The 57,671-nt window shown below is 71.7% G+C and carries 47 protein-coding genes and 1 pseudogene (1 of these 48 running past the window's edge); 24 read left to right on the forward strand and 24 right to left on the reverse strand.

All coding sequences use genetic code 11. The features are described from left to right. Positions 1-277: 277 nt before the first annotated feature. Positions 278-661, reverse strand: a complete 384-nt coding sequence (locus Raf01_RS21495; RefSeq protein ID WP_203919758.1) for a hypothetical protein — start codon at positions 659-661, stop codon at positions 278-280. Between the two features lie 276 nt (positions 662-937). Between Raf01_RS21495 and Raf01_RS21500 the strand changes: the two genes are divergently transcribed. Continuing rightward, positions 938-1,897, forward strand: a complete 960-nt coding sequence (locus Raf01_RS21500; RefSeq protein ID WP_203919759.1) for an NAD(P)-dependent oxidoreductase — start codon at positions 938-940, stop codon at positions 1,895-1,897. Between the two features lie 21 nt (positions 1,898-1,918). Here the strand turns inward: Raf01_RS21500 and Raf01_RS21505 are convergent, their stop codons facing one another. The 8 genes from Raf01_RS21505 to Raf01_RS21540 form a co-directional block, all read right to left on the reverse strand. Beyond that, positions 1,919-2,530, reverse strand: a complete 612-nt coding sequence (locus tag Raf01_RS21505; protein ID WP_203919760.1) for a TetR/AcrR family transcriptional regulator — start codon at positions 2,528-2,530, stop codon at positions 1,919-1,921. Between the two features lie 35 nt (positions 2,531-2,565). After that, positions 2,566-3,840: a PfkB family carbohydrate kinase gene (locus Raf01_RS21510; RefSeq protein ID WP_203919761.1), complete on the reverse strand. Its 1,275-nt coding sequence runs from the start codon at positions 3,838-3,840 to the stop codon at positions 2,566-2,568. A gap of 5 nt (positions 3,841-3,845) precedes the next feature. Beyond that, positions 3,846-4,745 carry a sugar phosphate isomerase family gene (locus Raf01_RS21515; RefSeq protein ID WP_203919762.1) on the reverse strand — a complete coding sequence of 300 codons (900 nt, stop codon included), beginning with the start codon at positions 4,743-4,745 and terminating at the stop codon, positions 3,846-3,848. Beyond that, positions 4,745-6,064, reverse strand: a complete 1,320-nt coding sequence (gene melA / locus Raf01_RS21520; RefSeq protein WP_203919763.1) for an alpha-galactosidase — start codon at positions 6,062-6,064, stop codon at positions 4,745-4,747. Before melA ends, Raf01_RS21515 begins: the two co-directional genes overlap by 1 nt. Continuing rightward, a complete protein-coding gene (locus tag Raf01_RS21525; protein WP_203919764.1) occupies positions 6,061-7,152 on the reverse strand; it encodes an amidohydrolase family protein in 1,092 nt (363 codons plus the stop codon). The genes melA and Raf01_RS21525 overlap by 4 nt, the downstream gene beginning before the upstream one ends. 29 nt (positions 7,153-7,181) lie before the next feature. Continuing rightward, the gene (locus tag Raf01_RS21530; RefSeq protein ID WP_203919765.1) at positions 7,182-8,063 is read right to left on the reverse strand and encodes an SMP-30/gluconolactonase/LRE family protein; all 882 of its coding nucleotides are present in this window, start codon (positions 8,061-8,063) and stop codon (positions 7,182-7,184) included. Next, complete coding sequence (locus tag Raf01_RS21535) at positions 8,060-9,013, reverse strand: alcohol dehydrogenase catalytic domain-containing protein (RefSeq protein WP_203919766.1); 954 nt, start codon at positions 9,011-9,013, stop codon at positions 8,060-8,062. Before Raf01_RS21535 ends, Raf01_RS21530 begins: the two co-directional genes overlap by 4 nt. A 101-nt stretch (positions 9,014-9,114) precedes the next feature. After that, positions 9,115-9,900 carry an SDR family NAD(P)-dependent oxidoreductase gene (locus Raf01_RS21540; RefSeq protein WP_203919767.1) on the reverse strand — a complete coding sequence of 262 codons (786 nt, stop codon included), beginning with the start codon at positions 9,898-9,900 and terminating at the stop codon, positions 9,115-9,117. Positions 9,901-10,086: 186 nt separating this feature from the next. Between Raf01_RS21540 and Raf01_RS21545 the strand changes: the two genes are divergently transcribed. Further along, positions 10,087-10,860 carry an IclR family transcriptional regulator gene (locus tag Raf01_RS21545; protein ID WP_203919768.1) on the forward strand — a complete coding sequence of 258 codons (774 nt, stop codon included), beginning with the start codon at positions 10,087-10,089 and terminating at the stop codon, positions 10,858-10,860. Positions 10,861-10,928: 68 nt separating this feature from the next. Here Raf01_RS21545 and Raf01_RS21550 read toward each other — a convergent pair whose 3' ends face one another. The 5 genes from Raf01_RS21550 to Raf01_RS21570 form a co-directional block, all read right to left on the reverse strand. After that, positions 10,929-12,239 carry an alpha-glucosidase/alpha-galactosidase gene (locus tag Raf01_RS21550; protein WP_203919769.1) on the reverse strand — a complete coding sequence of 437 codons (1,311 nt, stop codon included), beginning with the start codon at positions 12,237-12,239 and terminating at the stop codon, positions 10,929-10,931. Between the two features lie 50 nt (positions 12,240-12,289). Next, complete coding sequence (locus tag Raf01_RS21555; RefSeq protein ID WP_203919770.1) at positions 12,290-13,135, reverse strand: carbohydrate ABC transporter permease; 846 nt, start codon at positions 13,133-13,135, stop codon at positions 12,290-12,292. Further along, on the reverse strand, positions 13,132-14,082 hold the full coding sequence (locus Raf01_RS21560) for a carbohydrate ABC transporter permease (RefSeq protein WP_239133795.1): 951 nt from the start codon (positions 14,080-14,082) through the stop codon (positions 13,132-13,134). The genes Raf01_RS21555 and Raf01_RS21560 overlap by 4 nt, the downstream gene beginning before the upstream one ends. 11 nt (positions 14,083-14,093) lie before the next feature. Further along, a complete protein-coding gene (locus Raf01_RS21565; RefSeq protein ID WP_203919771.1) occupies positions 14,094-15,398 on the reverse strand; it encodes an ABC transporter substrate-binding protein in 1,305 nt (434 codons plus the stop codon). A gap of 627 nt (positions 15,399-16,025) precedes the next feature. Further along, positions 16,026-16,916, reverse strand: a complete 891-nt coding sequence (locus Raf01_RS21570) for an SIS domain-containing protein (protein ID WP_203919772.1) — start codon at positions 16,914-16,916, stop codon at positions 16,026-16,028. 163 nt (positions 16,917-17,079) lie between these two features. On the opposite strand from Raf01_RS21570, the gene Raf01_RS21575 reads away from it, so the two are divergent. Next, positions 17,080-17,895, forward strand: coding sequence for a DeoR/GlpR family DNA-binding transcription regulator (locus Raf01_RS21575; RefSeq protein WP_203919773.1), 816 nt, complete (start codon positions 17,080-17,082; stop codon positions 17,893-17,895). Positions 17,896-18,494: 599 nt separating this feature from the next. Continuing rightward, complete coding sequence (locus Raf01_RS21580; RefSeq protein WP_239133796.1) at positions 18,495-19,571, forward strand: alpha/beta hydrolase family protein; 1,077 nt, start codon at positions 18,495-18,497, stop codon at positions 19,569-19,571. Positions 19,572-19,618: 47 nt separating this feature from the next. On the opposite strand, the gene Raf01_RS21585 is transcribed toward Raf01_RS21580, so the two are convergent. Next, positions 19,619-20,497 carry an alpha/beta fold hydrolase gene (locus Raf01_RS21585; RefSeq protein ID WP_203919775.1) on the reverse strand — a complete coding sequence of 293 codons (879 nt, stop codon included), beginning with the start codon at positions 20,495-20,497 and terminating at the stop codon, positions 19,619-19,621. Between the two features lie 210 nt (positions 20,498-20,707). Here Raf01_RS21585 and Raf01_RS21590 point away from each other — a divergent pair, with 210 nt between their 5' ends. The 3 genes from Raf01_RS21590 (at position 20,708) to Raf01_RS21600 (ending at position 26,629) form a co-directional block, all read left to right on the forward strand. Beyond that, positions 20,708-24,127 (forward strand): ATP-binding protein, encoded by a 3,420-nt coding sequence (locus Raf01_RS21590; protein ID WP_203919776.1) that lies wholly within the window; start codon positions 20,708-20,710, stop codon positions 24,125-24,127. A 115-nt stretch (positions 24,128-24,242) separates the two neighbouring features. Then, entirely contained in the window at positions 24,243-25,883 is a 1,641-nt protein-coding gene (locus Raf01_RS21595) for an ABC-F family ATP-binding cassette domain-containing protein (protein ID WP_203919777.1), read from the forward strand. Positions 25,884-26,020: 137 nt separating this feature from the next. Further along, positions 26,021-26,629 (forward strand): hypothetical protein, encoded by a 609-nt coding sequence (locus Raf01_RS21600; RefSeq protein WP_203919778.1) that lies wholly within the window; start codon positions 26,021-26,023, stop codon positions 26,627-26,629. 228 nt (positions 26,630-26,857) lie between these two features. On the opposite strand, the gene Raf01_RS21605 is transcribed toward Raf01_RS21600, so the two are convergent. Then, positions 26,858-27,367 (reverse strand): VOC family protein, encoded by a 510-nt coding sequence (locus Raf01_RS21605; RefSeq protein WP_203919779.1) that lies wholly within the window; start codon positions 27,365-27,367, stop codon positions 26,858-26,860. A gap of 92 nt (positions 27,368-27,459) precedes the next feature. On the opposite strand from Raf01_RS21605, the gene Raf01_RS21610 reads away from it, so the two are divergent. After that, complete coding sequence (locus Raf01_RS21610; RefSeq protein WP_373319546.1) at positions 27,460-28,239, forward strand: helix-turn-helix transcriptional regulator; 780 nt, start codon at positions 27,460-27,462, stop codon at positions 28,237-28,239. Between the two features lie 76 nt (positions 28,240-28,315). Here Raf01_RS21610 and Raf01_RS21615 read toward each other — a convergent pair whose 3' ends face one another. Continuing rightward, complete coding sequence (locus tag Raf01_RS21615; protein ID WP_203919780.1) at positions 28,316-29,926, reverse strand: purple acid phosphatase family protein; 1,611 nt, start codon at positions 29,924-29,926, stop codon at positions 28,316-28,318. Between the two features lie 126 nt (positions 29,927-30,052). After that, complete coding sequence (locus tag Raf01_RS21620) at positions 30,053-31,258, reverse strand: low temperature requirement protein A (RefSeq protein ID WP_203919781.1); 1,206 nt, start codon at positions 31,256-31,258, stop codon at positions 30,053-30,055. A 410-nt stretch (positions 31,259-31,668) separates the two neighbouring features. On the opposite strand from Raf01_RS21620, the gene Raf01_RS21625 reads away from it, so the two are divergent. Together Raf01_RS21625 and Raf01_RS21630 are read left to right on the forward strand one after the other, a co-directional pair. Continuing rightward, positions 31,669-33,480 (forward strand): hypothetical protein, encoded by a 1,812-nt coding sequence (locus Raf01_RS21625; protein WP_203919782.1) that lies wholly within the window; start codon positions 31,669-31,671, stop codon positions 33,478-33,480. Positions 33,481-33,589: 109 nt separating this feature from the next. Next, the gene (locus tag Raf01_RS21630) at positions 33,590-34,771 is read left to right on the forward strand and encodes a metallophosphoesterase (protein ID WP_203919783.1); all 1,182 of its coding nucleotides are present in this window, start codon (positions 33,590-33,592) and stop codon (positions 34,769-34,771) included. Between the two features lie 23 nt (positions 34,772-34,794). On the opposite strand, the gene Raf01_RS21635 is transcribed toward Raf01_RS21630, so the two are convergent. Together Raf01_RS21635 and Raf01_RS21640 are read right to left on the reverse strand one after the other, a co-directional pair. Then, on the reverse strand, positions 34,795-35,685 hold the full coding sequence (locus Raf01_RS21635) for a hypothetical protein (RefSeq protein ID WP_203919784.1): 891 nt from the start codon (positions 35,683-35,685) through the stop codon (positions 34,795-34,797). Between the two features lie 86 nt (positions 35,686-35,771). Beyond that, positions 35,772-36,119: a PadR family transcriptional regulator gene (locus Raf01_RS21640; protein WP_203919785.1), complete on the reverse strand. Its 348-nt coding sequence runs from the start codon at positions 36,117-36,119 to the stop codon at positions 35,772-35,774. Positions 36,120-36,303: 184 nt separating this feature from the next. Here Raf01_RS21640 and Raf01_RS21645 point away from each other — a divergent pair, with 184 nt between their 5' ends. Beyond that, the gene (locus tag Raf01_RS21645) at positions 36,304-37,095 is read left to right on the forward strand and encodes a maleylpyruvate isomerase family mycothiol-dependent enzyme (RefSeq protein WP_203919786.1); all 792 of its coding nucleotides are present in this window, start codon (positions 36,304-36,306) and stop codon (positions 37,093-37,095) included. 26 nt (positions 37,096-37,121) lie between these two features. Here the strand turns inward: Raf01_RS21645 and Raf01_RS21650 are convergent, their stop codons facing one another. Next, on the reverse strand, positions 37,122-38,033 hold the full coding sequence (locus tag Raf01_RS21650) for a LysR family transcriptional regulator (protein ID WP_203919787.1): 912 nt from the start codon (positions 38,031-38,033) through the stop codon (positions 37,122-37,124). Between the two features lie 69 nt (positions 38,034-38,102). Here Raf01_RS21650 and Raf01_RS21655 point away from each other — a divergent pair, with 69 nt between their 5' ends. After that, positions 38,103-38,990 carry an SDR family NAD(P)-dependent oxidoreductase gene (locus Raf01_RS21655; RefSeq protein WP_203919788.1) on the forward strand — a complete coding sequence of 296 codons (888 nt, stop codon included), beginning with the start codon at positions 38,103-38,105 and terminating at the stop codon, positions 38,988-38,990. A 98-nt stretch (positions 38,991-39,088) separates the two neighbouring features. On the opposite strand, the gene fusA is transcribed toward Raf01_RS21655, so the two are convergent. Together fusA and Raf01_RS21665 are read right to left on the reverse strand one after the other, a co-directional pair. Then, a complete protein-coding gene (gene fusA / locus Raf01_RS21660) occupies positions 39,089-41,140 on the reverse strand; it encodes an elongation factor G (protein ID WP_203919789.1) in 2,052 nt (683 codons plus the stop codon). A 467-nt stretch (positions 41,141-41,607) separates the two neighbouring features. Further along, complete coding sequence (locus tag Raf01_RS21665) at positions 41,608-43,032, reverse strand: MFS transporter (protein ID WP_239133797.1); 1,425 nt, start codon at positions 43,030-43,032, stop codon at positions 41,608-41,610. 112 nt (positions 43,033-43,144) lie between these two features. On the opposite strand from Raf01_RS21665, the gene Raf01_RS21670 reads away from it, so the two are divergent. The 9 genes and pseudogenes from Raf01_RS21670 (at position 43,145) to Raf01_RS21710 (ending at position 51,720) form a co-directional block, all read left to right on the forward strand. Next, positions 43,145-43,948, forward strand: coding sequence for an MBL fold metallo-hydrolase (locus Raf01_RS21670; protein WP_203919791.1), 804 nt, complete (start codon positions 43,145-43,147; stop codon positions 43,946-43,948). An 81-nt stretch (positions 43,949-44,029) separates the two neighbouring features. Next, a complete protein-coding gene (locus Raf01_RS21675) occupies positions 44,030-45,184 on the forward strand; it encodes a sigma-70 family RNA polymerase sigma factor (RefSeq protein ID WP_203919792.1) in 1,155 nt (384 codons plus the stop codon). Between the two features lie 129 nt (positions 45,185-45,313). After that, on the forward strand, positions 45,314-45,856 hold the full coding sequence (locus Raf01_RS21680; RefSeq protein ID WP_203919793.1) for a dihydrofolate reductase family protein: 543 nt from the start codon (positions 45,314-45,316) through the stop codon (positions 45,854-45,856). 157 nt (positions 45,857-46,013) lie between these two features. Continuing rightward, positions 46,014-46,573: pseudogene (locus Raf01_RS21685) on the forward strand (IS607 family transposase). Further along, positions 46,570-47,997 carry an IS607 family element RNA-guided endonuclease TnpB gene (tnpB, locus tag Raf01_RS21690; protein ID WP_203919794.1) on the forward strand — a complete coding sequence of 476 codons (1,428 nt, stop codon included), beginning with the start codon at positions 46,570-46,572 and terminating at the stop codon, positions 47,995-47,997. The pseudogene Raf01_RS21685 and the gene tnpB overlap by 4 nt, the downstream one beginning before the upstream one ends. Positions 47,998-48,054: 57 nt before the next feature. Beyond that, positions 48,055-49,083 carry a DUF4331 family protein gene (locus tag Raf01_RS21695; protein WP_203919795.1) on the forward strand — a complete coding sequence of 343 codons (1,029 nt, stop codon included), beginning with the start codon at positions 48,055-48,057 and terminating at the stop codon, positions 49,081-49,083. A gap of 140 nt (positions 49,084-49,223) precedes the next feature. After that, complete coding sequence (locus Raf01_RS21700) at positions 49,224-50,099, forward strand: ABC transporter substrate-binding protein (RefSeq protein ID WP_203919796.1); 876 nt, start codon at positions 49,224-49,226, stop codon at positions 50,097-50,099. Next, complete coding sequence (locus tag Raf01_RS21705; RefSeq protein WP_239133798.1) at positions 50,096-50,962, forward strand: amino acid ABC transporter permease; 867 nt, start codon at positions 50,096-50,098, stop codon at positions 50,960-50,962. The genes Raf01_RS21700 and Raf01_RS21705 overlap by 4 nt, the downstream gene beginning before the upstream one ends. Then, positions 50,959-51,720, forward strand: a complete 762-nt coding sequence (locus Raf01_RS21710; RefSeq protein WP_203919797.1) for an amino acid ABC transporter ATP-binding protein — start codon at positions 50,959-50,961, stop codon at positions 51,718-51,720. The genes Raf01_RS21705 and Raf01_RS21710 overlap by 4 nt, the downstream gene beginning before the upstream one ends. Positions 51,721-51,746: 26 nt before the next feature. Here the strand turns inward: Raf01_RS21710 and Raf01_RS21715 are convergent, their stop codons facing one another. Continuing rightward, positions 51,747-53,018, reverse strand: coding sequence for a PucR family transcriptional regulator (locus Raf01_RS21715; RefSeq protein ID WP_203919798.1), 1,272 nt, complete (start codon positions 53,016-53,018; stop codon positions 51,747-51,749). 269 nt (positions 53,019-53,287) lie between these two features. Here Raf01_RS21715 and Raf01_RS21720 point away from each other — a divergent pair, with 269 nt between their 5' ends. The 3 genes from Raf01_RS21720 to Raf01_RS21730 all read left to right on the forward strand — a co-directional run. After that, positions 53,288-55,525 carry a metallopeptidase domain-containing protein gene (locus tag Raf01_RS21720; RefSeq protein WP_203919799.1) on the forward strand — a complete coding sequence of 746 codons (2,238 nt, stop codon included), beginning with the start codon at positions 53,288-53,290 and terminating at the stop codon, positions 55,523-55,525. Positions 55,526-55,774: 249 nt separating this feature from the next. Next, positions 55,775-57,352 carry an ABC transporter substrate-binding protein gene (locus Raf01_RS21725; protein WP_203919800.1) on the forward strand — a complete coding sequence of 526 codons (1,578 nt, stop codon included), beginning with the start codon at positions 55,775-55,777 and terminating at the stop codon, positions 57,350-57,352. Between the two features lie 2 nt (positions 57,353-57,354). Further along, a protein-coding gene (locus tag Raf01_RS21730; protein WP_203919801.1) for an ABC transporter permease crosses the window boundary here: on the forward strand, positions 57,355-57,671 show its beginning. 712 nt of this gene lie beyond the right edge of the window; only the first 317 of its 1,029 coding nucleotides appear in the window; the start codon lies at positions 57,355-57,357; its stop codon lies beyond the right edge, outside the window.

Below are 57,671 nucleotides of genomic sequence, written 5' to 3' on the forward strand. Positions count from 1 at the left end.
TGTCGCTGTCGCTGTCGCTGTCGCTGTCGCTGTCGCTGTCGCTGTCGCTGTCGCTGTCGCTGTCGCTGTCGCTGTCGCTGTCGCTGTCGCGGGACCGCGAGTGACGCGTGATGGTTACGGCAGTGGGGTTGCCGGAGACGGTCATTGTCTGTTCCCAGCACGGTGAGGATCCGCTCGACGAGGCGAGCGCCCGGGCTAGGACAGGGGAGTGGTCGTACTCGGCCGGGCGACCGAGGAGCCCTCGGCCGGGGGCGATCAAGATGTGACGGGGCAGGACCTAGCAGTGGCCGTCACTGACTTCTGTGGTGGGGAAGGCCGGATCGTCGCTGAGGAGGTCGACGTCGACAGACACGACCAGGCAGACCGGGTGGTCCCCGTGGGAGTTGGTGATTTCGTAGAGGTCGCCACGGGAGTCCGTGCCCACGGACTTCACCCTGAGTTCCGACGCGTAGCTGCGGCCGCGGCTGTCGCGTGCGCTGGCCGACAGGGCCTGGTCGACGTCGAAGATGTTGATGCCCAAGCCCTTGACCGGGGTCCGTTCGAGCTCATCCGCCGCCGAGTCCGCGGCATCCCGGACCTTGTCCTGGCCTGGGATCGTGGCCCGGTAGGCGAGATAGCCGCCGAGCGCGAGCACGACGAGGATGATCAGCCCGCCGATCACGTGCCTGTTGGTACCGCGGCTCGACGGTGCGTGCTCGACGCTCATCGTTCTCCAGCTCCTGATTCGCCGATGACGCCATCGAAGGTAGTGGACACGCACAAGCCGGGCCGGAGCCGGGCTGCGGCTCGCGACGTGACCGATGTGAGCGAAGTGGCGAAGTGGCCTGAGCGGGCCCGACTCGGCCCGGCGTCCCGAGGCGCCGTCCGGGCTCGGGAAGGTCTATGACAGTTGTCTTAGCGCCGATATCATGACGACTGTCATAACGCGGGAGGGCGCATGGACGTCGGATTCATCGGGCTGGGGCTCATGGGAGAGCCGATGGCGCGCAACCTCGTCCGGGCCGGCACGCCGCTGGTGGTGTGGAACCGGACCGCCGCGAAGTGTGAGCGGCTCCGGGCGGCCGGGGCGCGGGTCGCGGCCGATCCGGCCGGGGTGTTCGCGGCGGCGGACGTCGTCCTGCTCATGCTGGCCGGGCCGGAGGCGATCGACGGGGTGCTGGGTCGCGATACGCCGGGGTTCGCCGCGAACGTCGCCGGGCACACGATCGTCCACATGGGAACGACGACACCGTCGTACTCGCGCGGGCTGGAAATCGACGTGGTCGCGGCCGGCGGCCGGTACGTGGAGGCTCCGGTGTCCGGATCCCGTACCCCGGCCGAGGCCGGTGAACTCGTCGCGATGCTGGCCGGCGACCCGGCGGCGATCCGGGAGGTGCGGCCGCTGCTCGCGCCGATGTGCCGCGAGGCGGTCGACTGTGGACCGGTACCCAACGCGCTGCGCATGAAGCTCGCGGTCAACCTGTACCTCATCACGATGGTCACCGGCCTGGCGGAGGCGGTCCACTTCGCCGACCGGCACGGCCTGGACCTGCGCCAGTTCCTCGATGTCCTCGACGCCGGCCCGATGGCCAGCAGCGTCTCCCGGATCAAGGCGCACAAGCTTGTCGACCACGACTTCGCCGCGCAGGCCGCGGCGGCGGACGTCCTGATGAACAACCGCCTGGTCGCCGACGCCGCTCGCGAGTCCGGCCTGGCGTCGCCGCTGCTGGACGTCTGCCTGGAGCTGTTCACCGAGACGGTTGCCGCGGGGCACGGCGGCGCCGACATGATTGCCGTGGTCCGGGCGATCGAGGCGCGGACCGCCGAGCGCGCCGCCGGCTCTGAAGGGCCGGCGATCGGGAGCGATGCCGGGCTGCCGGTCGGCATCGGGTTGGGAGCCGGGAGCGACGCGGGGTAGGGAGCCGGGAGCGGCGCCGGATCAGTGGCCGGAAGCGACGCCGGGCCGGGTGCCGTGCGCGTCCAGTAGCGGCGACAACTGCGTGACCACGGTGTCGAGCACGCCGACATCGCGGTGGACACGCGTGAGCATGATGGCACCCTCCAGCGAGCTGAGCATCAGCGTCGCCAGGGAACGCGCCCGCCTCCGTGGCACGCGCATGCGGACCAGTTCGTCGACCACGGCCCGCTCCCACTCAGCGGCGGCGGCGCGCAACTGCTCGTTGACCGGGGAGTCCCCGCCGGCCAGGTCGGCGGCGGTCGCCATGACCGGGCACCCGCGTTCGTACCGGCGCGCGGTCAGGTCGTCCCGCCAGTAGGCCGCCAGGTGCGCGAACAGGCCGGCCGGGGACGGGTGCGCGGTGGTTCGTGGGTACCCGGCGACCCACTGCGCGGCGAACCGTCCCGACCACAGCAACGCCTCTCCGACGAGCTGGTCCTTGCCGCCGGGGAAGTAGTGCTGGAACGAGCCGCGTGCCGCGTTCGCGTGCGTGACCACCTCACGGACGCCGGTCGCCGCGACTCCGTGCGCACGCACCAGCTGTGCCGCGCTGTAGACCATCCGCTCCCGCGGCGTTCTCGTGCTGCCGGACATGAGCTCCCACCCGTTATGACAATTGTCATACCAGACTACAGCTCGGGCGGCAGTTCCCAGCCGGCGGAGCGGGCGGCGTCGCGGACGCGGGCCGCGGTCAGGTCGGGGTCGATGGTGTGCCGGGACGTCACACTCACGCCGGAGACCACGGTGGCGTACCGGTTCGCCGCGGCCAGCGGTACCCCGTGCGCGGTCGCGACCACGAGCCCGGCGAGATGCGCGTCGCCCGCGCCGGCGGTGCCGGCGACCGACTCGACCGGCAGGGCGGGAGTGTGGCTGAGGTTGCGCCCGTCCCACGCCCAGCTACCCTGCCGACCGGCCGTCACGACGAGCGACATCGCCGGGTTGGTCGCCGCCAGCCGGCGCACCACGGCCTCCACGACGGCGCCGGGCCCGCCGAGACCGCCGGCCGCGCCGAGACCGCCGTCTGCGCCGGCCGCGCCGAGACCGCCGGCCGCAGCGAGACCGCCGTCTGCGCCGGCCGCGCCGAGACCGCCGTCGCCGGGCCCGCCGAGACCGCCGAGACCGCCGGCCCCGCTCCCGGCCCCCACGGCACCGGCCTCCGCTGCGCGACCGGCGGACACGGCACCAGCGGACACAGTGCCGGCCGACACAGCGCCGGCTGACACACTGCCGGCGGACACCGTGCCAGCGGCTCCATCCGGGCCGCTCTCGAGCAGCGCCGTCGCCTCGTCGAGGTTCAGCGCCAGCAGGTCGACACGTCCCAACAGACCGTCGCGCAGCACCTGTTCCCACTCCTGCGACACGAACGTCGCCACCCGAAAAGCCTCGGCCGCGGTCGCGAGGTCCAGCAGCGCGGCGCGCGCCGCCACCGGTACCTCCGGCAGGGCCAGCGCGATCGCCCGACCGCGGTGCGCGTCCAGGACCGGCGCGGCGCGCGCGATGTCGGCCGGTTCGACGCAGTCGCTGGCGGAGCCGGCCGTGGTGATGTTGCCGCCGTCGCCGTTCGGGTACTGGAAGCAGACCGAGAACAGGGTGGGGCGGGGCGCCATCGCGACCAGGGACATGTCCATGCCCTCGGCGCGCATGGCCGCCATGGCGTCGCGGCCCGGTGCGTCGTCGCCGACCTTCCCGACCGGTACCACGCGGACCGCCGGGCCGAGCAGCCGCCGTACGTAGTGGCACACGATGTGCAGCTTGCAGTAGTCGCGCTGGTCGAGCAGTGTGGCGGCCCGGCTCTCCTCACGGCCCAGGGTGCGGTTGCCGGTCAGGGCGAGGAACATCCCCGAGCCGATGCCACCGGTGCCCACCACCACCTCGTACGCCGGCGCGTCGTGGCGGCCTGCCATGGCCGTCACCAGCCCACGCCGAGGTCCCACTCGGGATGCTCGCTGATCGGGTGCCGCGCGGTGTCCACGGTCGCGGTCAGCAGCGTGTCCGGGTGTTCCCGCAGCAGCGTCATCGGGTACTCCGCGGTGACCGGGCCGAACAGCGCCACCCGCAGCGCGGTCTGTTTCCACGCGCCGGTGTCGCTGAACAGCCGGATCCGTTTCGCCGCAAGGATCTCGGCGAGGCCGAGCGTCACCGACATCGGCGGGACGAACTGGTACGCGCCGCCGAACGTGCGTTGGGCGAGCGCGATGACGGTGTCCGGGTTGTTGTCCTGTACCCGTGCGGTCGACGCGCGCAGCCGCGCCACAGACAACGGGCTGTACGGGTTGCGGCGCGCCTGGTTGTACGCGACGTGCCCGTCCTGCCCCCAGCCGCCGTACACGAGGTCAGCCGGTCGGGCGAGCAGGTCGGCGGAGATGGCGGTGATGGTCCCCGGTTCCGGCCAGTGCCGGTGGTGTTCCGGCACGGCGAGCGCCGGGTCGACGGGTCCATAGAACTCGCGCTCCATGAATCCGCGGAAGCTGTACGGGTGGCTGCGCGGCAGCGGCTTGCCCTCCCAGTCCAGGCACTCGTCCATGTGGAACACCTCGACGTGGGTCAGGCTCATCCGTTCGGCGTTGACGAGCGCGGTGAACGGCTCGTACCAGCAACTCGGCCCGCACGGCAGGATCGTCCGCAGGGTACGCCCGGCGCGGCCGGCCGCCGCGATCTCGTCGACCAGCTCGCGGGCCATGAGCCGGCCCATCTCGGCGCTGTCGCGGCAGATGCGCAGCGCCATCCGGCGGTCCGGGTGGTCGGCCAGCTCGCCGGCCGGAATCCGGCACCAGCGCGCCAGATCCTCGGCGGGTATCGGGTCGGTCATCAGCGCACCTCCGGCAGCCAACGCGATTGGGCGTCGATCATCTCGTCGCACATCCGCCGGATCTGGTCGAGGTCCAGCAGCGCGGAGGTGAGCCGGTCGAGCGCGACCGCCGAATAGATGAGGTCGCGTGAGCGCTGCAGGTAGGCGGCCACCACCGTGTGCTGGTACCCGACGGAGGCGAGGTTGATGCCGGCGCACGGGGCGGGCAGCTCGCCGGCGTGGGTCGGCTGCACTCCGTTCGCGTCGACGAGGCAGGGCACCTCGACGCAGCAGCCGTCGGGCAGGTTGGTGATCAGTCCGGTGTTGGGCACGTTGCCGTAGATGACCCGCGGTGTGTTCGTGAGCACGGAGTCCACGATCCGGGCGGCGTACTCCTCGCTGACCGTGAGCCTTCCGCCTGCGAAGTCCTCGGCGAGCCGTTCCAGCTCCGCCTCGTTGTTGCCCCGGGTGATGTCGAGGTAGTCCCATCGCTGCGGCAGCAGCGCCGAGACCTGGTCGGGGGTGCGGCGGAAATGCGGGTAGTACTCGGACGCGTGGTGGCTCGACTCGGTCTGGAAGTAGCCGGTGAGGTTCATGACGGCGGTGCGTACGCTTTCCCGGCCACCGGCGTACCACTCGTCGATCTCGCGCGCGGGCTTCCGGTCGCCCCGGTGGTAGGCATTGACTGCCTCCCGCAGCTCGGGCAGCGCGTCCCGGCCCCGGTGCTTGAACTCCAGCATCCACGCCTGGTGGTTGATGCCGGCCGCCCGGAACGACCACTCGCCGGACTGGTAGCCGGCGATGCTCGCCAGTTCGTCGGCGGTGTGCTGAACCGAGTGGCACAGGCCGGTGACGTGCGCCCCGGCCTGGCCGGCGAACCAGCAGTTGATGGACATCGGGTTGGCGTAGTTGAGCAGCGGTGCGTCCGGGCACAGGTCGCTCATGTCGGCAATGATGTCGTCGAGCGCCTTCACCGACCGCAGGCCCCGGAACACCCCGCCGGGGCCGAGGGTGTCGCCGACGGTCTGGTCCACGCCGTACCGCCGGGGGATCTCCATGTCCACCGCGTACGCGTCGCGCCCGCCGACCTGGAAGCACACCACCACGAAATCGGCGCCGCGCAGCGCGGTCCGGCGGTCCGTGGTCGGTTCGATCCGGGCCGGCAACCGGTGTGCCTCCACCAGCCGCCGGGCCAACCGCTCGGTGCGGCGCAGGGACTCCGGGTCGATGTCCATCAGCGCGTACGTCGCGTCCGCGGTGCTCTCGAAGGACAGGAAGTCGTTCATCAGCTGGAGCGGGAACTCGTACCCGCCCGCTCCGATGATGGCGATGCGGGTCATGCGCTCTCGCTTTCCGATGGCTGGCCGCCGAGCCGCGGCACCAGCCGCCGGGCGTTGTCGCCGTACACCTTGCGCAGGACGTCATCCGGCAGGTCGAGCCCGGAGATGGTCCACCGGCCGAACAGCGGCGGATCATCGTCGGTGTGCGCGAAGCACTCGTCGGCCGTCTCCAGGAACCGGAAGTGCGTCGGGTACGTCTCGCCGGTGTGCGGCACCTCGTCGGTGCCGAACAGCACCCGGTCCGGGTGGCGCAGGCACAGCTGCCGTGCGGCGCGCGGCTGCCGGCCCAGCTGCGAGATGCGCGCGGCGATGTCGATGTTCAGGTTCGGGTACGTGGCCAGCATCCGGTCCACCCAGCCGAGGTTCTCCGCGTAGTTGCCGGCGTGCACCGCCACGAACGTGGTGTCCGGGTGCCCGGACACGACCGCCTCCATCGCCTCCATCAGCCGTTCGAAGGTGGGGAACCGCGGGCCGTGGAACGCCCAGTCGGGCCGGATGTTCAGCAACTCCAGGAACTCGTTGCGCTCGTCGACCGGGTCGAAGAACGCCTGCGGGTCGGCGGTGTGCCACCAGATCGGTACCCCCAGCTCCCCGGCGGCCGTCCACATCGGATCGAGCCGCGGGTCGTCGGGCAGCACCAGCGTGCCGTCCGCGTCCTCGACCGCCAGGCCGAGGTCCTTCCACACCTTCACCCCGGCGGCCCCCGCCGCGACCGAGTCGGCGAGATTGTCCACCAGGGCCTGCGGGCCGTCCGGGATCAGTGACCAGTCCACGTGGCAGAATGTCGCGAACCGTCCCGGGTACCGGGCGTCGAACCGGTCGAGGTTGGCCCGCAACTCCTCGCCCCACCGGCCGTCGAGGTTCACGAAGCCGTGGACGTTGTACGCCGCCATGGCGGCCAGGAACTCGTCGGCGTCCTCGACCAGGAAGCTGCCCTCGCGCCCCACCCACGCGGACAGCCAGCGACCCAGGTGGGTGTGCGCGTCGACCGCCGGGAACCGGGCGGACGACACGAAATGCTCGGGCAGCGTGAGACGCTGACGGGGTCGGTACTCGCGCAGCGGGATGTCGGCCGCGACCATCTCCATGGACCTCCTGTCGTGGTACCGCCGGTGGACTATCCGGCGAACGTGGCGGGCGGCAGTCCGGCCACCCCGGGCCGGTACCGGAACACCGATCCGGCCAGCGGTTGCCGGGCGCGCTGGTCGGCGGCCAGGCCCTCGGCGGCGGTGGTGATGAACAGGTCGCCGAAGTCCGCGCCGCCGAAGGCCACGCTGGTGACCTGGCTGACCGGGAGCCGGAGCTCGCCGTCGAGCACCCCGCCGGGGGAGTAGCGGCGCACCCGGCCGCCGCCCCACAGGGCGACCCACAGGAAGCCGTCCCGGTCGATGGCCATCCCGTCCGGCGAGCCGTCCTGGGACGGGAACGCGACCAGCGTCCGCCGATCGGCGATCGTCCCATCCGTGGGGTCGAAGGCCATCCGGTCGATCGTCGCCTTGCCGGTGTCGACGTAGAACATCTCGATACCCGGCGCCGACCAGGCCAGCCCGTTGGAGTTGGTGACGCCGGAGAGCATCTCCGTGACGGTACCGGCGGCGTCGAGCCGGTACAGCGCGCCCGTGCCCGGCGTACCGTCGTAGGCCAGGGTGCCGGCCCAGAACCGCCCGGCCGGGTCGCACCCGCCGTCGTTGAACCGGGTACCGTCCCGCTGCGCCGGTGCCGCCACGACCGGGCCGGCCGGGCGCCAGTCGTCGTCGTACGCCGCGAAGCCCCGCTCCACCGCGGCGATCCACCCGCCAGCGCGTCGTGGCGCCACCGCGCCGACCGGTACGCCCAACTCCCAGGTGCGGCGCGCCCCACCCACCGGATCCACCGCGTGTACCCGGCCGGCGAGGATGTCCACGAAGTACAACCGCCCGGTACGGGTGTCCCAGCACGGCCCCTCGCACAGCTCGCCGGCAGCGGGCACCAGGACGTCCGACTCATCGAGTGTCCTCATTGGACGATCACCGCCTTGACCGGTTCCATCGCCCCGCCGGCCAGCGCCAGGAAGACCTCCCGGGACTGCTCCAACCCGACCGGAGTCGTCCAGTCCAGGTCCAGCTCGGCCGCGAGCGCCAGAGCGGTCGCGAAGTCGTCGGGTGAGTACGCGAACGAACCCACCACCCGCTTCTCCTGGCGCACCAGGGCATTGCCGTCGAACCCTGGGTCCGGGTCCGCCAGGCCGAGCCACACGCAGGTGCCGCCTGGCCGTACCCGGTCGATCCCGGCCCGCCGGGTGACCGGCGAACCGACCGCGTCGATCACGGCGTCGAACTCGCCGGCCAGCTCCGGTTCGGTGGACGTGGCCCCGAGCCGCCGCGCCAGCTCCAGCCGCTGCGGCGACCGGTCGACCACGGTGACGTCGGCCAGGCCGTGCCGGCGCGCGACCAGCAGGCAGACCAGGCCGATGGTGCCGGCTCCGACGATCGCGACCCGGCCGGGGGCGGTGGCGTGAACCCCTCCGCGCGGGTCGAGCTGGTGCCACGCGTGCACCGCGTTGGCCAGCGGCTCGACCATCGCCGCCGTCTGCCATGACATCTCCGGCGGAAGCTCGTGCAGGGAGGTCGCCGGGACCACGACGGACTCCGCGAACCCGCCCGGCCGGTGCACGCCGAGCAGTTCCCGGTTCCGGCACAGTTGCGGGCGGCCGCTCCGGCACAGGTCGCACTGCCCGCAGCTGACGAGCGGGTTCACCACGACCCGCCGGCCCTCCGGCGTGGTACCGGCGAACTCGTGCCCCATGACCAGCGGCGGCTTACGGAACCCGGGCTGGCGGAAGCCGTGCAGTTCGCTGCCGCAGATGCCGGCCGCGCGCACGTCGAGCAGCACGTCACCGGCGTCCGGCCGGGGCCGGTCGACGTCCTGGAGTTCGACCTCACCGGGGCCGGTGAACACCAGTGCCCTCATGCGTGTTTCTCCCGTCGTGGTCTGAAGGGTTCGGGCATCACAGGGTCGGACATCACAGGGTCGGACATCACAGGGTCGGGCGTCACAGGGCGTCACAGGGCTCACATCGCGGTCAGCTGCCCGCCGTCCACCACGATCGCCGTGCCGGTGATGAACGAGGCGTCGTCGGAGGCGAGGAACGCGTACGCGGCGGCGACCTCGTCGGGGCGGCCGGTGCGGCGCAGCGGGATCTTCTGCTCGGCGTACCCGGCGGCGAAACCGTCGTCCAGGTCGCTCGCGATCTGTGCGTTCAACGGCGTCTCGATGTACCCGGGACACAGCGCGTTGACCCGGATGCCGTACCGGCCCAACTCCACCGCCATCGTCGTCGTCAGGCCCAGCACCGCGGCCTTCGACGCGTTGTAGTGCGCGTAGTCCGCCTCGCCGGCGAGCCCGTTGATGGAGGACATGTTCACGATCGAGCCGCCGGTGCCCTGCGCCACCAGCACCCGCGCGGTGTGTTGGGCGACCAGGAACATGCCGCGCAGGTTGACCGCCAGCAGCCGGTCCCAGTGGTGTGGCGCGATGTCGAGGAACGGCTCGCGCCACGCTGTGCCGGCGTTGTTGGCGAGCACGTCGATGCCGCCGAGGGCAGCGGCGGCGTCGCGGACCAGCCGCCCCGCCTCCGCCTCGTCGCTGACGTCGGCCGCGGTACCGGCGAGGTCGGCCGCCGTGTCGGTGACACCGCCGACCTCAGCCAGCCGGGCGAGCGCCGCCGCGACCTCGCCGGGATCGAGACCGCCGATGAAGACCCGGGCGCCTTCCTCCAGGAAGCGCCGGGCCGCCGCCTCGCCGATGCCGCTGCTGCCGCCGCTGACCAGTACGCGCCTTCCGCGCAGCCCACGCATGACTCTCCCCGCATGGCATTCCCGGGTTCTGGGCGCCGGGCCGTCCGACACTGCTGCGACGGTTCGCACGACCGTCCGATATACTGAACGCCATTCGCTATTTCGACACCAAACCTAACGACGGGCTCTCGTCCTGTCAAAGGTCGCTCAACGCCTTCGTTCACCTGAGTTTCCCGGGGGTATGAGTTGCCGCGCAGCGTCCCCGCCGCGAGTCGGGCCCTGGACATCCTCGAACTGTTTCTGCAGCAGCCGCTGCTGTCCGCCGCCGAGGTGGTCAGCCGGGCCGGGCTCGCCCGGACGACTGCGCACGAGCTGCTCGTCACGCTCGTGGACCGCCGGTACCTGGTCCCGGTGCCCGGGCAGCCCACCCGGTATCGGCTCGGCGTGCGCCTGTTCCAGCTCGGCAGCGTGTTCGCCGACCAGATCGACCTGGCCCGGGAGGCGCAACTGGCCGCGAACGACGTCGCCGCCGCGTGCGCCGAAACGGTGCACGTCGCCGTCCGGGAGGGCCGCGACGTCATCTACATCGCCCGGGTGGACAGCACCCATCCGGTACGCATGGTGTCGGCGGTCGGCCGTCACCTGCCGGCACACTGCACCGGCGTCGGCAAGATGCTGCTGTCCGGCCTCGCGGCGGAAGACTTCGACGCGCTGTACCCGCGGGGGCAGAAGCTGCCCGCGATGACGCGCGACAGCATCACGTCGGTGACCCGGCTGAAGTCCGTCCTCAAGCGGATCCGGCAGGACGGGCTGGCCTTCGACGACGGCGAGTCCAGCGAGGACGTCCACTGTGTCGCGGCGGGCGTGCGCGACCAAACCGGCGCGATAGTCGCCTCGATGAGCGTGTCCGTGCCGACGTCCCGGTGGAACGACAAGACCCGGGCCCGGCTGTCGGACCTGGTGCGCGACGGCGCCGCGCGGCTGTCCGACAACCTGGGCCACCGGCCGGGAGAAGGCTAGCCGTCTCTTCGCCGGCAATCCGTCCGCCCGCGCCGCGGCCGTGCCGCGGGTGTTCCCGGGGAAGGCGCTCACCGGACCGGCGCGCATGCCCGCAGCGGTTCGGGGATGAGGTCGCCGTGCGCCTTCATCATCGCGTCGCACATGTCCCAGATGTCGTCGACCCGGAGCGTCGCCGACGCGTTCGGATCCATCATCACCGCCTGCCGTACCATCCGCGCATCGTCGGACAGCGCCGCCCGGACGGTCAGCTCGCACACCGCGAGGAACGACGTGTTGAGCGCGGAACACTGCGGCGGCAGCGCGCCGACATGGTGCGGATGCAACCCGAGACCGTCCACTGTGGCCGGTACCTCGACCCCGGCGCCGTGCGGCAGGTTGGTGATGAGGTCGCGGTTGGCCACGTTCGCGTGGATGATCCGCGGCGTGCCGGTCACCATCGAGTGGATGACCTGCGGGGCGTACTCGGTGGCGCTGTGCTCCAGCGGTACCACCTCATCGGCGGCCAGCAGCGCCCGGGTCTGCTCGTACTCGGCCACGTTGCCTTCGCTGATGCCGAGGTACGTATCGACGGGGATGCGCAGCCGCTGCACCTCACGTTCGTCGTGCAGGTACCACGGCACGTACTCGGAGGAGTGTTCGCTGGTCTCGGTGGGGTAGTAGCCCAGCCGGCGGTACATGTCCACCCGTACCCGGCGGCGCAGCTCCGGGTCGGCGGCGATGCGCTCGTCCAGGCGCGGGTACAGGCTCTCGCCCCGGTGCTCCCAGCGCAGCAGCCACGCCTGGTGGTTGACGCCGGCCGCCCGGTACTCGGTCTCCGCGAGCGGTGCACCGACCAGCTCGCAGAGCCCGGAGACCGTCCAGTACACGCTGTGGCACAGGCCGACCGCCTTCAGCCGCGGCGCGATCTCGGACAGCCACCACACGTTCATCGCCATCGGGTTGGTGTAGTTGAGCAGCCACGCTTCCGGGCACACCGCCATCATGTCCTCGGCGATCCCGCGCAGCACCGGGAACGTGCGCAGCGCCCGGAACACGCCGCCCACGCCGAGCGTGTCCGCGATCGTCTGGCGCACGCCGAACGACTTCGGCACCTCGAAGTCCACCCGGGTCGCGTCGATGCCGCCGACCTGAACCATGTTGATGACGAAGTCGGCGCCCTCCAGCGCGGTACGCCGGTCGAGCGAGGCGGTGATGGTCGGGTTCACGTTCAGCTGGGCCGCGGCCTGCCGGGCGATGCCCTCCGCGGTCGCCAGCCGGTCGGGGTCGATGTCGTGCAGGGCGATGCGTACGTCGCCCAGTTCCGGGTAGCCGAAGATGTCCGCGAGCAGCTGCCGGGTGAAGACCACGCTTCCCGCGCCGACAAAGGTCACCGTCGTCATGTTGTTCCATTCCCTCCGGTGGTTGATGGGGCTCAGCCGGTTGATGGGGCTCAGCCCTTCACGGCGCTGGACGCGAGCGACCGGATGAACGTCCGCTGCGCGGCCAGGAACGCGATGAGCACGGGCAGTACCGCGATGAGGTTGCCGGCCATCACGGCCGACCACTCGGTGCGGTGCTGTCCCTGGAAGGTGGCCAGTCCGAGCTGCAGGGTGTAGTTGTGGTCGTTGTTGATGGCGATCAGCGGCCAGGTGAGGTCGTTCCAGGTGGCCAGGAACGTCAGGACCGCCACGGTGCCCAGCGCCGGTCGCGCCATCGGCACCACGACGTGCCACAGCGTGCGCAGCCGCGAGCAGCCGTCCATCCACGCGGCCTCCTCGACCTCGCGCGGCAGGGAGAGGAAGAACTGCCGGAACAGGAACACCGCGAGCGGGGTGACCAGGGACGGCACCATGAGGGCGCCGAGAGTGTCGACCAGCCCGAGGTCCTTCATGATGAGGAACGTCGGAATCATGGTGATCTGGAACGGGATCACCAGGGTGCCGAGCATCAACGCCAGCAGCGCCCGCGAGCCGCCGAACCTCAGCCGGGCGAACGCGTACCCGCCGAGGATCCCGAACACCAGGTTCCCGATGACGACCACCACCGCCACGATGGCGGAGTTGAGGAACCAGCGCGGGAACAGTGCGTTGTCCAGCACGTACCGGTAGCCGTCGAGGTGCAGCGAGTGCGGGATGATGGTCGGCGGGAACCGGTTGATCTGCGCGTTGCTCATGAACGAGCTGAGCACCAGCCACACCAGCGGCAGGCCGAACAGCAGCGACACCGGCGCCAGCACGAAGTGCCACGGGCTGAACGGCAGCCACCTGCGGCGCCTGTGGACCGGCAGTGTGGTCATCGCCGGCTCACCTTCCTCTCGTCGCCCCGGCGGATCAGGCGGATGCCGATGCTGAGCACCAGGAGGCCGAACGCCAGGACGTAGGCACCCGCCGCGGCGTATCCGGCGTTGAACACCTCGAACGCCTGCTGCCACACGAAGAACACCACGACCGTGGTGGACTCCAGCGGTCCGCCGCGGGTCGTCACGAACACCATGTCGAAGACCTGCAACGATTGCAGCGTCTCCCAGATGAGCAGGAACACCGTCATCGGTCGCAGCGCGGGCCACACCACGAACCGGAAGGTGGCGCCGCGCCCCGCCCCGTCGATGGAGGCCGCCTCGACCAGTTCGGCGGGGATGTCCTGCAGCCCGGCGAGGTAGACCACCACACAGAACCCGACGCCGCTCCACAACGCGATGAGCACCAGCAGGTACAGCGCCTGGCTCTTGTCCGCGAAGAAGCCCTGTGCCGGGATGTCGAACCAGTGCAGCACCGCGTTGGCGAGCCCGAAGTGCGAGTCGAAGATGAACGAGAACAGCACGCCCTGCGCGGTCGCGGACACCACGAACGGCACGAACACCAGCGTCCGGTACAGGCCGATGAGGCGCACCTTGCGGTTGAGAAGCAGCGCCAGGCCGAGGCCGCCGGCGATGCTCAGCGGCACGAACAGGGCCGTGTAGATGAGGGTGTGCCCGACGGCCGCGCGGAAGTTGGGATCGTGGCTGAGTGTTTCGTAGTTCTTCAGCCCCACCCACTGGGCGGGCGTGATCAGATCGCTGCTCTGCAACGAGAGCACCAGAGACCACACCATCGGCACGATGCCGAGCCCGAGAATGATGGCCACCGACGGCAGCACGTAGGACCAGGCGGTGCTCGCCTCGCCGTACCTGCGGCGCCGCAGTGACCGGGCCGGATCGCGCACCGGCTCCCGGTTCACCACGGCAACCCTGAACTGGGTCTTCACGATCGCGGCCGCTACGGGGTGGCCAGCGCGGCGTTGGCGTTCTTGGCGAGTTCGCTCAGCGCGCCCTCCGGAGTGCCCTGGCCGAGCAGCATCTTGACGATCGCCTGCCCCAGCGGTTCGGAGATCTGCGGGTACTTGCGGATCGTCGGGCGGGTCTTCGCGTAGGCGAGCGCGTCGGAGAACGGTTTCAGGCCCACGGTCGTGTCGACGTGCTGTTTCCACTCGGCCAGGTTGGCGGTGCTCTTGCGCAGCGGGAGGCTGCCGGCCTCGGTGGCCCACTGCACGTCCTGGTCGCCGGACGTGAGGAACTTGAGGAACTCCACGGCCGCCTTGACCTTCGCCTTCCCGTTGTCGAAGACCGTCCAGGTGTCCGGGCCGGCGATGGTGACCCGCTTCCCGCTGAATGTGGGCAGCGGAACGACACCGTAGTCGGACTTGGCCTCGATGAACACCGGCAGCTCCCACGGCCCGGTCGGGATCATCGCCATCTTGCCGCTGGTGAACACCTGGTACATCTGGTCGCTGCCGGGCTTGGTGTCGGCGTACACCGACTTGTCCGCGCCGAGCTGGTGGACGACCTGGAGCGCCTTGAGGCCGGAGTCGTTGTCGAAACCGATCTTCTTGCCCGATCCGTCCACAATGGACCCACCAAGGTCCCAGATGAGCGGGTAGATGCGCCAGACGCAGTCCTCGTCGCCAGCGGCGGGCCAGCCGGTGCCGAAGGTGCCCTTGGCCGGGTCGGTCAGCCGTTTCGCGGTGGCGACGTACTCGTCCCAGGTCCAGTCGCCGGTCGGCTCGGGCACGCCGGCCGCGGCGAAGATCTTCTTGTTGTACGCGACGCACAGGTTGTCGATGAGCGCGGGGAAGCCCCGTACCTTCCCGTCGACGGTCACCGCGTCGCGGGCGGCGGGGTAGTAGTCGTCCCAGTTCACGTCGGGCTGCGTGATGAACGGCTGGAGGTTGGCCACCTTCGGGCTGCGCGCCACGTTGGCGATGTCCGGACCGAAGATGTACGCGATGTCGGGGTACTTGCCCGAGGCCAGCGCGGTGGTGATTTTCTGGAGCATGCTGTCGGCCAGGACGCCGCCGCTGCTCGCGTTCACCTTGATTTTCGGGTTCTTGGCGTTGAACGCGGCGACGATTTTGTCGAGAGTGTCCTTGCCCTGGTTTTCCTGGCCGTGCCACATCGTGATGGTCACGGTGCCGTCGGCGCTCGCGCCGTCGTCGTCCGAGCCGCAGGCGCCCAGCAGCGGGCTCATGCCCGCCAGTGCGGCCAGGCCCAGACCGTTGCGGAGCAGTTCGCGCCGAGTCGGCATGCGTCCAGAGGGTTGTCGTACGGTCACCTTCGGGCCTCCCCTTCTGAGGGCTGCGGGATAGCGGTCTGTCGTGGGAGCGGAAACCCTTCCTGCCCTGCCCGGCTCCGGTGGGGGATAGAGCGGGTTCGGGTCGCGGCGGCCGATGGGTGACGCCGCGACGGATCAATGAGGCGCAGCTGTGTTCGCCATGTCGAACAGCGTCCGAGTTGGCGTCATCGGAATCTAACTGGACGGTTTTCGAGTGTCAACGATATGTGCGCATCGAGTGCGGATACCGCGCAACCGCGCGCGGTCAAGCGGTCGATCCTCGTGGCACCGAGCGTCGCTGCGCACCCCGCTCGCTGTCACGCCTAGAAAGTGGACAACTTCGCGCGGCACTTGAGCATCTATGCGCATACTGCCATGCTGAGTGCGTGCCCGACCAGCCCCGAATTCCCGCACCTTCCGCACGTGGCGAGGACCGGCCGCTGGATCTCCTCGTCGTCGGCGACGCCAACCCGGATCTGATCCTCAGCGGCGGAGACGTGGTGCGGGTACACCGAACGCCGGCACGCCCGAACACGCGCACGCCGAAACGCAAACGGTGGCGACAGCGGCCGGCAACCCGGGGATCGCCGGCCGGCCGGATCAGATCGTCAGTGCCACGTCGTCCAGGATGACCGCGCGGGTGAGGTTGTGCGGCGTGTCCGGGTCGAGTCCGCGCGACTCGGCGAGGGCCACCGCCGCGCGCTGGGCCACGACGAGCGAAGCCAGGGGATCGGTGCCCAGGTCGACCGCTGTGGCACCGACCGAGCGGACCTGCTCGGCCAGGGCCGGGTCGAGCGGACCGAGGGACCACACGACGGTACCGGGGCCGGACACGCTGATCGGCCCGTGCCGGTACTCCATGGCGGGGTACGCCTCGGTCCACGCCTGCGCCGCCTCGCGCAGCTTCAGCGCGGCCTCGCTGGCAAGCCCGACCGTCCACCCACGACCGACGAATGTCCACTGTGACGTCGCGGCGGGATCGACCGGCAGGTCAACGGTGAGCGCGCGCTCGGCGTCCACGATGGACGGCTCGATGTCGTCGCCGGCCGCGGCGCGCAGCAGCGTCAGGGCCGTGGTGGCGAACCGGGTCTGGACCACAGACCGCTCATCGGCGAACGGCAGCGGCACCACGGCGTCCGCCGCGGCGGCCACCGGCCCGTCGGGCACGGCGGTCAGCACCACGGTGCGCATGCCGGACGTCCGGCGCAGCAGTTCGGCGACCTCCGTCGTGGTGCCCGAGCGAGAGATTGCCACCAGCACGTCATACTGCCGCCGGGGCATCTCGGACGCCGCGAACGCGTCTGTCCGGCCGTGCCCGGCGTTCTCCCGCAGCGCGGCAGCCGCCTGCGCCATGTAGAGGGAGGTGCCACAGCCGACGATGCAGACGTCGTCACCGGGCGCGGGCAGGATGCCGGAGACGTCATGGGCGAGGGCGGCGGCCCGTCGCCACGTGCTCGGCTGGGTAGCGATCTCGTCCGCAGTAATGCTCATGACTGGATGCTCGCCCGCCGAATTTCGCGCTGTCAAGCGCATCGGGTCCCTTCATCGGCAAACCCGCGCAACTATGCGCAGGTACTTGCGTGTAAATGCGCGGACTGGAATGCTGCGTGCTGTGCCTCGCTCCGTCAGGCCGACCGATGAGACCATCTCGTCCATGGAACCGGTCCACAATCACCGCGATCCCGCGGTCGCCCGCAACGCCGCGACCCGCCGCAGGCACCGAGCCGACCGGTTCGGCTGGATCCTGCGGGTGCTCGCGGAAAACGGCAGCGTCGACGTCGCCGACCTCGCGGTCGATCTGGGCGTGAGCGAGGCGACGGTCCGGCGGGACCTGCGCTCGCTCGCCGACCAGCGGTTGCTCGAACGGGCGCACGGCGGCGCGGTTTTCCAGGGATCGGCCGAATTGCCGGTGCGCTACCGTGCCGGCCAGGCGCACGCGGAGAAGGTGCGGATCGCCCGGGCCGCGGCCGATCGGGTCGGTGACGGCGAGGTCATCGCGCTCACCGGGGGCACCACGACACTGGAGATAGCCCGGTTCCTCGCGCAGAGGGGCGAGGTGTCCGTGGTGACCAACGCGCTGAACATCGCGGCCGAACTCGCGGTGCGGCCCAACGTGAAGCTCATCGTGACCGGCGGGGTGGCGCGCGGTGTCTCGTACGAACTCGTCGGCCCGCTCGCGGACTCCACTCTCGGCAAGATAAACATCGATGTGGCATTCGTCGGCGTGGACGGGGTGGACCGGGACGCCGGCCTGACGACCCAGAACGAGACCGAGGCGGCGACGAACCGCGCACTCATCGAACGCAGCCGCCGAGCCATCGTGGTGGCGGACGCGAGCAAACTCGGTCGCGTGGTGTTCGCCGGGATCTGTCCGCTGTCGTCGGTCGCCGAACTCATCACTGACGACACCGCCGATCCCGAACAGGTGGACCGGCTGCGCACGGGCGGCCTGCGGGTGGCCGTCATCTAGTGCCCGCGCAGCCAGTGCTCTGGCCACGGACGCGCCCACATCCGTTGCGTCCTCCCACAACGGCGATTGTCCGAGGCGGGCGCAAGGAACCGTGATTGGCCCCCGGGCGTACGCCCCGGGGCTACCCCACCCCTCCGGCGATTAGCTCCGGGGCCGACGACGTCGCCGCCGCCGACCGGCACGGTTAGGCCGTGTGTCGAAGTGCTCGGTCGAGCCGAGGCGGGGTCCGGGCGGCGATCCGGCAAGGCGGCGGTTCGTCCGGATACCGGTGTTGTATCCGGACGAGACGACAACGCCGCCGGTCGGTGTCTGGATCCGCCGCAGGCCGGCCAGGTACTTCGACACACGGCCTAAGGAACGTTGTCTCCACGGGAGGGCACATGGCAGAACCACATGCAGAACCGAATGCAGAACCAGACACGGCGGGCGTCGACCGAGCACGACTGAGTCGCCGTCGCTTCCTCGGGGCCGGGCTGGCGGTCGCCGCGGCCGTGCCGGTCGGTGCCGCGATCGGCGGCTCGGTGGCTTCGGCCTCTCCGGGCCCGGCCGGTTCGAGTCGGACCGCTTCGGGTCGCACCGGTTCGGGTCAAAGCGTTCCAGTGCGGCCCAGGCTGCCCGCGCCGACCGGGCCGTACCCGGTTGGCACGGTGGACCTGCACCTGATCGACCCGTCCCGCCCCGACCCGGTAGCCGGTCCCGGGCACTACCGCGAGTTGATGACCAGCGTCTGGTATCCCGCCCGGGACGTGTGGCGGTACCCGCGGGCGCCGTGGATGGCCCCCGCCGCCCTGCGCGCGTTCCTCCCGTCCGGCGGGTTCGACCCCGACTCGGTGCTGACACCGATCACGGCCGGCCACCAGGGTGCCCCGGTACGCCGGATGGGCCAGCGGTCGCCGGTCGTGATGTTCTCGCACGGAGCGCACGATCACCGCAGCGACACCACCATCGTGGTCCAGGAGTTGGCCAGCCACGGGTACGTGGTCGTCACGGTCGACCACACCTACGATGCGTACAGCGAATTTCCCGGCGGCCGGCTCACCGTCCCGCAACTGGACGATCCGAGCACCGCGCTGGTCCCCCCGGACTTCGCGCGGGACATCCGGTTCGTCCTCGACCGCGTCGAGGATCTGGCCGCCGGACGCAACCCCGACACCGACCGCAAGCAGCTGCCGGCCGGCCTGGGCGACGCTGTCGACCTGGACCGCATCGGCATGTTCGGCTGGTCGAAGGGAGCGACCGCGACCGCCCTCGTGTTGACCGAGGACCCACGGGTACGGGCCGGGCTGAGCTTCGACGGCCCGATGGAAACCAACCCGCCGCTGACCACCGACGTGGACCGCCCGTTCATGTTGATGACCGCGGTGTACCCGCGCGCCACGCAGCCCAGCGTCGCCGAGTTCTGGTCGCACCTGACCGGGTGGCGGCTCAACGTTCAGGCCGACGGTGCCGTTCACGGCTCGTACACCGACACCCAGGCGCTGATACCGCAACTGGTCGACGCGGTCGGGATGAGCGACGAGGAACTCCAGGCATGGATCGGCACCCTCGACCCGGCCCGAGCGGTACGCATCCAACAGGCGTACCCGCTCGCCTTCTTCGACCTTCACCTGCGTCACCGCGGCCACCTGCTCGACGGCCCGAGCCCGGCGTTCCCGGAAGTGAAGTTCATTTCCTGACGCGAGGGGCCGCGGCGCTCACCTCCGGCGCCGCGGCCCTCACCGCGCTACCGGGCCAGCAGCGCGCGAAGCGCCTTCACCACCTCCGCGGGAGCCTCCTCGGCCATGAAGTGGCCGCACGAGACCGTGCGGTGCTCCAGGTCCGCGGCCCATGCCCGCCACAGCCCGGCCGCGTCGTACCCGAGCGCGGCGCCCCAGTCCTGTGCCAGGACGGTCACCGGCATGGCAAGCCGGTTGCCCGCCGCGCGGTCGGCCCGGTCGTGCTCCACGTCGATGCCGGCCGATGCCCGGTAGTCGGCCACGATGGACGTGACCGCGTCGCGGGACGCGGCGAGGTACGCGGCCCGTACCTCGGGCGGGATGGCGTCCCGGTCGCGGATCCACGCATCGAGGAAGTGCCCGAAGAAGTCGTCCGAGCTGGCGCTGATCATCTTCTCGGGCAGGCCGGGCGGCTGGGCCATCAGGTAGAGGTGGAAGCCGACCGCGGCGGTGGTTCCGCGCATGACGTCCCACATGTCCGGAGTGGGCAGGACATCGAGGGCGGCCAGGTGGGTGACGGCGCCGGGGTGGTCGAGGCCGGCGCGGATCGCGACCAGAGCGCCGCGGTCGTGTCCCGCCAGGGCGAAGCGCTCGTGGCCGAGGGTACGGGCCAGGGCGACGATGTCGGCGGCCATGGTCCGCTTGGAGTACCGGGTCCCGTCGGTGTCGGCGGGCTTGTCGCTGGCGCCGTACCCGCGCAGGTCGGGGCAGATGACGGTGTGATCGGCGGCGAGGTCGGCGGCGACGTGCCGCCACATGAGGTGGGTCTGCGGGAAGCCGTGCAGCAGCACGATCGGGCTGCCCGAACCGCCCACGGCGGTGGTGAGCGTCACGCCGTCGGCCACGGTGACGCGCCGGTAGTCGAATCCGGGGATGGTGAGGTTCACGGGATGCCTTTCCGGGCGGGGTCTCGAAGGAGTACGGGTTCGAGCCTGCCCGGCACCGATGAGCGGCGGATCAGCATTGGATGAGCGGATCAGCGTTGGATGAGGGATCAGCGTTGGATGAGGGATCAGCGTTGGATGAGTGGCCCCACCGGGCGAGCACAGTCTCGAGTAGGCGCTGCCAACCGATTCGGCCGATCTACATTGGGTGCCATGACCAGGCAGGCAGTGGCCTTCGGGGTGCTCGGGCCCGTGGAGGCGGCCGGCGACCGAGGCCCGGTCCCGCTGCGGGGTTCCCGCCAGCGTGCGGTACTGGCCCGCCTGCTGATCGCCCAGGGCCGGGTCGTGCCGGTCGACCGGCTCGCCGACGACCTGTGGCGGGAGCCACCGGAGGGCGCGGTGGCGGCGATCCGTACCTTCGTCGCCGACCTGCGCCGAGCCCTGGAACCCGGCCGGGCGCCCAGGGAGCCGGCCCGGCTGCTGGTGACGGCACCGCCCGGGTACGCGCTGCGCGTCGAGCCGGACTCGGTGGACGCGTGGCGGTTCGAGGCGGCGGTGGTCGACGCGGGCCAGGCACTCACGGCCGGTCGGGTCGGACAGGCACTGGCTTCACTGGACGGTGCGCTGGGCCTGTGGCGGGGGCCGGCGTACTCCGAGTTCGCCGGGGAAGCCTGGGCCCGCGCGGAGATCGACCGGCTGGACGAGCTGCGGATGCTGGCCGTGGAACGCCGAGCCGCGGCGCTGCTGGGGCTGGGTCGTTCCGCTGAGGCGGTCTCCGATCTCCAGGCGCATGTCGCCGGGCACCCGCTGCGCGAGGATGCCTGGCAGCTGTTGGCCACCGCCCTGTACCGCTCGGGGCGCCAGGGCGATGCGCTGGCGGCCCTGCGCCGTGCCCGGGCGACGTTGGTGGCCGAACTCGGCGTGGACCCCGGCCCCGGCCTTCGGCGGCTGGAGTCCGACATCCTCGCCCAGGCGCCACACCTGACTCCGGGGGAAGCCGCGCCCGTCGTTCCCGTGCCGGTCGTTCCCGCGCCGGTCGTTCCTGCGACTGTCGCTCCCGTGCCGGTCGTGCCCGAGGAGGCCGGCCCCGGAACGGCCGCCCCCGGAACCGTCACCCCCGGGGAGCCGTCGCGGTCGCGGCGTGGCGCATTCGTCGGCCGGGGCGAGGAATTGACCACCCTGTACCGGCTCGCCGAGGGTGTTGTCCGGCATCGCGCGCCCGCGCTGGCCCTGATCTCCGGAGAGGCGGGCGCGGGCAAGACGGCGCTCGCCGAGGCGCTGACCCGGCAATTGTCGGCCGGTGGCTGGACCGCCGCGTGGGGCCGCATTCCGGAGTACGAGGGTGCGCCGGCGGCGTGGCCCTGGGGGCAGATCGCGGCCGCCCTGGAAGCGAGTGCCCCGGAAGCGGGTGCCCCGGAACCGGCGGGACTTGAAGCGGGCGCCCCGGAAACGGGTGCCCCGGAAGCGGGCACCGGCGAGGCACCGGGCGCCCCTGGCAGTCCCGGTGCGGACCCCGCCGCGGCGCGGTTCCACCTGCGCCGCGCCGCGGCGGTGCTGCTCACCGCGGCGGCGGGCCGGAGCCCGGTGCTGGTGGTGACCGACGACCTGCACCGGGCCGATGAAGACACCCTCGACCTGCTGACCGCCCTGTTCGCCGAGCCCGTCGCGGTCACCGGCCCGGTCCTGGTCGTCGGAACGTTCCGTGCCACCGAGGTCGGCCCGGAGCTGACCGGGGCGCTGGCGCGGTTCGCCCGGGCCGAGCCCGTGCGGGTCTACCTGAGCGGGCTGTCCGGGGAGGAGACCGGCGAACTCGCCCGCGCGGTGGCCGGAGCGGACCTCGACGAGCCGGCCGTACGGCTAATCCACCAGCGCAGCGGGGGAAACCCGTTCTTCGTCCGCGAGCTGGCCCGGCTGCTCGCCACCGAGGGTGGCGCGGCTCTGGGCGGCGCGGCTCTGGGCGGCGCGAGTCTGTTCAAGGTACCGCCGGGGGTACGCGACGTCATCCGGCACCGCCTCACGAGGCTGCCGGACGCGGCACAGACCGTGCTGCGGCAGGCATCCGTGCTCGGCCGGGACGTCGACCCGGACGTGCTGGCCGCCCTCGCCGGCGACGGGGCACCGCTGCTCGACGCCCTGGAGCACGCGCTGCGGGCCGGATTCCTGACCGAGTACGGCCCGGACGGCAGGCTCCGGTTCACCCACATCCTGGTGCGTGACACGCTGTACGCCGACCTGTCCGCCCTGCGCCGGGCACGCTGGCACGCCGCTGCCGGGGAGGCCCTCGAACGGCTGTACCCGCACGACGTCGCCACCCTCGCCCACCACTTCGTCGCGGCGGCGAGCCCGGGCACCGCCACCCGGGCCGCGCGCTACGCCGGGGCGGCCGCCGCACAGGCCGAACGCGTGAACCCGCACCAGTCGGCCCGCCTCTGGCGCCAGGCCGTCGAGGCCCACGACCGGGCCGGCGGCACAGACTCTCGCGGAAGGCTGGCCGCTGTCATGGGGCTGGGCCGTACCCTCGCCGTGACCGGCCATCTGGACGAGGCGCGCCGGTACCGGCTCGACGCGCTGGCCGCCGCCGAGAAGCTGGACGATCCGGCGCTGACCGCGAGCGTCCTCGCCGCGTTCGAGGTACCGGCCAGCTGGACCCGCAACGACGACGAGCAGCTGTCCGGCCAGATCGTCCGCGCCGCAGAACGCATCCTGGACACCTCGACCGGCCGGCAGCCCGAGCAGCGCAGCCGCCTGCTGAGCACCCTCGCGCTGGAGTTGCGGGGCACCACCACGGACGGTGGGCGCCGGGCGGCGGCGGAGGCGGAAGCCCTGGCCCGGACTGCGGGCGATCCGGCCCTGCTGGCGTTCGCCCTCAACGCCCGCTTCATGCACACCTTCCACCGGACCGGTCTGGCCGCCGAGCGCGCCCGGATCGGCGCCGAACTGGTCGAGGTCGCGGCCCGGAGCGATCTGGTCACCTTCGAGGTGCTCGGCCACCTCGTCCTGCTGCAGGCGCACAGCGCGCTCGCCGACTTCGTGAGCGCCGACGCCCACGCCAGCGCCGCCGACCGCCTCGCCGACCGGTACGACCTGCCGCTGGTGAGCGTGTTCACCGGTTGGTACGGCGGCCTGCGGCTGGCGGTGGGCGGCCGGACCGCCGAGGCGGAGGCCGCGTACCGGGCCGTGGCCGGGCGCCTGTCCGGCAGCGGGATGCCTGGCATGGAACGGGGGCTGCCGGCGCTCGCGTTGTTGTCGGTGCGCCTGACCGGCGAGCGCCTGACCGGCGCGCCCCCGAACCCGCGGCGCGGACCGGCGCTCGGGGGCGACGGGTGGGCGGGCTGGGATTTCGGCCCGGAACAGCCCTGGGTACGCCCGCTGATCCTGCTGTCCGACGGCCGCGAGGACGACGCGGCGGCCGCGCTGCGCGGCCTTCCAGCCTCGCCGCACGATCTGCTCCGCGAGGCCCGCCTGTGCCTGGCCGCGCGGGCGGCCGTCGCCCTCGACGACCGTGCCACGATGCGGTACCTGCACGCCGAGCTGCTGCCGGCCGCCGGGGAACTGGCCGGCGCGGGCAGCGGGGTCCTCACCCTCGGCCCGGTCGCCGACCACCTCGACGCGCTGGCCGCCGCGCTCGGCTGAGTCAGCGGCGGTCGGGCGAGCGGGGTCGGGCCAGGGGCGGTCGAGCCGGCGGCGGTCGGGCCAGGGGCGGTCGGGCGAGCGGCGGTCGGGTCACGGGCTGGATACCATCGTCACCGTGAGCGGCACGATGATCGTCAAGGGGTTGACCACGGGTCACGGCGGAGAGGAGCTGTTCTCCGGGCTGGACCTGGTGATCGCGCCGGGTGACGTCATCGGGCTGGTCGGGCCGAACGGCGCGGGTAAGTCCACGCTGCTGCGCACGCTCGCCGGACTGCACGACCCGGACGACGGGGCGATCGCCCTGAACCCGCCGACCGCCACCGTCGGCTACCTTCCGCAGGAGCCGGAGCGGCGCCCGGGGGAGTCGGTGGGGGAGTACCTGACCCGGCGCACCGGCGTGGCCGCCGCGCAGTCCAGCCTCGACGCCGCGACCGAGGCCCTGACGGCCGGCCAGCCCGGTGCGGACGACGCGTACGCGGTCGCCCTGGAGCGCTGGCTCGACCTGGGCGGGGCGGACCTGGAGGCGCGTGCCGAAGCCGTCGCCGCCGACCTGGGGCTCGGCGTCACGCTCGGGCATCCGATGACCGGCCTGTCCGGCGGGCAGGCGGCCCGGGCCGGTCTCGCCGCGCTGCTGCTGTCCCGGTACGACATCTTCCTGCTCGACGAGCCGACCAACGACCTCGACCTGGACGGCCTGGCCCGGCTGGAGTCGTTCGTCACCGGCCTGCGCGCCGGCACCGTCGTGGTGAGCCACGACCGGGAGTTCCTGACCCGTACGGTCACCCGAATCCTCGAGCTGGACCGGCCGCAGCACCAGATCCGGCACTACGGCGGCGGGTACGAGTCGTACCTGGAGGAGCGCGAGGTGGCCCGCCGGCACGCCCGCGCCGACTACGAGGAGTACGCCCAGACGAAGACCGATCTGGAGGCACGGGCCCGCACCCAGCGCAACTGGATGGAGCAAGGCGTGCGCAACGCGCGCCGGAAAGCCACCGACAACGACAAGATCGGGCGCAAGCTGCGGGCCGAGGCGACCGAGAAGCAGGCGGCCAAGGCGCGCCAGACCGAGCGGCTCATCGAGCGGCTGGAGGTCGTCGAGGAGCCGCGCAAGGAGTGGCAGCTGCGCATGGAGATCGCCGCGGCGCCCCGCGCCGGGGCGGTGGTCGCGGCCCTGACCGGTGCGGTGGTCACCCGCGGCGCGTTCACCCTCGGCCCGGTGAACCTCCAGGTGGACTGGGCGGACCGGATCGCGATCACCGGACCGAACGGCGCCGGCAAGACCACGCTGCTCGGCGCGCTGCTGGGCCGGGTGCCTCTCGCGGCCGGCACGGCCATGCTCGGTCCCGGCGTGGTGGTCGGCGAGATCGACCAGGCTCGCCGGCTGCTGCTGGGCGACGAGTCGCTGCTCGACGCGTTCCGGGCGGCGGCCGGGGACTGGGCGCCCGGCGAGGCCCGCACGCTGCTGGCGAAGTTCGGGCTGCGCGGCGAGCACGTACTGCGGCAGGCCGCGACGCTGTCGCCGGGGGAGCGCACCCGCTCGGCTCTCGCCCTGCTCCAGGCGCGCGGCGTGAACCTGCTGGTACTCGACGAGCCGACCAACCACCTCGACCTGCCGGCCATCGAGCAGCTCGAGTCGGCGCTGGACGGGTACCCGGGCACGCTGCTGCTGGTCACTCACGACCGGCGGATGCTGGACGCGGTACGCGTCGACCGCCGGGTGCACGTCGAAGCGGGACGGGTGAGCGCGGGCGGGTAGCACTGTGTGAGTAGCGCGTGTCGGCACCGCGGTGTCCGCTGGGGGAGAACCCCGAGCCGGGTGTGCGAGATGATCAGGGTTTTCCGGAGGGACTTCCCGGATGGGCGGATCGCGCCCGCTCTCCGAGACTGAGCGTCATGCGTTCTCCCCTACATCTCGTAGTGATTCAGGTCGTGGTGCTGGCCGGCCTGGCGTCGATCGCGGGCTGCTCGACGGGGTCGCCGCCCGCGGCTGCCACGTCGACGACCGCGATCCCGGCGGCGGCCGGTACGACCGCGGCGCTGACCACCGGCGGGAAAGTTCATCTGACCGCCTACACCGACAACGACGGCCCCACGGCCACCGTGATTCTCGCCGGAGCGGTCGGCGACTATGGCAAGGCTCAGAGTGTCAATCCCGACGGCTCGGTCAACACCGAGCACAGCAGCCAGTTCAACCTGGCGCTCACCCGCGGCTCGTTCCGGCTGGACATCGCCGCCCTCGACAAGGAGTTCGTCGCCGTCCTGGGCAACCTCGCGGTGAACACCACGACCTGCTCCGGTACGGCGAGCGTGCACGGGACCGTACCGGTCGTGGCGGGCTCGGGAACCGGCGCGTACCGGGGAATCGGCGGCACCTTCGACCTCACCTTCACGCTCGACGAGGTGTACCGGACGAACGCCTGCAGCGAATCGGGCGCGTACCTGTCGCAGAGCATCGTCATCGCCGGGCCGGGCAGCGTCTCGTTCGGCGCGACCGGCTCGTGACCGGCCTGCCGATGCTAGCCAGCGGGCTGGCATCGGCAGGGGCGCGGTCCCTCACTGGGCTCTACTGCGTGGGCCTGTGCTCGCCTCCGCCACAACCCGGCTCCGGCTGCGCTCAGGCGAGGCTGCGTGCGCCTGTGCTCGCCTCCACCACAACCCGGCTCCGGCTGCGCTCAGGCGAGGCTGCGTGGGCCTGTGCTCGCCTCCGCCACAACCCGGCTCCGGCTGCGCTCAGGCGGATTGCGAATTCTGCTGCTCGGCCCACTCGGCGACCCGCTGGGCGCTCTCCTCCTCGGACAGGTCCTCCACCCGGGTCATGATCGACCACCGCACCCCGAACGGGTCGCGGATGCTGGCGAACCTGTCCCCGGACACGAACGTGGACGGCGCCTCCCGGATGGTGGAGCCGGCGGCCTCCGCACGCGCGGTGATGCCGTCGACATCGGGGCAGTAGAGCCCCATCGAGTAGCAGTCGTCGTCACCCTCGGGCGCGGGCACCAGCCCGTACGCGGGCGACGGCTCCCCGAGTTGCAGCAGCCCGTGGCCGAAGTCGAGCACGGCGTGCGCGACGGTCCCGCCCATCTCGGTCACATCCACCACGCGCGCGCCGAACACGTCCCGGTAGAAATCGATCGCCCCGCGGGCGTCAGGGATGGCCAGGAACGGGGTCAGACTCGTGGCGCCGTGCGGCGTGCCGTTGGTGGTGTGCTCGCCGTCGGCGGCGTGGATGGTGTCGGTCATGGGAAACGACGCTACGCAGGCTAGCGGCGGTCCGGCTTGAAGATTCGCGACACTCGGTAATCTCAAGAGCCGTGAGCAGGGTGTATCGAGGGGTGCTGTACCCGGCACGCCTACCGGCGTTCGACCGGATCCCGGCACCCGACCGGGTGGCTGGCCTGGTGCGGTGGTTCTGGATCCCGGAGTGGCAGCTTGCCCCGGGCAGGTCGTCGCGGCAGCACCTGATCGCCTTCCCCGCCGCCAACCTCGTCGTCGAGTCGGACACGGTCGGGTTCGCCGGCCCGACGACCCGCGCCTCGCATCGCGACCTGACCGGCACCGGATGGGCGGTCGGGGCTCTGCTGCGGCCGGCCGCGGTCCCGCTGTTCACCCGGGACCCCGGGGCGCTGCGCGACGCCTACCAGCCGGTAGACCTGCCCGCCCTGCACGAGCGGGTCTCGGCCGCGATGAACGGGTCCTCCGACCGGCCGGTGCGGCACCGCCTCGCCGTCGAGGCGTTCACGGACTGGCTCACCGGCGAATACCCCGACCCGACACCGGAGGCACTGCTGGCCAACTCGATGGCGGAGCTGATCGACTCCGATCCGGCCATGCGGAGGGTCGAGGACGTGGCCGCGCGCCTGGGCGTGTCGGTCCGTACGCTCCAGCGGCTCGCCCGCCGCTACGTCGGGCTGCCGCCGCTGGCGATGATCCGCCGGCGCAGGCTCCAGGAGGCCGCCGAACGCGTGCGTACCGGTCAGGACACGAACCTGTCGGCGGTCGCCGCGGACCTGGGCTACGCCGACCACGCGCACCTGGCCAACGAGTTCCGGTCGGTGCTCGGGTTCACCCCCAGCGCCTACCGGCAGCGGGTGTCTCCGGGCGACTCGGACTGAACCGGCCGGCCCGCCGCGACCGCCGGTACCAACCGGTGGCCGCGGCGGATCCGCGCCTCAAACACGCTTAACACGCTCAGCGGTGGCCGTCCGAGCGCTTGCGCTGCAAGGTGAAGGTCTCCAGCGGTACGACGGCGCCGGTCGGGACGATCACGTTGTAGTACGTGACGTAGATGCTCGTGGTCGAGCCCGGGCCCTTGCCGGGGTCCACGGTGAACGCGGCGAACCCGTACGGGTGCTCGGCGTCGCGTACCCCCTGCCACGGGGTGTCCTCGAACACGTACACCGACCCGTGCTTGGCGCCGGCCGTGGGCGGCGGGGTGACCGCGGTGATGACCTTCGCCTTCCCGGGCGCGAAGAAGCTGCCGTTGGTCGTGCCGCTCACGCCACCACCGCCGAGCACCATGTGCGTGGTGCCCTTGCTGGAGTCGATCAGCGCGGTGTTGGTGGACGCCGGCTTCGGGGTCAGCGTCTCGCTGCCCGACACGACACCGCGTACCGGCAGCGACCGCTCGTAGTCGTGCTCGTGGCCGCACAGCACCAGGTCGACCTCGTACTTGTCGAACAGCGGACCCCAGGTCGCGCGGAGCCCGAGGTCGGCGCCGTTGGCGTCGGACGAGCTGATCATCACCTGGTGCATGCAGACGACGATCCAGTCGATGTCCCGGGACGAGCGTGCCTTGGCCAGTTCCCTCTCCAGCCAGGCGCGCTGGGCGCCGCCGGAGTAGCCGTACACGTAGTTGTCGCCGCCGTCCTGCAGCGCCACGTCGTCGTTCTGCAGCACCACGACCCGTACCGAGCCGACGGTGAACGCGTACCAGAGGCCGGCCAACTCCACGTCGCTGCCGCTGGAGGGCAGCTTGAAGTACGTCTGGTAGGCGCCGTACCCGATCGGGCCGTTGCCCTTCTCGTCCTCGTGGTTGCCGGCGGCCGGCATCCAGGCGCGGTAGCGGGCCGAGCGGGTGTTGTTGGCGAAGAAGCCGTTCCAGGTGCGCACCCGGTCCGGGTCCAGGTTGGCGTAGCACAGGTCGCCGTTGACCAGATGGAACAGCGGGTCGACCTGCTCGATGCCGGAGACGATGTCGGCGTTGGCCGGAGTGTTGTTCGCGTTGAGCGCGACGGTGTATCCGCCCTTGCCGTCCGGCTGCCAGGTCACCTGCGGTACGGCCTGGTCGCCGAAGCTGGTGAAGGTGAACGGCGCCCGGCCGTGCGGCGCGGTGCTGAACGTACCCGCGTCCGGCCGGCCGCCGTCGTGCATCGCGGCGTACGTGTAGTAGCTGTCCGCGCGCAGCCCGCTGAGCGTGGCGTGGTGGGTGTAGACGGTCTTGCCGGACAGCCCGTCGACGTACGTGCGCGTCTCGGCCTGTACCGTGCGGCCGAAGCCGCCCTCCATCGTGCCGTAGCTGACCCGCGGGTGGGAGACCGACGTGTCGGTGGTCCAGGAGACCACCATCTGGCTGGTCGGGTCCGCGCCGAATGTCAGGTGCAGCCCCTCGACCGGCGGTGCGCCGAGCTTCTCGGGGCGGGACAGCAGCAGCGGCGACGACGCGGTGGGGGCAGGGGGCGTGGCGGCCTCGGCCGCGGTCCCGCCCAGCAGAGCGGCTCCGGTGGCCGCGGCGCCAGTGGTACCCAGGGCGATCAGCGCGGACCGCCGGCTCAGTGTGGTCTTGTTCTCGTCCTCGTGCATGGTCGAAGACGGTAAGAGCGTGGCCTTTACATATGCGATACGGCGCATGAACGACTCGTGCCGCGCGAGACGAACATCAGGCTCGCGCGGGCGCCTAACTGCCTAAGCGGCTAACTGCCTGACCGCCTAACCGCCCAGCCGGCGCACGGGATGCTGGTGCTGGCCCGGCTGCGCCGGGCGGTGTGCCCGTCCGCGCACGGCGTCCGTGACGGCCACGCCGAGCAGGATCGCGGCGACGATGACCGCGGCGGTCGACGGTGCCACCAGCACCATCGCGGGTGAGACCCCGAGCAGTACCCCGATCCAGAACAACCGCGACCAGGAGATCCGGTCGAACACCTCGTACTCGAACACGCTCCGCCCGATCATGAACAGCGCCGGCCCGCCGAACATCGCGGCGGCCCAGTGGTACGGCATCGGCGCGGTCGGCGCGAGGATGGCCCGTTCGGAGCCGGCCGCCGCGGCCACGATCCCGAAGATCATGATGAAGTGCGTGTACGGCGCCCAGCGCAGGATCCTGCCCGGCTTGCCCCTGGGCAGGTTCCGCAGCAGCGAGCCGGCCCGGTACACGTAGATCTGCCAGAGCAGCATGGTGGTGGCGAACGTGGCCACGAACGCCGTGGTGTGTCCCGCGCCCAGGCCCGCCCGGGTGTACCGCAGCGCGGCGACCAGGATGAGGTCGCCGAAGGCCAGGATCATGAACTGCTGGTACCGCTCGCCGATGTGCTCCTGCGCCTTGTCGTACTGGTCCCGGGGAACCGGGCCCAGCCACGGCGTCGGGTACCGGAAGGCGGCTATGACGTAGTCCAGCACCAGCGCGGCCGCCCAGGCGATGCCGCGGACGACGGCTGAGGGCATGAACGCGCCGACGATCCACCCGACCGCCGACACCGTGAACCAGAACAGGAATCGCGCGGCCCGCTTGCCGGGGAGTGTGTTGTGGCGCAGCAGGGCGACCAGGAAGATCCCGCGTCCGAGGTGGATGGCCACGTTCGTGGTCGCGAAGATCATGCCCTGTGACCCGAACGCCTGCGGCAGCGTGACCGCCATGATGATGCTGCCGAACATGACGACGCCGATGAGCGCCTGGATCGGCAGCCGCTCCGGGTTGTAGAAGTCGGTGGCCAGCGTGGTGATCGCCCAGACCCACCACAGGGCCATCAGCGGGAGCAGCGCCTGGACGGCTCCCGCCCAGTTGAGGTGCCGCGCGAGGTTCATCGAGGTCAGTGCCAGGGCGGCGACGTACACCAGGTCGAAGAACAGTTCCAGAAGCGTGGCCCGCTGGGACCCGCCGGGGCTGCGCACCAGCGTCGCCGGATCGTTGCGCGTCATGGTCCGACCAACGCGCGCGGTGCCCGATCAGGCAAGGGAAGGCCGGCCCACACCCTTCTAACGTTAGGCAACCGGCGTCGCCGGTACCGGAGAACGCCGCTGATCGGCCGGTCAGTTGATCGATGCCGGTCGCGATGTGGATGCCGGCCTCCAGGAAGTCGCTCGCGTCGGCAGCATGTCCTCCGGCAGCATGCGCCACGGCGTTGTCGCGCCGCATCGTCGTAGCACTGCGCAGTCGGCCCAACACGCTGTCGCGGCGGATGCCACGCCGACGTGCGCATCCATAGACAACCGCCCACCCGCCCCCAAGAATGTGACGGCGGATGCGAGACTTCACCGGGCGGCGGTACCCGGACGCTACTCACCGGTCCGCACCACACCGAGCAGCGGCACACGATGACGGCGGTTGAATGACCTACGAGGACGAGCGCGGCGTTCCCGGCCGGCTCGCGGCAGACGACGAGTACGGTACGCCACCGGAAAGCTACGGTGTGCAGCAGTACGAGCCGGTGGCGCCGGACAGGCAGGGCGAGTCCGGGCAGGATTGGCAGGGTGCGCCGGCCTCGGAGACACCGGGCGTGCCGGAGCCGGGGGAGTTTGAATACTGGCCGTCCGCCGAGCAGCGCCCCGGCGTCGCCGCGCCCGGCGTTCCATCGGCGGGCCGCCCACCGGCCGAGGTCGCGGCCGCGCTCGACTACGGGACGGGCACCGCCGGCCGGCCGCGCCCCGGCGGGATGCACGCTCCGCTGCCGGCCGGGGAAAACGCGTACGTCGACTGGATCAAGGGACTCGGCACCGCGGACGCCGGCCAGGAGGAGTGGGCCACCGCCGACCCGCACGGCTTCGACTCCGACGACGAGGCTTCGGCCGAGGACTGGCCGGACGGCGATGGGACGGATCTAGTCACCGGCGATGAGGCCGGCGTGCCGGCCCGGGACTGGGCACCCTCGCCCGAGCGGGCCGCGGAGCCGGGCAGCGGGCCGGGTTCTGGACCGGAATCCGGGCCGGGTGCCGTCGACGAGGAGAACTGGTTCGAGCCGAAGCAGCGGCCGGACGACGACGGGTACGGCGGCGGCGAGCAGTTCACGAGCGCCCCACCGGCCGAGAGCGTGGCGTCGCCGGGAGAGGACAACTGGTTCGAGCCCAAGCCGCGCTCCGACGGCCCGGACTACTCGCGCCCTGCCATCGCGGCGCAGAGCGCGGCTCCGTTCGGTGCGCCGGAGAGCGCGGCCCCGTTCGGTGCGCCACCGCCCTATCCGGGCGGGACGGACTGGCCGCGCTCGGCCGAAGAGCTCGACTTCGTCACGCCCGAGCAGGCCGGCAACGCGGGGTTCGGAGCCGTCGAGTTCCGGGGCGGCGACTACCGCTCCGCGGACGCTCCGGCCGAGTACCGGAGTGGCGGGTTCGACGGTGGCGGGTTCGACAGTGGCGGGTTCGACAGCGGCGGTTCCGACGGCGGCGGGTTCGACAGCGGCGGGTTCGACGGTCGCGGGTTCGACAGCGGCGGGTTCGACGGTCGCGGGTTCGACGGTCGCGGGTTCGAGAGCGGCGGGTTCGACCGCGACGGCTACAACGTGGGCGGGTACGCCAACCCCGACGAGTCGGACCCCGGCTACCCGGGTCCGGGCCACCCCGGCGAGTACGGCGACGACCGCGCAGGCGACTACGCCGCCGGCTACCAGGGCTCGTACGACGGGTCACCCGACGACCGGTCGGACCTGAACCTCGGCGACTTCGGCGACAACGCGGAGACCACGACACTGATGCTGGGCGGTGCCCGGAAGTCGTCCCCGGACCAGCGCCGCAAGACCCGCTCGTACCGTCCGTTCGCGATCGCCGCGGGCGTGGTCGTCGCCGCGACGATCGGGGTGGCCGGCGTGGCCCTGCACGACAGCTCGGCTCAGTCGGCCAACCCCGGCCCGCCGGCCAGCACCACCAACCCGGCCGACGCGCCGACCGACACCGGTTCGCCGGACGCCCTGCTGCCGCCGCCGGTCGACTCGCTCACGGCGTCGCCGCCGCCGTCCATGCCGACGATGGCACCCACGACGGCCGCCAGGCCGACCCGGACGACCGCGGGGCCGCACCCGACGCAGACGCACCACAACCCGCCTCCTCCGCCGCCGACGACGCACCCGCAGACGCCGCCGACCCACAAGCCGTCCCCATCGGTGTCGCCGCCGTCCCCGACGCCGGACTCGCCGTCGCCGACCACCGAGTAGGGTCCGGCGCGCTGGCCCGCACCCGGAACCTGACCGGGCCACGAGTGCGGGTGTGGTCGATGGCCCGCCGGGCGTGTCATGCTGCGATGACCACGTGGAAGGAGCGGCAGTGTCGGCTGGCGAGGCGGTACAGGCGGCACCCGCGAGGCGGTCCCTGCGACCGGTCGCGATCGGCGCCGTACTCAGCGCGATCCTGGTGCTTCTGTTCGGCGTGCCGTGGTGGTCGCTGACCCTGGCCCACGCCCGGTGGCCGGGCCCGGTCGTCGCCGTGGGCACGGTCGTGTTCGCCGCCGCGCTCGTCGCGTTCCCCGTTCTCATGTATCTCGGACACGGCCGGCGGGGCTGGGACCGGGCGGCCGTCGCCGGGGACACCATCCTCGGCGTGATCTGGGTGCTGTTCTCCTGGGCGGTGCTCGGCAACGTGCTGCGGGTGGCGCTCGCGGTCGGTGGCGTCGCCGACCCGGTCCGGTCCCGGGTCGTGGCGGCCGGGATCGCCGGCGTCTCGGTGCTGCTCGTCGCCTGGGGGTACGTCGAGGCGATGCGCGTGCCCCGGGTGCGGCGGGCGGCGGTCACGATTCCCCGCCTGGGGGCCGGCCTGCACGGCCTGCGGGTCGTGCTGCTGACCGACACCCACTACGGTCCGATCGACCGGGCCCGCTGGTCCGCCAGCGTGGTCGCGGCGGTCAACCGGCTCGACGCCGACATCGTGTGCCACACCGGAGACATCGCCGACGGCACGGTGGCCCGGCGGCGGGAGCAGGCCGCGCCGCTCGGTGACGTACGCGCACGGTTGGCCCGCGCATACGTCACCGGCAACCACGAGTACTTCGGGGAGGCCGAGGGCTGGCTCGACCATATGCGGGCACTCGGCTGGGAACCGCTGCACAACCGGCACATTGTCGTGGAGCGCGACGGCAGCCGGCTCGTCCTGGCCGGAGTCGACGACGCGACCGCCGCGTCCTCGGGACGCCCCGGCCACCGCGCCGACCACACCGCCGCACTCGCCGGGGCGGATCCGGATCTGCCCGTACTGCTGCTCGCCCACCAGCCGAAGCAGATCGGCGCGGCCGTGGCGGCCGGCGTCGACCTGCAGCTCTCCGGCCACACCCACGGCGGTCAGATCTGGCCGTTCCACCTGTTGGTGCGCACCGATCAGCCGGCCGTGCAGGGCCTGAGCCGCCACGGCGAGCGGACCCAGCTCTACACGAGCCGGGGCACCGGCTTCTGGGGACCGCCGCTGCGCGTCTTCGCGCCGAGCGAGATCACGCTGATCACCCTGCTCGCCGGCTGACTCGGCGCGAGCGCCCGCGCGGGTCAGTCCGTGACGAGGCGCCGGCGCGTACGGCTGACACCCCAGGCGAACGCCGCGGTGACGGCGGCGACCGGCAGCATCCAGCCACCGTAGGCCCCGAACGCCGCCCGGACGAGCAACTCCGGTACCAGCGCACCGGCGACCAGGCCGGTGGCCGCCCAGGCGAGGCGCGCCGGAAGGCGCCGCCGCCGGGTCGCCACGAGCGCGACGGCGACGCCGGCGCTGGCCGCGGCCCAGAGCACGGCCGGGTTCAGCGCCGGATAGACGATCCCGTGCCGCCCCCACACTCCGATGAGCCACCAGAGCAGCACCCCGAGCGGGAGCGTGGCCAGCACCGTGCCGCGCGGTCGCCGCACCGGCCACCGCCAGCGCGTCGCGACGGCCATGGCGGCGAGGACCGGCAACTGGTACACGGGGCCCGTCACCGCGGCGACCGGCGGCAGGAACGACGAGAGAACCTGGTACGCGACCAGCGCGGTGTAGCCGGCGAGCGCGGTGCGGCGGGCGCCGAGCACCCAGGCCACCGTCACGCCCAGCCACGCCAACGGGAAGCCCAGCAGCGACAGCAGGTCGTGATGCAGCAGGTGTGACACCGAGGGGGACATGGCCACCACCCCGGGCGGGGGGAACAGCAGGTTGGTCAGCGCCATCACCTGGTCAGTGGCGAGCGCGACGAGAAGCGCGGTCACCACCAGCGACCCGAGACCGGACAGGCGCGCCAGGCGCAGGCGGACCGCCAGCCCGAGCACGCCGGACGCCTGCCGGAAGCTGGGGCGGCCGCGGCCGTCGTCGAGGTCGAGCAGCATGCCGAGCAGTTCCTCGCCGCGCGCGGCGCGGTGGTCGGCGGGCAGCAACCCGATCAGGCGGCGGTAGCGCCGCTCCAGCGCGCTCATGCGGTCATCGCGTGTCTCCGGCGGGTTCGTGCGGCCATCGCGCGGCTCTGGCGCGCTCGTGCGGCCATCGCGCGGATCCGGCGCGCTCATCCTGTCACCCCGAGCCGGCGCGCCTGCTGGTCGCGGCGGGCCAGGCGCTTTCGGGCTGCGCGGGCCTGGGCGGCCATCCGCTCGGTCTCGGCGGTCACCGCCGCCGCTCCGGCATCGGTCAACCGGTAGTACCGGCGCAGCCGGCCGCTCTCCACCTCGTCCCGGTCGGGCGCCACGAGGCCCCGTCCGGTGAGGCGCTCCAGGGCCGCGTACAGGGTGCTCGCGCGGAGCTTCACCCGCCCCCCGGACATGGTCTCCACCTCGGTCACCAGCCCGTACCCGTGCCGGGGCTGATCGGCCAGCGCGGCGAGTATCAGAAACGACTGTTCGCTGAGTCCATCCACGGCCGGAGCATATACCGCGCGACGGTATATGCTCCACCCGGTGGGAGCGGGCCGGGACAACCGCGCCCGAGCGACCCCGACGCCTACCGTCGGGCATCGGGCGCGGCATGATGGGCATTGCCGCCGCGCCCCGGTCTACCCCGGGGGTACCAGCCCGGCGGCGCTCACCTGACAGGAGAACTTCATGGCTACCCTTGCCGACCAGACCATCGCCGCCCTGCGTTCGGGCCACGACAGCCTCGCCGCCCTCGTCGCCGGGCTGTCGCCGGACGACCTGACCCGCCCATCGGCGGCCAGCGAGTGGCAGGTGTCCCAGGTGCTCAGCCACCTGGGCAGCGGGGCCGAGATCGGGCTGGCCGGGCTGACCGCCGCGCTGACCGATGCTCCCGGGCCGGACGGCGACTTCAACCGGAAGGTCTGGGCGCGCTGGGACGCCATGGCGCCGGCCGAGCACGCCGCAGGGTTCCTGGAGGCCAACCAGCGGCTCGTCGAGGCGTACGAGGCGCTGGACGCGTCGACCCGGGCCGAGCTGCGAATCAATCTCGGCTTCCTGCCCGAGCCGGTGGACGTGGCCACCGCGGCCCGGTTCCGGCTCAGCGAGTTCGCGCTGCACCGGTGGGACGTGGAGGTCGCCTTCGACCCGGCGGCGACGGTGGCGCCGGAGGCGGTGGCGCTGCTGCTCGCCCAGATCGCGCTCATGCTGGCCTGGACCGCCCGGACCGACGAACTCGGCGGGCGGCAGGCCACGCTCGCGCTGCGGCTGTCGGAGCCCGACGCGTCGTACGGGCTGCGGCTGGCCGAGCGGGTCGAGCTCACCGACGTACCCGAGGCGCCGGACGGCGAACTGGAGGCACCGGCCGAGGCGTGGCTGCGGCTGACCGTCGGACGGCTAGGCCCGCGGTACACGCCGGAGAGCGTGCGGGTCACCGGCCCGGTGAGCCTGGACGACCTGCGGAAGCTGTTCCCTGGCTTCTGAGCCCGTCCGCGGTGGGGCTCCGGCGGCTACCGGGGCTCCACCGCGTCGGCCGTCGCCCGCAGCGCCTCCTGGACGATCCGCGGCGCGACCGAGCGCCGGCCCGGAAGCCGGGCCACCAGCACCCGGCGGGTCTCCCGGGGACCGCCGCGCACCGGGAGTACCCGGATCCCCTCCGGCATGGCGGGCAGCATCGACAGCGGGACCGTCGTGATGCCGCAGCCGGCCGCGACCAGCTGGAGCTTGGCCAGCCAGTCCCGGGTGCTGTGCGCGACCCGGGGCCGGCCGCCGAGCCCCGGCCACACGCCGAGCAGCACCTCACCGGCGCCCGACGGGCTGGCGATCCAGCGCTGGCCGCGCAGGCTCTCCACGTCGATGACGTCGTCGAGGGCGAGCGGGTGGTTCGCCGGTACCGCGACGTGCAGGTCCGACTCGGAGATGACCTCGACGACCAGCTCCGGGGTCTCCGTGTCGGGAGCCCGGAACGGCGGCGCCGAGGCCAGTACGGCGAGATCGAGGGAGCCGGCCCGCACGGCCCGGACGAGCGCCGGGGTGCTCGCCTCGCGGGTACTCACCTCGATCTCCGGGTGAGTCCGGCGCAGCGCGGCCAGCGCCCGGGGGAGCAGTACGGCTCCGGCGCTCGGGTACGCCCCCAGCCGCACGGTCTGCCCGGCCGGTGCCCGTCCCCGGACCGCGCGCACGGCCGCGTCGATCTCGTCCAGCGCCACCGTGGCGTGGCGCAACACGGCCCGCCCGGCCGGGGTGAGCCGCACGCCGGTGCGCTGGCGCTCGAACACTCCGACGCCCAACGCCGACTCCAGGGCTGCGATCTGCCGGGAGACCGCCGACTGGGTGTAGCCCAGCGCCGATGCCGCGGCGGTGAACGAGCCCCGCTCGGCCACTTCGCGCAGTACCCGCATGCCGGCCACCGACAGATCCATGAGTAATACGCATACCACATGTGCGTGATCCTCGTTTGTGGCATGGCTCGGGCGACCTACGTTGGACTCATGGCAGGTACACGGATAGCACTGGTGACGGGCGCGACGCAGGGGTTGGGGCTGGCTCTGGTCGAGGGTCTGGCCGCGCGGATGGCTGGTGGGGACCACGTCTTCCTGACCGGGCGCGACCCGGCCCGGGTGGAGGCGGAGGTCGGCGTGGTGGCCGGCCGGCTGACCGGCGCCGGCGCGGAGGTACACGGTCGCGTCGTCGACGTGACGTCCACCGCGTCGGTACAGGCGGCGGCGGACGCGATCGCCGCGGAGTACGGCGGCATCGACATCGTCTTCTCCAACGCCGGTTCGCGGATGAGCCCCGACCGCGCCCCGGCCGAGGAGGTCGATCAGGTAGCGGAGACGTACAACCACGGCGCGCTGCGGATGCTGCGCTCGTTCGGCCCGCTGCTGCGCCCGGGCGGCCGGTTCTTCGTCGTGGCCAGCGCGCTGGGTACGCTCGGCCAACTCGATCCGCGGGTCCGCGCGCCGTTTGAGCGGGCGCGCTCGCTGGACGACATCGAGCGGATCGTCGAGTCGTGGCGCCGCGCCGTGCACGACGGTTCGGCCACGGAGCTCGGGTGGCCCGGTTGGCTGAACCTCCCGTCGAAAGTGGCGCAGGTGGCCGCGGTACGGGTCGCCGCCGCGCAGCGACGGGAACGGGATCTGGCCGATGGCACGCTGATCGCGGCGGTGTGTCCGGGCCTGATTGACACGGCGGCGTCGCGGCCCTGGTTCACCGACATGAGCCGGGCCCAGACGCCGGAGGAGGCGGCCCGCGCCCTGCTCGATCTCGGCCTGGCTCCGTCGGTGGATCCGAAGTACTACGGGGAACTCGTCCAGTTCGGCGCGGTGCTCCCGTGGGAGGGTGTGGCAACCACGCCCGAGGTGGTGTCAACCACGTGAGAGAGGTCGTGTCGACCACGTGAGAGAGGTCGTGTCGACCACGTGAGAGTGGTGGTGGCCCCGGCGTGAGCCGGGGCCACCACTGCTGCGGGCCACCGCTACCGGGGCGCCACCGCGTCGGGTACCGGGGCGTAGCCGACCGGCCGGGTGGTGAACGTGCCCCGGCCCTGGGTTCGGCTGCGCAACCGGGTCGCGTAGCCGAACAGTTCGGCCAGCGGCACCGTCCCGGTCACCACGACCGTGCCGGCCCGCGCGGTCGAGTCCGTGATCCGGCCGCGCCGCGCGGTCAGGTCGCCGAGCACCGAGCCGACGCAGTCCTCGGGTACCGTCACGGTCACCTCCACCACCGGTTCCAGCAGCGTCATCACGCTGGCCCGCAACGCTTCCCGCAGGCCGAGCCGGCCGGCCGTGCGGAACGCCAGCTCGGAGGAGTCCTTCGAGTGTGTGGCGCCGTCGGTCAGCGTCACGCGCACGCCGGTCACCGGATGTCCGCGCAGCGGCCCTTCCTCCAGCGCGTCCCGGCACCCGGCCTCCACCGCCCGGATGTACTCGCGGGGCACCCGCCCACCGGTCACGGTGGACGCGAACGCGAACCCGGTGCCGCCGTCCGGCTCGTCCAGCGGCTGCACGTCGAGCATCACGTGTGCGTACTGGCCCGCACCGCCGTCCTGCTTGACGTGCCGGTACAGCAGCCCGGACACTCCGGTCACGACCGTCTCCCGGTACGCCACCTGGGGCCGGCCGGTGCGCGGTTCCAGCCCGTACCCGCGCCGGATCCTCTCCACCGCCACCTCCAGGTGCAGTTCGCCCATGCCGGACAGCACGGTCTGCCCGGTCTCCGGATCGGTGCGTACGGCCAGCGAGGGGTCTTCCTCCACCAGCCGGGCCAGCGCCGTGGCCAGCCGGTCGGAGTCCGCGCCGGTACGCGCCTCGACCGCCACCGAGATGACCGGGCGGGTCGCGCCCGGCGGTTCGAGCAGCACCGGAGCGCCGGGCGTGCACAGGGTGGCGCCGGTACCCGCGGCCTTCAGCCCGACCACCGCGACGATGTCGCCGGCCACCGCCTGCGGCACCTCGGTGTGCCGGTCGGCCTGTACCCGCAGGATCCGGCCGATCCGCTCGGTGCGCCCGGCGCCGGTGTCCAGCACAGTGTCTCCCTTGTGGACAGTCCCCGAGTACACCCGCAGGTACGTCAGCCGGCCGGTCGCGGTCAGGCTCACCTTGAACGCCAGTGCCGCGAACGGCGCCGCCGGGTCGGCCGGCCGTTCCTGGCCCACGCCGCCGTGGGTACCGGCGACCGGCGGTACGGACAGCGGCGACGGCAGGTACCCGACGACCGCGTCCAGCAACGGTTCGATGCCCCGGTTGCGGTACGCCGATCCGCACAGCACCACGACACCCTCACCAGTACCGGTCAGGTCGCGTAGCGCGGCGGCGAGCACCGGCGTGGAAACGGCTCCCCGCGCACAGAACTCCTCCAGTGCCGCCGGGTGCCGTTCGGCCACCGCCTCCTCCAGGAGCCGGCGGCGTCGCCGCGCCTCGTCGCGCAGCGGCTCGGGTACCGGCTCCTCCCGGGCGAAGTCCTGGCCCTCGACCCAGACCAGCGACCGCATGCGCAGCAGGTCCACCACGCCGCGGAAGCCCTCCTCCCGGCCGATCGGAAGCTGCACCACGAGCGGGCTCACGCCCAGCCGCCGGCGCATCGACGCGACCGCGGTGTCGAGGTCGGCCCCGGCGCGGTCGAGCTTGTTGACGAACGCGATCCGCGGCACCCGGTACCGGTCGGCCTGCCGCCACACCGATTCGCTCTGCGGCTGCACACCGGCCACCCCGTCGAACACCGCGATGGCGCCGTCGAGCACCCGCAGCGAGCGCTCGACCTCGTCGGCGAAGTCGACGTGGCCCGGAGTGTCGATGAGGTTGACCCGGTGGCCGTCCCACACGCAGCTGACGGCGGCGGAGAAGATGGTGATTCCCCGGTCGCGTTCCTGGGAGTCGAAGTCGGTGACGGTGGTTCCGTCGTGAACCTCGCCGCGCTTGTAGGTGGTGCCGGTCGTGTAGAGGATGCGTTCGGTGACGGTGGTCTTCCCGGCGTCCACGTGGGCGAGGATGCCGATGTTGCGAACGTTGGTCAGCGGTTCGGTGCGCATGGCTGGGAAGCCTTTCGAGGGTGATCCGGACAGGAGGGAACTGTCGGACGAAGAGCCCCGGGGCACGGCACGAGGCGCGCGGGACCGGCGCCGCGGCGTTAAGAAGCGCGCGGGATCGGCGCCGCCGGTCACCGAGACGCGAAGATGGCGCGCACCGGCGACCGGGGCGTGGGAAAGAGGCGCTTCGGTGTGCCGGGCGGGCACGCTCGCGCCGTCGTCAGTCCATCGTGGACAGACGGCGCCCTCGGGGATTCGTCACGGACGTCCGGCGCGGGTCGGGTGGCCGGCACCGGACGGCGACGGAGACGCCAGGATCACCCTGTGCTGCGACTGGGGGACAGGCACCGCGGTGCGGTAGCGCACGGCCGGCTCCCCTCCATCGTCGCGGCGCGCGCCCTGCCGTGGAACGGTCGGGCGCGCCGGGTTCGCGGTCAGGCTACCGGCCGCCGTCCGGGCCGGAAACCGCTTTATCGCCCGGGTGCGCGCTGTCGCCCGGGACGGCTGTCGCTCGGGAGCCCACTGTCGTCCGGGTGCTCGCTGTCGTCCGGAGTCCGCTGTCGCCAGGGATCGCCGCTACCGGCGGGATCGCCGCCCGCGTGCTCCGGGCCCGCGTGCTTTCCGCCCGCGTGCTCCGGGTGGCGCTGCCGGATCGGCGTGGCGATCGCGACGGCGGCGACCAGCGCGCAGCCGGCCCCGGCGGACAGGAACACGGCGGTGACGCCGAAGCGTCCCGCCGCCCAGGTCAGCAGCGCGGCACCGATCGGTCCCAGGGAGAAGTGCATGGTCCAGAACGCCGACGTGACGCGGCCGAGCAGGTGGTTCGGTGTGACCTGCTGACGCAGCGACATCGAGCAGGTACCGGCGATGCCGGCGCAGCACAAATACACGGCGGCGAGGACGGCGATGACCGGCACGGTGCGGGTGAGCCCGAGTCCGGCGATGGCCAGCCCGCACACCGCCTGACCGCCGATCCACGTGTACCCGAATCCGATGTGCCGGCGTAGCCACGCGACGAGCAGCGCACCGGTGAGGGTGCCGATCGTGGCCGGCCCGAGCACCGCGCCGACCGTGGCGTCGGTGTGACCGAGGGTGTGCCTGATGTCGTAGATGAGCACGTCGGTCAGGCCGTACGTGAGGAAGACGACGAAGGACAGCAACGCGGTCAGCGCGCGCAGCGTCGGGTGACGCCAGAGGAAGCGGGCACCGGCGAACAGTTGCGCGAGCGGCCGTCCGCCAGCCTCCGCGGGGTCCTGAATATCCGGCGCGTCGTGGGTAACCGGCGCGTCGCGGCTCCGCAGCCGGATCAGTGCCACGCCGGCGGCCGACAGCGCGAAGCTGGCCGCGTTGACGGCCACCGCCGCGGCCGGCCCGAGCCACCCGGAGACCACGCCGGCCAGCAGCGGGCCGACCACCCCGGCGGCGGCACCGGTGGCGTACAGGCGGCCGTTGGCCTCGGTGATCCGCTCGGTGCCGACCAGGTTGCGTACGGCGGTGACGTACCCGACCTGGAACACCATGCCGAGCGCCTCGCAGGCGGGCAGCACGACATACAGCAGCCAGACCTGCGGCCCGAACGACCAGGCGATCGGGATCGCCGCGTACAGCACCATCCGGGCCAGGTCGCACGCGATGAGCAGGCGCCGCCGGTCCAGCCGGTCGACCAGGATCCCGGCGAAGAGGCCGGCGACGATCGAGGCGACGCCGGCCGCACCGGTCAGCAGCCCCATCTGCGCGGCCGAACCGGTGGCGTGCAGAACGAGCAGCGGAATGGCGATGTACGCGAAGGAGTCGCCGGCGACCGACAGCGTCTGCGAGCCCCAGAAGAGGCTGAAGTCGCGATCGCGCCACAGCGGCCGGACCGGCACGGCGACCGTGGCGGGCGATGCCGTCACGACGTACCTCCCAGTTTCGCCGTGCCCTTCCCGCCGGTCGAGCGTACCTTTCGACAGGTAGCGGAAACTCGACAGGTAGCCCAGACGCGGCATGTGGTGAAGGAGCGACCGGATGCAGATCGGAGACGTCCGCCTCGACCTGGTGGCCGACGGCACGTTCGTCGCGCGACCCAGGTACTTCGGCGAGGACGTGCCCCCGGAGACACACCCGGAACTCTTCGGCCGTCACCAGACCGCGTTCCTGCCGATCGGCTGCTTCCTCGTCCGCACCGGCGACCGGCTCGTCCTGGTCGACGCCGGCCTCGGCCCGGAACAGCAGGATCTGCCGCACGGCATGCACCTGGTCGGCGGCCAGCTGCTGACCGGACTCCGGGCGCTCGGCGTCGCCACCGGAGACATCACCGATGTCGTCTGCAGCCACCTGCACGCCGACCATGTCGGCTGGCTCTTCGACCGCGACGCCCGCCCGGTCTTCCGGAACGCGACGGTCTGGTACGGCGCCGCCGACGGGGACCGCTTCGTCACCGGGCCCGGCTCGATGGCGGCGCACATCCGGGAAGGGTTCCGCGACCCCGCGCACGCGTCCCGGCTTCGGCCGATCGATCGGGACACCACCGTCGCGCCCGGCATCACCGCGCTGCCCGCGCCCGGGCACACTCCGGGGCACCTCTGTCTGGTCATCTCGTCCGGGCAGCGGCGCGCTCTGCTCCTCGGTGACGCGGTCACCTGTCCGGTACAGCTCGACGAATCGACCTGGCACTCGATGAGCGACGTGGATCCGGCGCTGGCGGCCCGGACGCGGGAGCGCCTCTGGCGCGAGCTCGAGGACGGGAACACGGTCGGCGCCGGCGCGCATTTCCCGGAACTCCAGTTCGGGCGGGTCCTGGCCGGCACGGCCCGGCGCTGGCTGACCTGAGCTGACCTGCCGTAGGGTCGGCTTCCGGAGGGCCGACTGCCGCGGCGACGGGTGGGGCGCCGCCGGAGAGGGGAGCCCGCGATGAGCACCGCGCCGTCCGGCCACGAGAAGAACCCGGCCGCTGCGGCTCGGGAGGCGGCGACTCGGGACCCTGCGATCCCGGCCGCGCCGACCCCCGATGAGGAGTTGGACGCGGTGCGAGCCGGCGACGAGCCGTCGTTCGCGGCGGTGGTCGAGCGCCACCGGACGGAGCTGCGGGTGCACTGCTACCGGATGCTCGGCTCGCTGGAGGACGCGGAGGACCTGGTCCAGGAGACGTTCCTGCGCGCCTGGAAGAACCTCGGCACCTTCGAGGGGCGCTCGACGCTGCGCGCCTGGCTGTACCGGATCGCGACGAACGCCTGCCTCGACGCGCTGGACGGCCGGGCCCGCCGGGTACTCCCGCAGCACCTGGAACCGCCCTCGGCGCCGGACGCGCCGCGGCCGCCGCGCACCGACATCGCGTGGCTGCAGCCCCTTCCCGACCGGCTCGCCGAACCCGACGCCGGCTGGGAGCCGGTCGCCGACAGCGACGCGGAGCCGGACGCGGCGGTGGTCGCGCGGGAGACGATCGAACTGGCGTTCCTGGCCGCGATCCAGCACCTGCCGGCCCGGCAGCGGGCCGTGCTGATCCTGCGCGACGTGGTCGGCTGGCCGGCCAGCGACACCGCGGCGGCGCTGTCGGGCAGCGTGGCGTCGGTCAACAGCGCGCTGCAACGGGCCCGCGCGACCCTGCGGGAGCACCTGCCGCGACGCCGGCTGGACTGGGCGCCGTCGGCCGCGCCCACCGAGGCGGAGCGGGCGGTACTCCGGCGGTACCTGGAGGCGGTGGAGCGCACCGACCTCGCCGCGCTGGCCTGCCTGCTGGCCGAGGACGTGCGGACGGCCATGCCGCCGTACCCGCACTGGTTCCTCGGCCGGGACGCCGTGCTCGCGGCGCTCGCGGCCAGCTGGGACCCGGATTCGCCGCACTGGGCGGGACGGTTCCGGATGGTGGAGACATCGGCCAACCGCCAGCCGGCCGCGGCGGCGTACGTGCGGGGGCGCGGGGACACCGCGTACCGGGCCTTCGGGATCGGCGTACTGCGGGTCGAGGACGGCCGCATCGCGGAGCTGACCGCGTTCCACGACCCCGGCCTGTTCCCGGCGTTCGGCCTGCCGGTGGCGTTGCCGCCCGAGCACAGGCCCGCGTGGTAGAGCCTGAGCGGAGCCGGAGCCGGTTTGTGGCGGAGGCGAGCACAGGCCCGCGTGGTAGAGCGATGAGTTTTTCCGGGTACCGCCGTCTCAACCAGGGTCGACAACACACGACCCCGACGGAGGCACATCATGGCTACGCTGATCTACTCGGCCACCATGTCGCTGGACGGCTTCATCGCCGGCCCGGGAGGCGACATGTCCTGGCTGACCGCTCACATCGGCCCCGACCCCGCGGTGGAGGACCTGATCCCGCGCATCGGCGCGCTGCTCGTCGGCCGGCGCACGTTCGGCGGTGACGATCCCCACCGCGGTACGGAGAAGGAGGGCAAACCGTTCGGCGGCGGCTGGAGCGGCCCGCAGTTCGTCCTCACGCACCACGCCCCGGACGTCGAGTACCCGGACGTGACATTCGTCGGTGACCTGAACACGGCGGTCGCCGCGGCGAAGGCGGCGGCCGGCGACAAGTACGTGAACGTCCTCGGTGCCAGCGTCGCCGCGCAGTGCCTGGACGCGGGCGTGCTCGACGAGATCTTCGTGGGGATCGCCCCGGTCATGCTCGGCGACGGCGTCCGGCTGTTCAACCACCCGGGCGGGAAGAGTGTCGCGCTGGAGCGCTTTGCCCTGACCTACACGGCGAACGTGACGAACCTTCGGCTGCGGGTGGCCGGATAAGCGCACGGGGCCCCAGACGGGATGTACCGCGCCGGGCCGTTCCGGCGTGGTACGCCCGGTTCCGGGCAGCGGGGGCTTAGAGCGGCGGGCGGGAGGGCTGCAACTGCCCATTCCTCCGTCCGCAGACGTATGAATCCGTCGGTGTTAGTGTCGTTTTGTGCAGCTGGCCGAGCGGGCGCGCCATGATGGTGTACATCCACAGACCGCGTATCGCTGGTTTCGTGGGGGACGATACCGGTGCCCGTTCGGCGTGTTTCGTCGCGCACGATCATGGTGGGGGTGGCTGACGCAGCGCGGCAGGGTCAGGTCGTCGTCTACGCCCGGGTGTGGTCGGTCGATCAGCGAGCTGACTTGGATCGGCAGGTCGCTCGGGTGACGCAAGGGTGACCTGGCAGGACCTGGCAGTTTCGCGGTGGTGACCGAGGTCGGATCCGCGGTGAACGGGCGGTGCAAGAAGATTCTCGGGCTGTTGCGCGAGGGGAACGTGACGACGGTCGTGATCGAGCGTCGGGATCGGTTCGCGGGGTTCGGCGTCGAGTATGTTGAGGCGGTGTTGGCCGGGTCGGGGTGGTCGATCCAGCCGAGGCCGACGACGACCTCGTGCGGAATGTCACGGAGATCCTCACTGGTCTCTGCGTCCGACTGTATGGCCGCCGGGCAGCGGTGAACCGGGCCAGCCGCGCGGTGGTCGCCGCTACCGCCAGGGACGTTCCGTGAAGCGGTACGAGCCGCCAGAGGGCTGGGTCGTGCAGGCGTACCGGTTTGCCCTCGACCCGAGTGACGTTCAGGTTCTGGGTCTACGCCGTAACAGCGGTGCGGCCCGGTTCGTCTACAACTACATGCTGGGGCGGGTCAGCGCGGTGAAGGCACAGCGTGCTGCCGAGGCCAGCTATGGAGTAGCCGAGGCGGACCTGACGCCGTGGCAGGGCTGGTCCCTGCCGGAGCTGCGGCGGACCTGGAACGAGATCAAGCAGTGGGTGGCGCCGTGGTGGGCACAGTGTTCCAAGGAGGCGTTCAACACCGGTCTGGCGAACCTGTCCGCCGCACTGGGCAACTGGCACGCTTCACGCGCCGGCGCCCGCAAGGGCCGTCGGATGGGCTTTCCCCGCGTGAAGAAGAAACAGGGTCGTAGGTCGGTCCGGTTCACCACCGGCGCGATCCGGGTCGAGGCTGATTATCGGCATGTGGTGCTGCCCCGGCTGGGTCGCATCCGCACCCATGAGTCGACCCGCAAACTGGCCCGCCGGGTACGGGCGGGCACCGCGACGATCCTGTCCGCCACGGTTACCGAGACCGCTGGCAGGTGGTTCTGCTCGTTCCAGGTCGCGGTTGGGCGCACGGTCGGCCGGCCGGCGCACGCGCCGAAAGCCGGCCTAGTCGTCGGCGTGGACGCTGGGATCAGGCACTTGGCGGTGCTGTGTACCGGCGAGATGGTGCCGAACCCGGCGCCGTTGAAGGCCGCGTTGAACAAACTGGGTAAGGCTCAACGCCGGGCCGCCCGCAGGGTGGGGCCATACGACCCGGCCACCGGCCGCAAGCAGGCCCCGTCGCACCGGTGGCAGCGGGCACAGCACGCGGTGGCCCGACTGCACGCCACCGTCTGCGCCGTCCGCGCCGACTCATGGCACCAACTCACCACCCGCCTGGCCCAACAGTTCACCACGATCGTGGTCGAGGACCTCCACGTGGCCGGCATGATGCGCAACCGCAAGCTCGCCAGATCCCTGACCGACGCCGCACCGGCGACCCTGCGCCGGCACCTCGGCTACAAGACCGGCTGGTACGGCAGCACGCTATACGTCGCCGACCGGTGGTACCCCAGCTCCAAGACGTGCTCCGCCTGCCAGACCGTGAAACCCAAGCTGTCGCTGGCCGAGCGCATGTTCCACTGCACCATGTGCGGACTGTCCCTGGACCGGGACGTCAACGCCGCACGTAATCTTGCCGCGCTCGTGCGGCACGTCGACCTGGAGTTGCCGGGCGACGCGAAAACAGGACGTGGAGCCTACGTAAGACCCGCAAGACCTGCATCCGCAGGCGGGGCGGCGGGCCGTGAAGCGTCTAGACCGGTCCAACCGGTCAACGTCGCCCGGCAACAGGCGACTGCCAATCATGAGTCACGTTTACTCACTGAGAGGTAACGGTAATACACCGAGGTCAGGCGTGATCGGATCATCGCAGCACCCGCAGGAGTACCCGTGTCTCACCATCTCGACTCGCCGCTGTCCCTCCAGGACACCCGGCTCAACCTGACCGACCAGTTCGTGTTTCCCGGCGAGAGCGGAACCGTCTTCATCATGGATGTGAACAGTTCGGCGGCGGGATCCGACGCGAAGCCCGGTTTCCACCCGGAAGGCCGCTATGAGTTCAAGATCCATCGGAACGCCTCGGAGGTCGAGGACCTCACCTACCGGGTGAGTTTCGAGGAGGCCGACGGGGACGGCGAGCAGGCTCTCCGGCTCACGATGCTGACCGGGTCGGACGCGTCCGACGACGGCGCCGACGGCGAGACGATCGCCGAGGGGCGGACGAACGCGCCGGTCGACGGCGTGTCGGGGATGCGCGCCTGGGCGGGGCGGGTGGTCGACCCGTTCTACATCGACCTGAACCAGCTGGCCACGATCGAGGACGCGGTCAAGAACGGGAAGCGGATCGATTCGGGTGACTGGCGGCCGGACGCCGCGAAGAACAGCTTCAACGACGCGACGGTCCACTCGATCGTCCTGGAGGTACCCGATGACGACCCGAACCTGGGTTCGGGCACGGACATCGCGTGTTGGATCTCGACCCAACTGGCCACCGACGCGGGCGGCTGGCGGCAGATCAACCGGGAGGGTCACCCGATGGTGTGGCCGATCTTCCGGCAGCTCAACGACGACTGGGCGACCAACGCGAACACCCGCCACCCGGACAGCGACGCGGGCGAGGAGGGTTCGCACATCGCGGAGCTGATCGCGGGCGTGGTCGCGGCGAACGGTACCTGCGACGACCCGGCCGCGTACGGCAGGGCGGTGGCCCGGCGCCTGCTGCCGGACGTGATGCCGTACCGGATCGGTACTCCGGCGAGTTACGGGTTCCTCGGGTTCAACGGCCGCGCGCTGTCCGACAACGCGCCCGAGGCGATGTTCTCGCTGGTGATGAACGCCGCCATCACCACCGGCCTGTCGCCCGCGCAGTTCAGCTCCACCCGGTCCGAGCTGTTCCCCTACGTGGTCTCGGCGCACTGAGCCGGCGCGCCGAGCCGGCCGGCTCCAGGGGCGCGCCGAGCCAGCCGGCACCGCCCGCCGGTCCCGGTGCTGGCACAAGGGGGCCACCGGGTCGGATTTGACATCGACCGTGCTGCGTACGACTGGCTAAGCTGTGCGCCATGCGTACTCTCCGGCCCCGCCCGCTGGTGCTGCTCGGCGCGGTGGCGTTGCTCGCGACCGCGGCCTGCGCCCCCGAGGACGACACCGGTGGCGGGGCCGCGGCGGCCAGCTCGTCGGCGTCCACCTGCAGCCCGGCGACCATGACGACACGCACCCCGGGGAAGTTCACCGTCGGCACCGACGATCCGGTATACGAGCCGTGGTTCGTCGACAACAAGCCGGACAGCGGGCAGGGCTTCGAGTCCGCGGTGGCGTACGCGGTGGCCACGAAGCTCGGATACGGCAAGGACGCGGTGGTCTGGACGCGGGTGACGTTCAACAACGCGATCGCGCCCGGCGTCAAGCCGTACGACGTCGACATCAACGAGTTCTCCATCACCGAGGACCGGAAGAAGGCGGTCGACTTCTCCTCGCCGTACTACGACGTGACCCAGGCCGTCATCGCGCTGAAGAGTTCGAAGATCGCCGGTGCGAAGAGCCTGTCGGACCTGAGGGTCGCCAAGCTCGGCGCACAGGTCGGCAGCACCAGCTACCGGGCGATCACCGAGGTGGTGAAGCCGGCAGCGCAGCCGGCCGTGTTCAACACCAACGACGATGCCAAGACCGCGCTGCAGAACGGCCAGATCGACGGGCTCGTGGTGGACCTGCCGACGGCGTTCTACATGACCTCCGCGGAGATCGACAATTCGCTGATCATCGGCCAGTTGCCGCAGCCGAGCGGGGCGCCCGAGCAGTTCGGCCTGGTGCTGGACAAGGGTTCCCGGTTGACCGCGTGCGTCAGCCAGGCGGTGGACGCGCTGCGGTCCGACGGCACGCTCGCCAATCTCCAGAAGCAGTGGCTCGCCCAGGTGGCCGGCGCGCCCGAGCTGAAGTGACCGTGGCCGCGCCGGCCACCGGGTACGAGCCCAGTGCGCTGCAGCGTGACCGGGTGGCGTACCGGCGGCGGCAGACCGTGCGCTCGGTGCTCGTCGCCGCCGCGTCCACGCTCGTGCTCGGCGTGCTGCTGCTCGTCGCGGTGACCGGGGCGCCGGGTTGGGAACGGGTGCGGTCGTCGTTCTTCGACCCGGGCGTGGCCTGGCGGGCGCTGCCGGACGTGCTGCGCGGGCTCTGGCTCAACGTGCAGCTGCTGGTGTTCTGCGCGACCGGGGCGCTGGCCGTCGGCTTGGTCGCCGCGATCCTGCGTACGCTGCGCCCGGCCATCTTCTTCCCGCTGCGCGCACTGGCGACCTCGTACACGTACGTGTTCCGGGGCGCTCCCCTGATCATCGTGCTGTACCTGTTCACGTTCGGGGTGCCCGGGTTGCGCCTGACCGGTACGCCGCCGGTACTCGTGTTGGGGGGAGCCGCACTGGTGATCGTTTACGGCGCCTATCTCGCGGAGGTCTTCCGGGCCGGTATCGAGTCGGTGCACCCGTCCCAGCGCGCGGCGGCCCGTTCGCTCGGCCTGACGTACCGGCAGACCATGCGGCACGTGGTGCTGCCGCAGGCCGCCCGGCGGGTGGCGCCGCCGATCCTGAACGACCTCGTCGCGCTGCAGAAGGACGTCGGCCTCATCTCGCTGGCCGGTCCGATCGACGCGATCCGGGCGGCCCAGATCCAGACCGCGCAGACCTACAACTACACGCCGTACGTGCTGGCCGGCGTGCTGTTCGTGCTGCTCGCGCTGCCGCTGATCGCGGTGACCGACTGGGTCACGCTGCGCGCCGCCCGCCGCCAGTCGGCCGAGCACGCGGCATGAGCGAGCCGGTTCTGTCGGTGCGGGCCGTGCGCAAGGTGTTCCGCGCGGGCCGGGGGACCAACGTCGTGCTCGACGACCTGTCGCTGGACGTCACCGAGCACGAGGTGGTGGTGCTGGTCGGCGCCTCCGGCTCCGGCAAGTCGACGCTGCTGCGTTGCGTCAACCTGTTGGAGACCATCGACGACGGCGCCATCTACCTGGAGGGGCGGCACATCACCGATCCGCGGGTGAAGCCCGACCCGGTACGGCAGCGCATCGGCATCGTGTTCCAGTCGTTCAACCTGTTCCCGCACCTGACCGTGCTGGACAACGTCACCCTGGCGCCGCGGCGGGTGCACCGCCTGACCTCCGGGCAGGCCCGGTCCCGGGCACTGGCGCTGCTGGACCGGGTGGGGCTGGCGGACAAGGCCGCCGAATACCCCGACCGGCTGTCCGGCGGCCAGCAGCAACGGGTGGCGATCGTCCGGGCCCTGGTCAACGCGCCCCGGCTGATGCTGCTCGACGAGGTGACCTCGGCGCTGGACCCGGAGCTGGTGGGGGAGGTGCTGGCCCTGATCCGCGACGTGAAGGAGCAGGGCATGACGATGCTCATCGCCACGCACGAGATGGCCTTCGCCCGCCAGGTGGCCGACCGGGTCTGCTTCCTCGACCGCGGCCGGATCCTGGAGGAGGGTACCCCCGAGCAGGTCCTCGGCGCGCCGCGCGAGCCCCGTACCCGCCAGTTCCTGCAGCGCATCGTCGAGGCCGGCAAGCTCTGACAACGGGGCGGCGCGCCGGCCGTCGGTCAGGCGCTGTGCTGGCTCGGCCGGGGCGCGGGGCGCGACGCCGGGGTCGGCGGGTGCCGGCCGGCCAGCCGGGCGAGTTTCAGCGCCAGGTGCAGCGAGAGGCGTTCGTTCCCGTCCTTGAGGTCGGTGCCGGCGAGCTGTTCCACCCGCTGGAGCCGGTAGTACAGCGAGGTGCGGTGCAGGTTCATCCGGTCGGCGGTGGCGTGCGCGTTGCCGGCCAGGTCGAGGTAGGTCTCCAGGGTGTCCAGCAGCGGGACGTTGGCCGGGTCGTCGAGCAGCCGCTCCAGCCCGGGGTGCACGCTGGCGCTGCGCACGACGTCGGCGGTCAGCTGGGACAGTACCCGGTAGATCCCCAGCTGCGACCAGCACGCCACCGGGCCGACCGCGGGCAGTTGGGTGGCGACCCGGGCGGCCGACGCCGCCTCGTCGTACGAGTCGCGGACCTCCGGCAGCGCCACCCGCGCCTGGCCGACGCCGACCACCACGCTGGCCACCGAGGGCAGCCCGCGTACCGCGGCGGACAGCGCCTCGTGCAGGTGGTCGGCCACCGCCCGGGGGTCCTGCCGGCCCCGCCGCACGCGGCCGTGGACCAGCAGCACCCCGTGGTCGTAGCGCACCAGGTGTACCGCCTGGCGCGGTCCGACCCACCGCCGGCTGGCCAGCAGCCCCTGCTCGAGCGCGATGCGGGCCAGGTCGTCCAGCCGCGCGGTCGTCGAGGACACGAGCCGGGCGACCACGGCCGTGGTCGGCCCGTCCTCGACCAGGACGCCGTCCTCGATCAGCGTCGCCGCGCCGTGCGCCCGCGCCTCGTGCTCGTCGGCCAGCAGCAGCCGCACCGCCTCGGTCTCCCGCTGCGAGGCCAGCTCACCGGCCAGGTTCTCCCGGTACAGCGCCAGTGCGAGGTCGGTGGTGGTGGCCGAGACCGCGGCGATCTGCTCGTCGGTCATCGACTGGTCGGCGTCGACGAACCACAGGAAGCCGAGCAGCAGGTCGTTGTGCCAGATCGGCACGCAGACCCTGGGCAGCATCCGCAGGTTGGTGCAGGCCGGGGTGCGGATCGGCTCCCGGGAGCGGGTCACTCCGGCCTGCCGGAAGAACGCGATGACCTCCGGCGTGGTCTGCCGGCGCAGGATCGACAGCCGCCGTACCTCGTCCATCGGCTCGGTCTGCTCGCTGTAGACCACGACGCGCTGCCGGCGGTCTTCGATCAGCGCGGGCCGGCCGGCCCGGCTCGCCATCGAATCCACGATCCGCTGAAGCTCCGAAACCATGGCCCCTGCTTCCGACGGGTGTAGTACCGATTGATCGCGCCCCTAACTCTTTGTCGAATGGCAGCCGCAGCGCAAGCCCCCGGAAGTCCGGCCGTCGATGAGCCACTTCCTACATCTGAACGATGACCACGGCGCGCGGGCGCTCCTAGGGTCGGGCACGGTAGCGACGTGTCAGATGTCAGACATCGATAAAGATGGAGGCCGCGGTGCCCCGGATACGCAGGAGCAGGCCGCTTCATCGCCGTTTACGTTCACTTCGGGCGCTGACCGTGCTCGGCGTCGCCATCCTCGGGTTCGCCCTGAGCGGCGGGGTTCCCGGGCAGGCGGCCGCGGCGGTCGCGCCCCCGATGCAGCCGATCGATCCGCAGCACGTCCAGGACCAGCAGGACATGACCTGGAACGACTATCACGCGATCCCGGGCATGAGCTGGTCGACAAGCGGTGCGAAGCCGACCCAGCGGGCGCTGCGGGTGGCGCTGGTCGCGGTCGACTTCCCGAACCAGCCGTTCGTGGTCACCGAGCCGAAGCAGTCCGACCCGTTCGGCAACCCGCAGATCGACCCGGTGTCCCGCAACCAGGTGCCGCAGTTCTACGCGGACTTCTTCAACAAGCCGAGCGCGGTGAACCACAACCAGACCATCAACGGGTACTGGATGGAGCAGAGCGGCGGCAAGGTCGGCATCTCGTCGGTGACCGCGTACGGCCCGTACCGGATGCCGAAGAATTCCTACCAGTACGGGCTCAACGACATCGGCCAGACCCCGCCGAACGGCTGCCCGGGCCAGAGTACGGTCAGCGGCGCCCAGTCGGCCACGACCACCATCACGGTCGGCTCGACGACCTACTTCTACCCCGGTGACGTGGTCACCATCTCGGGTGTCTCCGGTACCCGTACGGTGGCCGCGGTCCCCGACGCGACCCACCTCACGCTGAACTCGGCGGTGACGGCCGCCTCCGGCGCCGGGGTCAACGACTGCTCCGGCACCAGGCTGGAGTCCGACACCGACGCGTTGTGGCACGCGGCCGCCGGCTGCACCGGCAACTGCGGCTACGACGTGGTGCTGCGCATCTACGCCGGGTACGACGAGACGTCGGTGTGGCAGGAATTCGGTGAGATGAAGTTCCAGGACCAGAACTCGGTGCCCAAGGCGGTGTGGGGCAACCCGAACCCGGCGCTGCCTTCCACGGTACCGAGCCGGTACGTGCCGTGGACCTCGTGGCTGGCCGGCTCCCAACTGTGGGGGCAGTCCACGGTACGGCAGGGGGAGAGCTCCGGCACGATCACCCATGAGCTGAGCCACTTCTTCTTCAGCATCGGCGACAACAACAACAATCCGTACGCGGCGCCGTATCACCGGGCCGGCTCCGGCCCCTGGGACATGATGGACCGCGGTTCGTTCAACGGGCCGGGCGGCCCACACAACCGCTGGGAGGTACCGGCGCAGGACGGTGCCTCGATGGGCGCCGAGCACGACCTGCGCAACAAGATCGGCATGGGCTTCGTGCCGTACGCCTCGGTGCTGCGCCTCAACCGCAACGGGCTGGCCGCGTCCGGCCTGGCGGTGGCGGACGTCATCGCCCGGGCGGTCAACGCCGACCCGCTGCCCTCCGGGTCGCTTGCCGGGGTACAGGTGTCCCTCGACGGCACCAGCCCGGTGGACCGCGAACCGGCCTGCGACGTGAACACCAGCCCGGTGTGCGACGGTGGCGGACCGGCCGGCAACTGGAGCAACTACACGCTGGAGACGGTGCAGCGCGTCGGGTACGGCTCGTTCGAGCCGGACAGCGGGGTGCTCGTCGCGAAGAACAAGGCATACCCGGCCGGCGGCCGGTCGACCGAGGGCTCGACCTGCGGATACAACTGCTTCACCTGGGTCGAGGACGCCCACCCGGAGAACATCAACCAGGTCGACTTCACCCGGCCGGACGGCACCCCGGTGATGCGCACCATGGGCGACTACCGCCAGCTCAACGACGCGCTGTTCCACGCCGGTACCAATTCGGGCTCCTCCAACGAGTACGTCGACACGGCCAACAACCTGCACTTCTACATCCTCAGCAAGTACACCGACGCCAACGGCCTGCTGCACTACATCCTCGGCGTCCAGAACCCGACCGGTGCCGGGCCGCAGAAGCACAACGTGGCGGTCTCCGCCGGTACCGTCTCCACGCAGACCCCGGTGGGCTCGGCGAACTGCAACTTCCCGGTGGCCAACACCGGCGTCGACGCGGTCACCGACCCGAGGCTGCACCCGCAGGACGAGCGGGCCTACCTGCACAACGACATCTACCGGCTGTCCGCCGCCGTCACCGGCGCCGGCTGGGGCGCCCAGCTGTACAACAACCTCACCACCGCGCCGTTCGGCGGCAGCGCGAGCGTCCCGGTCTACGTGACCGCGGGCAGCGCCGCCTCGGCGACCGTGACGCTGACCGCGACGTCGGTCAGCGACCCGACCAAGAAGGCGACCGCCACCTGCGTGGTCACCGCCCAGAACACGACGCGCTGAGCCACCAGACGCACAGCCGAGACACGTACAGCCGGAAAACGACAGCCGAGAAACACACGGCCCCGCCCCCCTGGGGCCACCCGGCCGCCGGTTCCCACGGGAGCCGGCGGCCCTCGGCGTGCCCATCAGTTGTCGGGCCAGGTCCGGCCGCCGACGCCCGGCGCGTCCGTCTCCTGTCGAAAGGATTGCCGCTACCTGCCGACACCTGAACGGTGACCATCTCTTCGATCATTTCTAATGTGCTGTCGCATGCGACGCATCCCGCGCTCCGCCATACCCGCACTGTGCATCGCCCTCGTGGCGGCACTGACCGCGGCCTGCAGCGACAACAAGGGATCCGGTTCGGGCACGGCCTCGGCCGGCGTGGTACTGGGTACCACCGACAAGCCCACCAGCCTCGATCCGGCCGGCGCCTACGACCTGCCGTCCTGGACGCTGATCTACAACATCTACCAGAACCTGCTCAAGATAGCGCCGGGCAAGACCACGCCGGTGCCGGACGCCGCCAAAGAGTGCTCCTTCACCGCGCCGACGACGTACCAGTGCACCCTCACCGATGGGCTGACGTTCTCCAACGGCGACCCGATGACGGCGAAGGACGTGAAGGCGTCCTTCGAGCGGGTACTGAAGATCAATGACCCGGCGGGTCCGCCCTCGCTGTTCGCGAACATGAAGTCGATCGAGGCGCCGGACGACAAGACCGTCGTGATGACCCTCGACCACCCGGACGCCACCTGGCCGTTCGTGCTGACCACCGGTGCCGGCGCGATCGTCGACAGCAAGGTCTTCCCGGCCGACGCGAAGCTGCCCAACGAGAAGGTCATCGGGTCCGGGCCGTACAAGCTGACCAAGTACAGCGCCGGGCAGTCGGCGGCCCTGGAACGCAACGACAAGTACACCGGCGACGACAAGCTGGCCAACAGCAAGTTCATCGTCCAGTACTACGACCAGGCGTCCGCGCTGAAGCTCGCCGTCGAGCAGGGCGACGTGGACGTGGCCTACCGCAACCTGAGCCCGACCGACCTGACCGCGCTGGGCCAGGAGTCCAACCGGGGCGTGAAGATCGTCGAAGGCGCCGGTGCCGAGATCCGGTACATGGTCTTCCAGCTGAAGCAGAAGCCGTTCGACAATCCGGCCGTACGCAAGGCCATCGCGCTGACCGTCGACCGGGCCGCGATCGCCAAGGACGTGTACGACGGCACCGTCGACCCGCTGTACTCGATGGTCCCGGTGGGTCTGGAGGGGCACACCGACGCGTTCAAGGACGCGTTCGGCGCGGCACCCGATGTCGCCAAGGCCAAGACGACGTTGCAGCAGGCCGGCGTGGCGACCCCGGTGGACATGACGCTGTGGTGGACGCCCAGCCACTACGGCCCGAACTCCGCCGACGAGTACGCGGAGATCAAGCGGCAGCTGGAGGCCAGCGGCCTGTTCAAGGTGACGCTGAAGAGCACCGAGTGGACGCAGTACCAGTCGGACTTCAAGTCCGGCATCTACCCGGCGTGGCAGCTCGGCTGGTTCCCGGACTTCCCGGACCCGGACGACTACTCGGCACCGTTCCTGGACGGCAAGGGTGGCTACTTCCACAACGGGTACATCAACCCGGCCCTGACCACGCTGGTGGCGCAGGAAGAGGGCTCGACCGACACGAACGTACGGGATCAGGCGTTGGCCGCGATCCAGAAGGCGACCGCGACCGACGTGCCGATGCTGCCGCTGTGGCAGGGTAAGCAGGTCGCCGCGATCCGGACCGGCGTGACCGGGGTCGAGGACACCTTCGATCCGTCGTTCACCTTCCGGTTCTGGCTCATCGGCAAGAACGGCTGACGGTGGCCCGGTCGTCGCGATCGCTGGGGCTGTTCATCGTCGCCAGGCTCATCCTGGCGGTACCGATGGTGCTGATCCTGTTGACCGTGGTGTTCCTGCTCATGCGGGTGGCACCCGGTGACCCGGTCAGTGCCGCGCTGGGCGCCCACCTGTCGGAGGCTCAGTTGGAGCAGCGGCGGGCAGCGGCCGGTTTCGACCGGCCGCTGATCGTCCAGTACGGTGACTACCTCGGCGGCGTGGCGACCGGCGACTTCGGGCGCACGATCACCGACAACCGTTCGATCACACAGATCCTGGTCGACAACGGCGGCGCGACCCT

Source organism: Rugosimonospora africana (assembly GCF_016862975.1).
In the GTDB taxonomy this organism is placed as follows: Bacteria; Actinomycetota; Actinomycetes; order Mycobacteriales; family Micromonosporaceae; genus Rugosimonospora; species Rugosimonospora africana.

Excerpts from the sequence above, each read along its gene's own strand:
- Raf01_RS21500 (WP_203919759.1), top strand. The coding sequence starts at position 938 with ATGGACGTCGGATTCATCGGGCTGGGGCTCATGGGAGAGCCGATGGCG.
- Raf01_RS21505 (WP_203919760.1), bottom strand. The coding sequence starts at position 2,530 with ATGTCCGGCAGCACGAGAACGCCGCGGGAGCGGATGGTCTACAGCGCG.
- Raf01_RS21510 (WP_203919761.1), bottom strand. The coding sequence starts at position 3,840 with ATGGCAGGCCGCCACGACGCGCCGGCGTACGAGGTGGTGGTGGGCACC.
- Raf01_RS21515 (WP_203919762.1), bottom strand. The coding sequence starts at position 4,745 with ATGACCGACCCGATACCCGCCGAGGATCTGGCGCGCTGGTGCCGGATT.
- melA (WP_203919763.1), bottom strand. The coding sequence starts at position 6,064 with ATGACCCGCATCGCCATCATCGGAGCGGGCGGGTACGAGTTCCCGCTC.
- Raf01_RS21525 (WP_203919764.1), bottom strand. The coding sequence starts at position 7,152 with ATGGAGATGGTCGCGGCCGACATCCCGCTGCGCGAGTACCGACCCCGT.
- Raf01_RS21530 (WP_203919765.1), bottom strand. The coding sequence starts at position 8,063 with ATGAGGACACTCGATGAGTCGGACGTCCTGGTGCCCGCTGCCGGCGAG.
- Raf01_RS21535 (WP_203919766.1), bottom strand. The coding sequence starts at position 9,013 with ATGAGGGCACTGGTGTTCACCGGCCCCGGTGAGGTCGAACTCCAGGAC.
- Raf01_RS21540 (WP_203919767.1), bottom strand. The coding sequence starts at position 9,900 with ATGCGTGGGCTGCGCGGAAGGCGCGTACTGGTCAGCGGCGGCAGCAGC.
- Raf01_RS21550 (WP_203919769.1), bottom strand. The coding sequence starts at position 12,239 with ATGACGACGGTGACCTTTGTCGGCGCGGGAAGCGTGGTCTTCACCCGG.
- Raf01_RS21555 (WP_203919770.1), bottom strand. The coding sequence starts at position 13,135 with ATGACCACACTGCCGGTCCACAGGCGCCGCAGGTGGCTGCCGTTCAGC.
- Raf01_RS21565 (WP_203919771.1), bottom strand. The coding sequence starts at position 15,398 with ATGCCGACTCGGCGCGAACTGCTCCGCAACGGTCTGGGCCTGGCCGCA.
- Raf01_RS21570 (WP_203919772.1), bottom strand. The coding sequence starts at position 16,916 with ATGAGCATTACTGCGGACGAGATCGCTACCCAGCCGAGCACGTGGCGA.
- Raf01_RS21575 (WP_203919773.1), top strand. The coding sequence starts at position 17,080 with ATGGAACCGGTCCACAATCACCGCGATCCCGCGGTCGCCCGCAACGCC.
- Raf01_RS21590 (WP_203919776.1), top strand. The coding sequence starts at position 20,708 with ATGACCAGGCAGGCAGTGGCCTTCGGGGTGCTCGGGCCCGTGGAGGCG.
- Raf01_RS21600 (WP_203919778.1), top strand. The coding sequence starts at position 26,021 with ATGCGTTCTCCCCTACATCTCGTAGTGATTCAGGTCGTGGTGCTGGCC.
- Raf01_RS21605 (WP_203919779.1), bottom strand. The coding sequence starts at position 27,367 with ATGACCGACACCATCCACGCCGCCGACGGCGAGCACACCACCAACGGC.
- Raf01_RS21615 (WP_203919780.1), bottom strand. The coding sequence starts at position 29,926 with ATGCACGAGGACGAGAACAAGACCACACTGAGCCGGCGGTCCGCGCTG.
- Raf01_RS21620 (WP_203919781.1), bottom strand. The coding sequence starts at position 31,258 with ATGACGCGCAACGATCCGGCGACGCTGGTGCGCAGCCCCGGCGGGTCC.
- Raf01_RS21625 (WP_203919782.1), top strand. The coding sequence starts at position 31,669 with ATGACCTACGAGGACGAGCGCGGCGTTCCCGGCCGGCTCGCGGCAGAC.
- Raf01_RS21635 (WP_203919784.1), bottom strand. The coding sequence starts at position 35,685 with ATGAGCGCGCTGGAGCGGCGCTACCGCCGCCTGATCGGGTTGCTGCCC.
- Raf01_RS21645 (WP_203919786.1), top strand. The coding sequence starts at position 36,304 with ATGGCTACCCTTGCCGACCAGACCATCGCCGCCCTGCGTTCGGGCCAC.
- Raf01_RS21650 (WP_203919787.1), bottom strand. The coding sequence starts at position 38,033 with ATGGATCTGTCGGTGGCCGGCATGCGGGTACTGCGCGAAGTGGCCGAG.
- Raf01_RS21655 (WP_203919788.1), top strand. The coding sequence starts at position 38,103 with ATGGCAGGTACACGGATAGCACTGGTGACGGGCGCGACGCAGGGGTTG.
- fusA (WP_203919789.1), bottom strand. The coding sequence starts at position 41,140 with ATGCGCACCGAACCGCTGACCAACGTTCGCAACATCGGCATCCTCGCC.
- Raf01_RS21670 (WP_203919791.1), top strand. The coding sequence starts at position 43,145 with ATGCAGATCGGAGACGTCCGCCTCGACCTGGTGGCCGACGGCACGTTC.
- Raf01_RS21675 (WP_203919792.1), top strand. The coding sequence starts at position 44,030 with ATGAGCACCGCGCCGTCCGGCCACGAGAAGAACCCGGCCGCTGCGGCT.
- Raf01_RS21680 (WP_203919793.1), top strand. The coding sequence starts at position 45,314 with ATGGCTACGCTGATCTACTCGGCCACCATGTCGCTGGACGGCTTCATC.
- Raf01_RS21700 (WP_203919796.1), top strand. The coding sequence starts at position 49,224 with ATGCGTACTCTCCGGCCCCGCCCGCTGGTGCTGCTCGGCGCGGTGGCG.
- Raf01_RS21710 (WP_203919797.1), top strand. The coding sequence starts at position 50,959 with ATGAGCGAGCCGGTTCTGTCGGTGCGGGCCGTGCGCAAGGTGTTCCGC.
- Raf01_RS21715 (WP_203919798.1), bottom strand. The coding sequence starts at position 53,018 with ATGGTTTCGGAGCTTCAGCGGATCGTGGATTCGATGGCGAGCCGGGCC.
- Raf01_RS21725 (WP_203919800.1), top strand. The coding sequence starts at position 55,775 with ATGCGACGCATCCCGCGCTCCGCCATACCCGCACTGTGCATCGCCCTC.